This window comes from Alteromonas sp. 4NS20-0143 (assembly GCF_057542855.1).
Window position 1 is genome coordinate 634,386 of sequence record NZ_BAAJLR010000002.1, and the last position, 57,671, is coordinate 692,056.

At 45.0% G+C, this 57,671-nt stretch carries 60 protein-coding genes (2 of these 60 cut by a window edge); 28 read left to right on the forward strand and 32 right to left on the reverse strand.

Annotation, left to right across the window (positions count from 1 at the left end; all coding sequences use genetic code 11):
* Positions 1–813: the 5' end (the start) of a diguanylate cyclase gene (locus AC27HD_RS06465; protein WP_487104546.1), read on the reverse strand. It extends 978 nt beyond the left edge of the window; only the first 813 of its 1,791 coding nucleotides appear in the window; its start codon is at positions 811–813; its stop codon lies off the left edge, out of view.
* Between the two features lie 237 nt (positions 814–1,050).
* Complete coding sequence (locus tag AC27HD_RS06470) at positions 1,051–1,824, reverse strand: haloacid dehalogenase type II (RefSeq protein ID WP_487104548.1); 774 nt, start codon at positions 1,822–1,824, stop codon at positions 1,051–1,053.
* A 332-nt stretch (positions 1,825–2,156) separates the two neighbouring features.
* Here AC27HD_RS06470 and AC27HD_RS06475 point away from each other — a divergent pair, with 332 nt between their 5' ends.
* A complete protein-coding gene (locus AC27HD_RS06475; protein ID WP_032096355.1) occupies positions 2,157–2,474 on the forward strand; it encodes a DMT family transporter in 318 nt (105 codons plus the stop codon).
* Positions 2,475–2,527: 53 nt separating this feature from the next.
* On the opposite strand, the gene AC27HD_RS06480 is transcribed toward AC27HD_RS06475, so the two are convergent.
* Positions 2,528–2,824: a hypothetical protein gene (locus tag AC27HD_RS06480; protein WP_032096354.1), complete on the reverse strand. Its 297-nt coding sequence runs from the start codon at positions 2,822–2,824 to the stop codon at positions 2,528–2,530.
* Positions 2,825–3,266: 442 nt separating this feature from the next.
* Between AC27HD_RS06480 and AC27HD_RS06485 the strand changes: the two genes are divergently transcribed.
* Together AC27HD_RS06485 and AC27HD_RS06490 are read left to right on the forward strand one after the other, a co-directional pair.
* On the forward strand, positions 3,267–4,469 hold the full coding sequence (locus AC27HD_RS06485; RefSeq protein WP_032096775.1) for a porin family protein: 1,203 nt from the start codon (positions 3,267–3,269) through the stop codon (positions 4,467–4,469).
* Complete coding sequence (locus AC27HD_RS06490) at positions 4,469–4,888, forward strand: hypothetical protein (protein WP_032096353.1); 420 nt, start codon at positions 4,469–4,471, stop codon at positions 4,886–4,888. Before AC27HD_RS06485 ends, AC27HD_RS06490 begins: the two co-directional genes overlap by 1 nt.
* 11 nt (positions 4,889–4,899) lie before the next feature.
* On the opposite strand, the gene AC27HD_RS06495 is transcribed toward AC27HD_RS06490, so the two are convergent.
* The 3 genes from AC27HD_RS06495 to zapE form a co-directional block, all read right to left on the reverse strand.
* On the reverse strand, positions 4,900–6,993 hold the full coding sequence (locus tag AC27HD_RS06495) for an EAL domain-containing protein (RefSeq protein WP_487104551.1): 2,094 nt from the start codon (positions 6,991–6,993) through the stop codon (positions 4,900–4,902).
* Between the two features lie 305 nt (positions 6,994–7,298).
* On the reverse strand, positions 7,299–8,021 hold the full coding sequence (locus AC27HD_RS06500) for a YebC/PmpR family DNA-binding transcriptional regulator (RefSeq protein ID WP_032096351.1): 723 nt from the start codon (positions 8,019–8,021) through the stop codon (positions 7,299–7,301).
* Between the two features lie 199 nt (positions 8,022–8,220).
* Positions 8,221–9,318, reverse strand: a complete 1,098-nt coding sequence (gene zapE, locus AC27HD_RS06505; RefSeq protein ID WP_487104709.1) for a cell division protein ZapE — start codon at positions 9,316–9,318, stop codon at positions 8,221–8,223.
* 264 nt (positions 9,319–9,582) lie between these two features.
* Between zapE and AC27HD_RS06510 the strand changes: the two genes are divergently transcribed.
* The 3 genes from AC27HD_RS06510 to AC27HD_RS06520 all read left to right on the forward strand — a co-directional run bounded on the left by AC27HD_RS06510 (position 9,583) and on the right by AC27HD_RS06520 (position 12,884).
* Complete coding sequence (locus tag AC27HD_RS06510) at positions 9,583–10,020, forward strand: ZapG family protein (protein WP_032096350.1); 438 nt, start codon at positions 9,583–9,585, stop codon at positions 10,018–10,020.
* A gap of 82 nt (positions 10,021–10,102) precedes the next feature.
* Positions 10,103–11,470 (forward strand): DegQ family serine endoprotease, encoded by a 1,368-nt coding sequence (locus tag AC27HD_RS06515; protein WP_442853181.1) that lies wholly within the window; start codon positions 10,103–10,105, stop codon positions 11,468–11,470.
* Between the two features lie 334 nt (positions 11,471–11,804).
* A complete protein-coding gene (locus AC27HD_RS06520; RefSeq protein WP_032096349.1) occupies positions 11,805–12,884 on the forward strand; it encodes a trypsin-like peptidase domain-containing protein in 1,080 nt (359 codons plus the stop codon).
* Between the two features lie 164 nt (positions 12,885–13,048).
* On the opposite strand, the gene murA is transcribed toward AC27HD_RS06520, so the two are convergent.
* From murA to mlaF, 7 genes are all read right to left on the reverse strand, one after another.
* Entirely contained in the window at positions 13,049–14,311 is a 1,263-nt protein-coding gene (gene murA, locus AC27HD_RS06525; RefSeq protein WP_032096348.1) for a UDP-N-acetylglucosamine 1-carboxyvinyltransferase, read from the reverse strand.
* A gap of 12 nt (positions 14,312–14,323) precedes the next feature.
* Positions 14,324–14,581, reverse strand: a complete 258-nt coding sequence (locus AC27HD_RS06530; RefSeq protein ID WP_032096347.1) for a BolA family protein — start codon at positions 14,579–14,581, stop codon at positions 14,324–14,326.
* Positions 14,582–14,610: 29 nt separating this feature from the next.
* Positions 14,611–14,919, reverse strand: coding sequence for an STAS domain-containing protein (locus tag AC27HD_RS06535; RefSeq protein WP_032096346.1), 309 nt, complete (start codon positions 14,917–14,919; stop codon positions 14,611–14,613).
* Positions 14,916–15,554 carry an MlaC/ttg2D family ABC transporter substrate-binding protein gene (locus AC27HD_RS06540; protein WP_442853185.1) on the reverse strand — a complete coding sequence of 213 codons (639 nt, stop codon included), beginning with the start codon at positions 15,552–15,554 and terminating at the stop codon, positions 14,916–14,918. The genes AC27HD_RS06535 and AC27HD_RS06540 overlap by 4 nt, the downstream gene beginning before the upstream one ends.
* A 124-nt stretch (positions 15,555–15,678) precedes the next feature.
* Positions 15,679–16,149, reverse strand: a complete 471-nt coding sequence (gene mlaD / locus AC27HD_RS06545) for an outer membrane lipid asymmetry maintenance protein MlaD (protein WP_032096344.1) — start codon at positions 16,147–16,149, stop codon at positions 15,679–15,681.
* Between the two features lie 8 nt (positions 16,150–16,157).
* Positions 16,158–16,934 (reverse strand): lipid asymmetry maintenance ABC transporter permease subunit MlaE, encoded by a 777-nt coding sequence (mlaE, locus tag AC27HD_RS06550; protein ID WP_032096343.1) that lies wholly within the window; start codon positions 16,932–16,934, stop codon positions 16,158–16,160.
* Positions 16,931–17,731, reverse strand: coding sequence for a phospholipid ABC transporter ATP-binding protein MlaF (gene mlaF, locus AC27HD_RS06555; protein ID WP_032096772.1), 801 nt, complete (start codon positions 17,729–17,731; stop codon positions 16,931–16,933). Before mlaF ends, mlaE begins: the two co-directional genes overlap by 4 nt.
* Before the next feature lie 388 nt (positions 17,732–18,119).
* Here mlaF and AC27HD_RS06560 point away from each other — a divergent pair, with 388 nt between their 5' ends.
* The 13 genes from AC27HD_RS06560 to AC27HD_RS06620 all read left to right on the forward strand — a co-directional run bounded on the left by AC27HD_RS06560 (position 18,120) and on the right by AC27HD_RS06620 (position 28,474).
* Positions 18,120–19,076, forward strand: coding sequence for a calcium/sodium antiporter (locus tag AC27HD_RS06560; protein ID WP_032096341.1), 957 nt, complete (start codon positions 18,120–18,122; stop codon positions 19,074–19,076).
* Positions 19,076–20,053: a KpsF/GutQ family sugar-phosphate isomerase gene (locus AC27HD_RS06565; RefSeq protein WP_487104711.1), complete on the forward strand. Its 978-nt coding sequence runs from the start codon at positions 19,076–19,078 to the stop codon at positions 20,051–20,053. Before AC27HD_RS06560 ends, AC27HD_RS06565 begins: the two co-directional genes overlap by 1 nt.
* Before the next feature lie 18 nt (positions 20,054–20,071).
* The gene (kdsC, locus tag AC27HD_RS06570) at positions 20,072–20,620 is read left to right on the forward strand and encodes a 3-deoxy-manno-octulosonate-8-phosphatase KdsC (RefSeq protein WP_487104713.1); all 549 of its coding nucleotides are present in this window, start codon (positions 20,072–20,074) and stop codon (positions 20,618–20,620) included.
* Entirely contained in the window at positions 20,617–21,195 is a 579-nt protein-coding gene (lptC, locus tag AC27HD_RS06575) for an LPS export ABC transporter periplasmic protein LptC (protein ID WP_032096339.1), read from the forward strand. Before kdsC ends, lptC begins: the two co-directional genes overlap by 4 nt.
* Positions 21,164–21,760, forward strand: coding sequence for a lipopolysaccharide transport periplasmic protein LptA (gene lptA, locus AC27HD_RS06580; protein ID WP_487104556.1), 597 nt, complete (start codon positions 21,164–21,166; stop codon positions 21,758–21,760). Before lptC ends, lptA begins: the two co-directional genes overlap by 32 nt.
* 2 nt (positions 21,761–21,762) lie before the next feature.
* Entirely contained in the window at positions 21,763–22,488 is a 726-nt protein-coding gene (lptB, locus tag AC27HD_RS06585; RefSeq protein ID WP_487104558.1) for an LPS export ABC transporter ATP-binding protein, read from the forward strand.
* A 77-nt stretch (positions 22,489–22,565) separates the two neighbouring features.
* Positions 22,566–24,065, forward strand: a complete 1,500-nt coding sequence (locus AC27HD_RS06590; RefSeq protein ID WP_032096337.1) for an RNA polymerase factor sigma-54 — start codon at positions 22,566–22,568, stop codon at positions 24,063–24,065.
* A 28-nt stretch (positions 24,066–24,093) separates the two neighbouring features.
* The gene (gene hpf / locus AC27HD_RS06595; RefSeq protein ID WP_032096336.1) at positions 24,094–24,381 is read left to right on the forward strand and encodes a ribosome hibernation promoting factor; all 288 of its coding nucleotides are present in this window, start codon (positions 24,094–24,096) and stop codon (positions 24,379–24,381) included.
* 13 nt (positions 24,382–24,394) lie between these two features.
* A complete protein-coding gene (ptsN, locus tag AC27HD_RS06600; RefSeq protein ID WP_032096335.1) occupies positions 24,395–24,841 on the forward strand; it encodes a PTS IIA-like nitrogen regulatory protein PtsN in 447 nt (148 codons plus the stop codon).
* Positions 24,842–24,901: 60 nt separating this feature from the next.
* Positions 24,902–25,744 (forward strand): RNase adapter RapZ, encoded by an 843-nt coding sequence (rapZ, locus tag AC27HD_RS06605; RefSeq protein ID WP_032096334.1) that lies wholly within the window; start codon positions 24,902–24,904, stop codon positions 25,742–25,744.
* 34 nt (positions 25,745–25,778) lie between these two features.
* On the forward strand, positions 25,779–26,051 hold the full coding sequence (locus tag AC27HD_RS06610; protein WP_032096333.1) for an HPr family phosphocarrier protein: 273 nt from the start codon (positions 25,779–25,781) through the stop codon (positions 26,049–26,051).
* 296 nt (positions 26,052–26,347) lie between these two features.
* Entirely contained in the window at positions 26,348–27,706 is a 1,359-nt protein-coding gene (gene mgtE / locus AC27HD_RS06615; RefSeq protein WP_032096332.1) for a magnesium transporter, read from the forward strand.
* 39 nt (positions 27,707–27,745) lie between these two features.
* On the forward strand, positions 27,746–28,474 hold the full coding sequence (locus tag AC27HD_RS06620) for a CBM9 family sugar-binding protein (protein ID WP_487104560.1): 729 nt from the start codon (positions 27,746–27,748) through the stop codon (positions 28,472–28,474).
* A 165-nt stretch (positions 28,475–28,639) separates the two neighbouring features.
* Here AC27HD_RS06620 and AC27HD_RS06625 read toward each other — a convergent pair whose 3' ends face one another.
* From AC27HD_RS06625 to rplM, 7 genes are all read right to left on the reverse strand, one after another.
* Positions 28,640–29,116, reverse strand: coding sequence for a ClpXP protease specificity-enhancing factor (locus AC27HD_RS06625; protein ID WP_081926546.1), 477 nt, complete (start codon positions 29,114–29,116; stop codon positions 28,640–28,642).
* A complete protein-coding gene (sspA, locus tag AC27HD_RS06630; RefSeq protein ID WP_032096330.1) occupies positions 29,113–29,745 on the reverse strand; it encodes a stringent starvation protein SspA in 633 nt (210 codons plus the stop codon). The genes AC27HD_RS06625 and sspA overlap by 4 nt, the downstream gene beginning before the upstream one ends.
* Before the next feature lie 114 nt (positions 29,746–29,859).
* A complete protein-coding gene (locus AC27HD_RS06635; protein ID WP_032096329.1) occupies positions 29,860–30,594 on the reverse strand; it encodes a cytochrome c1 in 735 nt (244 codons plus the stop codon).
* On the reverse strand, positions 30,591–31,856 hold the full coding sequence (locus AC27HD_RS06640) for a cytochrome b (protein ID WP_032096328.1): 1,266 nt from the start codon (positions 31,854–31,856) through the stop codon (positions 30,591–30,593). Before AC27HD_RS06640 ends, AC27HD_RS06635 begins: the two co-directional genes overlap by 4 nt.
* 4 nt (positions 31,857–31,860) lie before the next feature.
* Positions 31,861–32,490 (reverse strand): ubiquinol-cytochrome c reductase iron-sulfur subunit, encoded by a 630-nt coding sequence (gene petA, locus AC27HD_RS06645; RefSeq protein ID WP_032096327.1) that lies wholly within the window; start codon positions 32,488–32,490, stop codon positions 31,861–31,863.
* Positions 32,491–32,881: 391 nt separating this feature from the next.
* Positions 32,882–33,274 carry a 30S ribosomal protein S9 gene (gene rpsI / locus AC27HD_RS06650; protein ID WP_032096326.1) on the reverse strand — a complete coding sequence of 131 codons (393 nt, stop codon included), beginning with the start codon at positions 33,272–33,274 and terminating at the stop codon, positions 32,882–32,884.
* Between the two features lie 12 nt (positions 33,275–33,286).
* A complete protein-coding gene (gene rplM / locus AC27HD_RS06655) occupies positions 33,287–33,715 on the reverse strand; it encodes a 50S ribosomal protein L13 (protein WP_032096325.1) in 429 nt (142 codons plus the stop codon).
* Between the two features lie 322 nt (positions 33,716–34,037).
* On the opposite strand from rplM, the gene AC27HD_RS06660 reads away from it, so the two are divergent.
* Positions 34,038–35,090, forward strand: a complete 1,053-nt coding sequence (locus tag AC27HD_RS06660) for a hypothetical protein (protein WP_487104564.1) — start codon at positions 34,038–34,040, stop codon at positions 35,088–35,090.
* A gap of 74 nt (positions 35,091–35,164) precedes the next feature.
* Positions 35,165–36,331, forward strand: a complete 1,167-nt coding sequence (locus tag AC27HD_RS06665; protein ID WP_032096324.1) for a hydroxymethylglutaryl-CoA reductase — start codon at positions 35,165–35,167, stop codon at positions 36,329–36,331.
* Here the strand turns inward: AC27HD_RS06665 and AC27HD_RS06670 are convergent.
* The 12 genes from AC27HD_RS06670 to djlA form a co-directional block, all read right to left on the reverse strand.
* Positions 36,328–36,720, reverse strand: coding sequence for a YbaN family protein (locus AC27HD_RS06670; protein ID WP_487104566.1), 393 nt, complete (start codon positions 36,718–36,720; stop codon positions 36,328–36,330). The genes AC27HD_RS06665 and AC27HD_RS06670 overlap by 4 nt on opposite strands.
* Before the next feature lie 145 nt (positions 36,721–36,865).
* On the reverse strand, positions 36,866–37,837 hold the full coding sequence (gene mazG, locus AC27HD_RS06675) for a nucleoside triphosphate pyrophosphohydrolase (RefSeq protein WP_487104568.1): 972 nt from the start codon (positions 37,835–37,837) through the stop codon (positions 36,866–36,868).
* Positions 37,815–39,998, reverse strand: a complete 2,184-nt coding sequence (gene relA, locus AC27HD_RS06680; RefSeq protein WP_032096322.1) for a GTP diphosphokinase — start codon at positions 39,996–39,998, stop codon at positions 37,815–37,817. The genes mazG and relA overlap by 23 nt, the downstream gene beginning before the upstream one ends.
* A 21-nt stretch (positions 39,999–40,019) precedes the next feature.
* Positions 40,020–41,507, reverse strand: a complete 1,488-nt coding sequence (gene rlmD, locus AC27HD_RS06685; protein WP_487104570.1) for a 23S rRNA (uracil(1939)-C(5))-methyltransferase RlmD — start codon at positions 41,505–41,507, stop codon at positions 40,020–40,022.
* Between the two features lie 26 nt (positions 41,508–41,533).
* Positions 41,534–41,914 carry a holo-ACP synthase gene (gene acpS, locus AC27HD_RS06690; RefSeq protein ID WP_487104572.1) on the reverse strand — a complete coding sequence of 127 codons (381 nt, stop codon included), beginning with the start codon at positions 41,912–41,914 and terminating at the stop codon, positions 41,534–41,536.
* Between the two features lie 106 nt (positions 41,915–42,020).
* Positions 42,021–42,758, reverse strand: a complete 738-nt coding sequence (gene pdxJ, locus AC27HD_RS06695; RefSeq protein ID WP_032096319.1) for a pyridoxine 5'-phosphate synthase — start codon at positions 42,756–42,758, stop codon at positions 42,021–42,023.
* A gap of 124 nt (positions 42,759–42,882) precedes the next feature.
* Positions 42,883–43,593, reverse strand: a complete 711-nt coding sequence (gene recO / locus AC27HD_RS06700) for a DNA repair protein RecO (protein ID WP_032096318.1) — start codon at positions 43,591–43,593, stop codon at positions 42,883–42,885.
* A 137-nt stretch (positions 43,594–43,730) separates the two neighbouring features.
* Positions 43,731–44,012, reverse strand: a complete 282-nt coding sequence (locus tag AC27HD_RS06705) for a hypothetical protein (RefSeq protein WP_487104575.1) — start codon at positions 44,010–44,012, stop codon at positions 43,731–43,733.
* An 81-nt stretch (positions 44,013–44,093) separates the two neighbouring features.
* Positions 44,094–45,815: a single-stranded-DNA-specific exonuclease RecJ gene (recJ, locus tag AC27HD_RS06710; protein WP_487104577.1), complete on the reverse strand. Its 1,722-nt coding sequence runs from the start codon at positions 45,813–45,815 to the stop codon at positions 44,094–44,096.
* Positions 45,816–46,123: 308 nt separating this feature from the next.
* On the reverse strand, positions 46,124–46,828 hold the full coding sequence (dsbC, locus tag AC27HD_RS06715) for a bifunctional protein-disulfide isomerase/oxidoreductase DsbC (RefSeq protein WP_487104714.1): 705 nt from the start codon (positions 46,826–46,828) through the stop codon (positions 46,124–46,126).
* A gap of 261 nt (positions 46,829–47,089) precedes the next feature.
* Entirely contained in the window at positions 47,090–48,016 is a 927-nt protein-coding gene (gene xerD, locus AC27HD_RS06720; RefSeq protein ID WP_052010201.1) for a site-specific tyrosine recombinase XerD, read from the reverse strand.
* Positions 48,017–48,112: 96 nt separating this feature from the next.
* Positions 48,113–48,988 (reverse strand): co-chaperone DjlA, encoded by an 876-nt coding sequence (gene djlA / locus AC27HD_RS06725; protein ID WP_487104579.1) that lies wholly within the window; start codon positions 48,986–48,988, stop codon positions 48,113–48,115.
* Between the two features lie 412 nt (positions 48,989–49,400).
* On the opposite strand from djlA, the gene AC27HD_RS06730 reads away from it, so the two are divergent.
* The 7 genes from AC27HD_RS06730 to AC27HD_RS06760 form a co-directional block, all read left to right on the forward strand.
* Entirely contained in the window at positions 49,401–51,635 is a 2,235-nt protein-coding gene (locus AC27HD_RS06730) for an LPS-assembly protein LptD (RefSeq protein ID WP_487104581.1), read from the forward strand.
* 61 nt (positions 51,636–51,696) lie between these two features.
* Entirely contained in the window at positions 51,697–52,980 is a 1,284-nt protein-coding gene (gene surA, locus AC27HD_RS06735) for a peptidylprolyl isomerase SurA (protein ID WP_032096315.1), read from the forward strand.
* 14 nt (positions 52,981–52,994) lie between these two features.
* On the forward strand, positions 52,995–53,981 hold the full coding sequence (pdxA, locus tag AC27HD_RS06740; protein WP_032096314.1) for a 4-hydroxythreonine-4-phosphate dehydrogenase PdxA: 987 nt from the start codon (positions 52,995–52,997) through the stop codon (positions 53,979–53,981).
* Positions 53,978–54,805: a 16S rRNA (adenine(1518)-N(6)/adenine(1519)-N(6))-dimethyltransferase RsmA gene (gene rsmA / locus AC27HD_RS06745; RefSeq protein WP_032096313.1), complete on the forward strand. Its 828-nt coding sequence runs from the start codon at positions 53,978–53,980 to the stop codon at positions 54,803–54,805. Before pdxA ends, rsmA begins: the two co-directional genes overlap by 4 nt.
* 8 nt (positions 54,806–54,813) lie before the next feature.
* Positions 54,814–55,188, forward strand: a complete 375-nt coding sequence (gene apaG, locus AC27HD_RS06750; protein WP_032096312.1) for a Co2+/Mg2+ efflux protein ApaG — start codon at positions 54,814–54,816, stop codon at positions 55,186–55,188.
* A 9-nt stretch (positions 55,189–55,197) separates the two neighbouring features.
* The gene (locus AC27HD_RS06755) at positions 55,198–56,013 is read left to right on the forward strand and encodes a symmetrical bis(5'-nucleosyl)-tetraphosphatase (RefSeq protein WP_032096311.1); all 816 of its coding nucleotides are present in this window, start codon (positions 55,198–55,200) and stop codon (positions 56,011–56,013) included.
* Between the two features lie 316 nt (positions 56,014–56,329).
* Positions 56,330–57,671 carry the 5' portion of a HAMP domain-containing methyl-accepting chemotaxis protein gene (locus AC27HD_RS06760; protein WP_032096310.1) on the forward strand. 683 nt of this gene lie beyond the right edge of the window, so 1,342 of the gene's 2,025 nt are visible here — the first part of the coding sequence; its start codon is at positions 56,330–56,332; the stop codon falls past the right edge of the window.

Below are 57,671 nucleotides of genomic sequence, written 5' to 3' on the forward strand. Positions count from 1 at the left end.
AGCATTTTCGATAACGTATTTGTACATATCAATAGCTTTTTTATTCAATCCTCGCTGTTGATATACGTGCGCCAAACTTACACTAGCTTCGCTGTAGGTGAAGTCAACAATAACATCATCACTGGCAAGAACGCTTTCAAAAATATTTTGTGCCTTATCTAATTGCCGAGACTTTAGGTAAGACATACCCAAACCAACGGTCATATTCATCACCATCTCAGTGTTGTTGGCTTGCTTGTGGATATCCCTCGCCTTTTTAAAATAATCGGCAGCCTCATCGTAATCACCCTGAGAGTTGAGTACGTTGCCTAAATTGCCATAAACCATGGCTAAATCGGCGGTATCTTCGCTACGCTTTGCAAATTTTAGGGCGTCTATATAGAACTTCATGGCATTGTCGTAATCCACAGTCAACTCGTAAAAAACACCAAGAGATCGATTACAAACAGAGAGTAGATGAGGATTGTTCGTGTTACGTGCGGCGGTAATTGCTTGGGTCAGATAGGTAAGAGCTTCTTCATTTTTACCTTGATACATAGTTGCCATACCAAGTAGGCGAGACACCTCAGAGCGGCTCATGTCATCTTTGCTCTCTACGCTTATAGGCAGAGCTTGTGAAGCATAGCGCTCTGCCAAGCTTGGATCTTTGTATAAGTAAGTCGACGATAGCTCAATCAACAAAGGTAACGTAGCAACACTTTTTTCATCAAGCTCAGAAAGTTGCTGCTCTACCGTTGCGATACGCTCTTCATTAGCAACTCCGTACTTAATCGGTAAAATGAGGAACAGAGCGATAATAAATCGATACGCCATTTTTCTTCCAGTTACATGTTATGGACAGTGCTTCTTGTTTTTTTATTGGATTGAGAGGAGGCATTAATGCCATAGCCCCTTCTCGCAAGCATAATAGATAGGTTAACCATTGAACAGACGAAATAAAGGTTTCAACTATTTATAGTCGCTTTTGCCTAACTAAACGTTAGAAAGTGCAAACGTTAGAAAATGACAGAACCGCGTAAAAAAATGCGGTTCTGACCCCCTTTATTTTCTCTATTTTAACGCTGCGAGCATGCGAGCTAAATCATTCACGTCTGACACATTGTAGTTTGGCTTTTCCGCTAACGGAAAAAGGACTTTACCAGGGCGACGGATAAAGGCGGTTTTAAGACCAGCTTTGTTCGCACCTGCAATATCCCAGCCGTGGGCCGCTACCATAAGCGCGTCGCCAGCATCGACGCCCAAGTCATTAAGCGCCCATTGGTAGGTTTTTAAATGAGGTTTAAATACACCCACAGATTCTATGCTGAGGTTAGCATCAAAATATTGGCTTAATTTGGCATTCTTTAGCTGTAATTTAACGCCTTCAAGGGATGAATTAGTTAAGGTTACTAACTTATATCCTTGTGCTTTTAATGCCGCTAGCCCTTCGACAACATCTGGATGCGCCGGCAAAGAGCGCAGCGGTGTCACGATGGCGGTTCGTGCATTATCGTGTGAAATAACAATATCATTATTTTCTGCCACCATTTCTAACGCTGCAACACCGATATTTCCAAAAGATTGGTATTCGCCTGTCGCTGACACCACTAAAGAATGATGCAACATAGTGGAAAACCACAATGGCAGTAAATCGTCTCGACCATTGAGCGCCTCGCCCACTGAGGTACGCATGTTTTCAAGGTCTAATAAGGTTTCGTTTACGTCAAAAATAATTACTTTAGGCTTTGTGTGTTGAGCCGTTGTCTCTGCTGAATCGTTGGCAAATACGCTGCTATTAAACAGCCAAAATACGCTAAAAAGGGATAGTAGTGTGCGATTCCTCATAATACCTCTGTCTATTTACGTTAAAGGTGAATGTCTATTTACGCTAAAGGCAAATGTGTATTTACGTTAAAGACGAATAACTTGAACGACCGTTCAAGCCATTCCTAGACTAAATGAAACACCGGGGAAAATCACGGGTTAATTGCAACATGGCGTAAATCACAGCTAAACGCATTGTTGAAATAAATAGAGAAATAGGCGTGTTTTTATCTTTTCAATTTGCCCTTTATAAAGAATCGCTCAGATGCAATCTAGTACGATATATCGAGTGTAATTTTAATATTTAAACGCTAGGCTACGCACCCACACAGCACGTTAAAAAGGAAAGACAAATGAGCTGGATATATTTGATAGTAGCGGGCCTATTAGAAATAGGATGGCCTGTGGGACTTAAGCTAGCACAGGAGGTTGAAACCCGTGTGGTAGGTATTGGGTTAGCCGTTGGCTTTATGGCTGCCAGTGGTTTTTGCTTGTGGATGGCTCAAAAGCACATTCCTATTGGTACCGCATACGCTGTGTGGACAGGCATTGGCGCGGCAGGCACTTTTTTAGTAGGCGTTATGTATTATGGCGACCCATCATCAATTGCGAGATACTGCGGCGTAGCGCTTATTGTTGCCGGCGTAATAGTACTTAAACTCGCTCACTAGAGCTTTTTCACTGTGCTGGCTTACTAAAACTGGCTTACACAAAAGCGTAACCTTTAAATATACAAAGCAATAGACAACAATTTACGCTGGCCTTTTTCTATTTTGCTCACGCTATGCAAATATTTGTCAGGGCGAAAAAAGTAAATGCGATTAAATAAGTTGAAGATAACTTTTTCTGCGCGAAACACACCGCCTCTCTCGGGCTTTTCCAACACAACATTGAATTTATAATAGCGCCCACTTCCCATAGGGTCATTGTGTTCTAACACACGATGACCTTCTTTATAGGTCACCACATTAATGGCGAGCCGCTTAGATGAGAGTAGTGCATTGTTTACAACGTTAGCCACGAACTAGGTTCGCCATATAAGTACAACCAAAATGAATAAAGTAGATAAGATAGTCATTGTCTCAATTCCACACGGTAATGACTACCGCTGACAAAGGTGAGAAAGAGGCTTGTTGGCGCTTTGATATGACGCAAATGCATATGCAGATATCGCATTCCCCTTATGTAAAAGCGCGTTACCTCCCCCAATCACTCGGAGTATATCTTCAAAACACCAAGGCTTTTGGCAAATCCAGCAAATTATCGCCCTCTCGCCAAAGTGAACACCCGGTATACCCAATAAAAATAGCTATAAATGAAGCACATCTGCCACAGGTGGATTACACTAGTGTTGCGACATACGTTAAAATGTAAAATAACAACGTGTTTGCTTGGCTTTTGCTTTGTGGCTGAGCTTACTCAATAAAATACATATTCGACTGATACAGCAACAGGTTAACGTTTTGAAAAATACTAGTTTACTTAATAATGCCTTAAGCCTGCTTGCGCTGTGCTGGTGCTCTGCTTCTTTTGCAGACAACAGTGACATAGAATTCTCCGGATTTGCGCGTGCGGTAGGCGGTTATTTAGATACGTCTTCAGCAGAGTATGAGGGCTACGATGACTCAGTCAGTTTTTCAGAAAAGTCATTACTAGGGCTTCAAGCAGATTACACGCTAAATCAGTATTTTTCGGCATCGGTTCAAGTGCTGCTTCACAGCGATGAAGACCGTGAGTCTGGCATTGAGTGGCTGTATCTCACCTATGCGCCAACCGATTCTCTTCAATTTAATATTGGTCGCTTACGCACTCCCTTTTTAAAGTATTCAGACGTCACTGACGTTGGCTTCGCCTACCCATGGGTTAACGCCCCTCAGCAACTTTACAGCAGCTATTTATTTTCTCAGTACGAGGGTGGAAACGCTCGCTATAGAGGGCGATTAGGCAATTTCACTTACGACATTGAAGGGTATTTCGGCCAATACAACGACGAATTAAGAACCAGTGGCATTACCGCAGACGTGAACGTTAATTCGCTTTATGGTGGCGTTTTAGAGCTTAATTATGGCGGCTTTCAGCTTAGAACGGCTGCAGTAGAAGCAAAAACAGTAAAGGCTCAAATAGAGGGAGTGGCTCCTCTTGTTAATGGGTTACAAGCCGCTGGGTTTAATGATATTGCCGACAATTTTATTATTAATGACAGTGCGAGTTCATTTTTACTAGGGGCAAGCTACGACGGGCTCAAATGGTACGCTAGCGCCGAATGGATGAGCGTAAATTCTGATATCGGCACACTAGCTGAACTTGAAAGCTACTATGTCTCGGCAGGCTACTACATTGACAATGTGCTATTGCACGCGACGTTTGCATCTTCAAACCAGTCCGTTAATAACATTGAGAACACCATACCATTTGGGGTTAACCCCGACCTAGACACCCTATTTTTTGCCGTAGAGCAGCTAAACACTTTCTTTCCAACTGATAACCTCGATACGATAACACTCGGCGCGCGTTGGGATTTCAAAACCAACATGGCATTGAAAGCCGAAGTGTCCTTTCTTGATGGTGAAGAAGGCAATACCTCATTTTTCGAAGTGAAAGCGGGAGAGGAAGACTTTGACAGGCAAGCCACACTCTATCAAGTAGCGTTGGAGTGGGTGTTTTGATGAAGCAGGCTCTCCTTCTTTTTGCACTTTTAACACTATCAGTAGCCTCCTTTGCAACTGAGCGTGTGGTGGTGGTGGCCAACATTGCCCAGAGCAGCGTAACGTTAACTAAATCTCAAGTAAGAGACTTATTTATGAGCGGGACTTCTCCCGAGTTATTAACTCTTACGCCAGTGTCGATTGCGCCAGGTGAGCAAAGCAGAACGATATTCAACACACGCATTATTGGATTACCAGAATCTCGCATACAGGCGTACTGGGCACAAATGCGATTCAGTGGACGTTTGACGCCTCCTAAAGAAGTGGAGAGTGCAGAGCAAATGCTAGACTATTTGAGAGCGAATGAAGGCAGTGTCGGTTATTTGCCTGAGTCGACCCAACTACCTGAGGGTTTAAAAGTGGTGTACACCACAAGGTAGATCAGAAGCGCCTATTTCGTCGCAACCTGTTGCTGTAACTGACTAAGCGTAGAGGGCCGGCTATATAGAAAGCCTTGTAATAAATCGCAATCGTGTGCAAGAAGAAAAGTTTCCTGCTCTTCGGTTTCAACACCTTCCGCACACACGGCAAAATTGAGACTTTTTGCCATAGTAATGATAGCAACGGTTATCTTCTCAGACCGCTCAGACTGACCTATTTGACTGACAAACTGCCTATCTATCTTAAGCGTATCGATGTTAAATTCGGTGAGATAGCTAAGTGAGGAATAACCCGTGCCAAAGTCGTCTAGGGACAAATGGCAACCGTACTTTTTTAGCGCCAAAAAAAAACTATTCGCCACACCGAAGTTATTCATATAAGCAGTTTCTGTAATTTCAAACTCAATATGCTGAGCTGAAATCTCTCCGGAGTCTAAACCATTTAAAATATAGCTAGTCACTTCAGTATTATTCAGATCGTGTGGACTTAAATTAATAGACACACGAATATGACTACCAAACCGCGCTATCAACTGTGGCAACTCCTTACAGGTTTGATTAATAACCCATAGCGAAATAAGCGATATTTTGTCGGCTTTTTCTGCAACAGGAATAAATTCAGCAGGAGAAACGTGGCCTAATACTTCATCATGCCAACGAAGCAGTACTTCAACACCTTCAATATTTTTCTGCGGCCCGACTTTTGTTTGATAGGTAAGGTAAAAGCTATCATTTTCTAGTGCGTTAGCAAGACGCATCGATATCTGCATCTTTCGCTGTGTATCCTCAAACAGGGCACTGTTAAACCAAACTAGGCGACCTTTGCCTTCTTTTTTGGCGCGGTACATTGCCACATCAGCATTGGTAATTAAGTTGGACGCCTCGTAATGACATTCACTCGCTACAGCAATACCAATACTTAGACTTGAGTCTAACCGCAATCGGTTAACATCGTGTGCTTTCATTACCGAATCAATGAGGTTTGTCGCGATATGCTCCACATCTCCGTGAGTGCTCACGCTGTCTACAATAACGAGGAACTCATCTCCGCCAAGCCTTCCCAAGGTGGCATTATCTGGCAAGACGTGACTCATGATAGCGCTAATATGTAATAAGAGTTTATCTCCGGTGTCATGACCAAATGAGTCGTTGATATTTTTAAAGCCGTCAACGTCTAAAAACATAAGGCACAATTCGGTATTTTCTCGCTCATTTTTCGCTAACAGCGAGGATAGTATTTTCATTAAGTACTGTCGGTTTGGCAGGCCCGTTAAAACGTCAAAATTGGCAAGGGTTTCTAGCTTTGACTGTTGCTGTTCAAGCAACAGGTTTTTCTGTGCATTCATCTGTGACTGAGATTTGATATTAGCCATCATGTTGTTAAATGCGTGGGACAGTGCTGCAGTCTCTAACTTATTCGTTTCTTCTACCGTGACATCATAACTTTGTTCATCCACTACGCTATCCATTGTTTTTATCAGGTTTTCTAACGGACGTAGGGAACGACGATGGAGTCGTGTAGAAATAAATAATGATAACAGTGTTAGTGCAATAACCGATGGAGCAACTAAAATCACATACCGTTTGCGGTTTTCATGAAGCGCCTCTTGTAAGTTAAACGTGAGAACTAACTTACCCATTGGAAAACTCATTTCACCAATATTTTTGACAACGACAACTTTAGATTCAAGATTATGCATACCCAAAGACAGTTGGCTGTAATCGCCATTTTCTGGGGTGCGTTCAAATTCCATTGACGACTGGGCGAGCGCTTCATCGCGACTGTTTTTAGCAACCGATAACCCTGCGGCACCCACATAGCTATTTAGCAGGTTGTTTTCATCATCATACAAGTTGGCTGTTTCAACGTACTCATACTCTTCCAGTCTAAGCAAGATTTGGGTTTGATTAAATTGGCCTGCAGGCTCGTCGATATAATCAAGCAAATCAATCGCCATATTTTGTGCAATCGCTTCAACTTCTGTTGCTATAAACTCGATATATAGCTTTTCATACACATAAATCGACAGGCTGATAATGAGCGTGCTCACAACCGCTATCGATGTAATGGTAGTAAAAGAAATTTCAAAACGAAGACTTTTCAAAGGTACTCTCTATTTATTTCCAACTCATTAACAGCTGAACATCATTGGCAGACGCTGTCGAAAAATCATTTTGTATATTTTTTGTTTTAACGCTTTGTATTAAGACCAAAAACAGCGCGGTAAATCTCATCCCGACAAAACGGGGCGAATAGTAGCAAAACGTAAAGTGAACACTAATTATACTTTAGATGCTTCCCTTGTTTGCGCAAGTATAGTTGAGCTCACGAGCTGTGAGGTAGTTATTCTTGAAGCACAAAAAAGCCCACTAAAAAGTGGGCTTTGGTAGTCTAATCGACTGCTTTTAATTAATTAGGTGTTATTGCGTTGTGATAAACGTCTTGAACGTCATCACAATCGTTAAGCATGTCCATGAACTTTTCAAACATTGGCATATCATCTTCGCTGATTTCCGTTTCTGTTTGAGGCATCCAGCTCATTTCATCGGCTAAGAAATTGATATCTGGGTACGCTTCTGTAAGCGCAGTTTTAACCTGGTAGAACTCAGTATGTGGCGCGTATACCGTTACCTTGCCATCGTCTACTTCAACGTCGGTCACATCAACATCGGCTTCCATCAACACTTCTAAAATAGCGTCCTCGTCATCACCTTCAAACTGAAACACAGCTTGGTGGTCAAACATGTGAGAAACCGCACCTTGCGCACCAAGTTTTGCATTGGTTTTAGTAAAGCAGTTACGCACCTCAGTGATAGTACGGTTAGCGTTATCAGACAAGCAATCGACGATAACCATACAGTTACCAGGCCCGAAACCTTCATAACGCATGGGCTGAAAATCTTCACCAACGCCACCGGCTGCTTTGTCTATTGCCTTGTCTATAACGTGGCCCGGCACTTGGTCTTTTTTAGCTTTTTCCATCAAGCGACGCAGCGATAGGTTCGTGTCTGGATCGGCACCGCCATTTTTGGCGCACACGTAAATTTCTTTACCGTATTTAGAGTAGACCTTGGTTTTCGCGCCAGCTGTTTTTGCCATGGCGTTTTTTCTTACTTCGAATGCTCTTCCCATCTTAAGATTCTCTTCCTCGCAATTTTAGTGCAACTTTGCGTATTTTATCGGGTTGCTGCGTCTGTCTTCACCAATACACTAAATTGGTTAGCAATACGTGTCGCTTCGACACGCGAAACGCAGAAAAATATTGTAAAATTCTACCTAGTTTATGCACAACAATACAGTGTTTATAGCGTTTTACTTTATCCAGTTTGCACTATGGAAGGTGCTCGGTAGCTAGGTATTCATGAGATTGCATTTCTTTCAGCCTACTTAAGCAACGTCTAAACTCGAAGCTTAGCAGGCCTTCAGTGTAGAGTTCTTCTAACGCAACCTGTGCTGAAATAATTAACTTAACGTTTCGCTCATAAAATTCATCAACCATAGCAATAAATCGCCTTGCCACATCATCAGTTCCCCGACCCATTTGTTCAACGTTAGCTAACAATACTGAGTGATAACAGCGGCTAAGCTCTATGTAGTCGCTTTGGCTTCGCGGCCCTTTACATAAACTGCCAAACTCAATCATGAGTACGCCATCGGCGTTTCTCATTGTGGGAATTTGACGATGATTGACATCTATATCTTCGTTTTGTGTACCTGCTTCTGGTGCAAGTTGGGTAAAGTAATTATTCAGATTTTCCGTTGCTTGAGCATCGAGTGGATAATGATAAATCTCAGCTTGTTCAAGGGTTCTCAATCGATAATCGATACCGCTGTCTACATTCACTACGTTAGTGTTTTGGTTAAGTAAGTCTATTGCAGGTAAAAAACGTGCCCGCTGAAGCCCGTTTTTGTAAAGCTCGTTAGGAATGATGTTAGAGGTTGCCACCAGCACAATACCGTGACCAAACAACTCTTCCATTAATGTACCGAGTATCATGGCATCAGTAATGTCTGACACAAAAAACTCATCAAAACATATAACCCGCGCTTCTTTAGCAATTTTAAGCGCAATCGTTTTAAGCGGGTCTTGCGCATTTTTCAGCAATTTTAACTCGTCGTGAATTCGATGCATAAAGCGGTGGAAATGCACACGCATTTTACGATCAAAGGGTAAGCAATCAAAAAAGGTGTCAACAAGGTAGGTTTTACCCCGCCCTACGCCGCCGTAAAAATAGATACCTTTAATGTCTGTCTGAGTATCCTCTTTACCAAAGGCTGCTTTTAACTTGCTTCGCCAGTTCGCTTTGCTTTGTGGTTGAGTAAGTTCATCGTATAAACGTTGAAGCTCTTTCACGGCAGTTTCTTGCGCTGCGTCGTAATGAAAATCGGCTAATTCGAGATCTTGTTGATATTTTTCCCAGGGCGTCATCGCCAAAAACCACTCCGTACGAATGTCAATAGTGGTGCACGCTGCACCGACCTGCTTGAATTTCTTAATTATGACCTTAATTTTAATGAAAATCACGGTAGAATCACTCGTTCACAGTGCGCTATCTCGTAACCATCAGAATTAATGTTTACGAACAATGCGCTTTTCACCTTCGACCTTGCTATATTCAAGGTTTGGTCGAAAGCAGCAAAACCCACGTATCAATGGTTGTGCTGTGGGATGTAGATTGATTCGGAGAATATAATGGAATTGTTAGTATCTCTTGCGTTGTTAGTCGTCGGCTTAATTATCGGCTTTTTTGTCGGTCGTTTTGCTCAGTCGAAAAAAGGAGCAGGTAATGCTGCACAAACAGAGAAGCAAGTAAAAGAGATCCTTGCACAGCAAGCGCAACACCATATACATCAAACGCGTCAAAGCCTTGAAAGTATCGAAGGCCAGTGCGATGTGTTAAAGCAACAACTTGAAGAATATGAAACGCTGCTTGATCAAAGCGGTGATGATAATGATAGCAAGGTCCCTTTTTATGGGGAGCAAGCAACAACCTATTTACGTAATAACTTAAAAGGGTCTGATGGGTCTAAGGTTAAACGTGTTTCAGACACTCAACCGAAAGACTTTGCAAATTCAGGTTCTGGGCTGTTCGTCGGCGGTTCTGGTGAGAATACCGCAGAAAAACAGTAACATCGGGAACTTTTGAAAGGCCACAGACTCTTTTAGTGAGACCATGCTTTATTGCATATAACATTAAGGAGTGTAAGCGAACATGAAAATGTCTTTCCGCCATTGTGTTTTGGCGTCAGCCGTTGTTGTAAGTTCATTAGGCTTTACCGCTACTACGCAAGCGGCGTTGCCTTTCTTTTCTGATAAAAAAGCAGAAGTGCCCTCTTTAGCCCCCATGCTCGAAGAGGCCACGCCTGCTGTTGTAAGTATTGCCGTTGAGGGAACGCAAACATCTCGTCAACGCGTGCCTGAAATGTTCCGCTACTTTTTTGGCGCACCGCAAGAACAAGCACAAGAACGTCCTTTTAAAGGGCTCGGCTCGGGCGTCATTATCGACGCTGATAAAGGCTACGTAGTAACGAATAATCACGTTGTTGATAACGCAGACGAAATTACGGTTAAGTTAACAGACGGTAGAGAGTTTACCGCCAAGAAGCTTGGCGCCGACGAGCAAAGCGATATAGCACTTCTTAAAATCGATCCTGACAATTTAAAAGCACTGCCCTTAGCTGACTCTGATGCCGCTAGAGTGGGCGATTTTGTTGTTGCCATCGGTAATCCATTTGGGCTATCTCAAACTGTAACCTCGGGTATTGTAAGCGCGCTGGGACGCTCTGGTTTAAACATTGGCGGCTACGAAGACTTTATTCAAACCGATGCAGCGATTAACCGCGGTAACTCTGGGGGTGCGTTAGTCAACCTTCATGGAGAACTCGTGGGTATTAACACTGCTATATTCGGCCCTAATGGTGGCAATGTAGGCATTGGCTTTGCCATTCCTGCCAACATGATGAAAAACTTAGTGGATCAAATTGCAGAGTACGGCGAAGTTCGTCGCGGTCTACTTGGCATATTAGGTAGCGATATTGACGCTGGTCTTGCTGAAGCCATGAATACCGAGATTAACCTTGGTGCTTTTGTTAATGAAGTACAGCCAGAATCGGCAGCAGAAGATGCTGGACTTCAGGCAGGCGACATCATCACTGCAATTAATGGTAGGAAGATAAGCACGTTCCAAGAACTACGTGCGAAAATCGCAAGCATGGGCGCAGGCGCAGAAGTCGAACTAACCGTAATGCGCAAAGGCGATGAGATGAGTGTTGACGTAACCTTAGACGACGCTACAGAACAAACAGTCACCGCAGCGCAAATTCATCCTGCATTAGAGGGTGCGACGCTGACAAACGGTAGCGATGGTGCTGGAAATGCCGGTGTTATTGTTTCTGACATTGAACGAGGCGCACCTGCTGCTCGCATTGGCTTACAATCTGATGACGTCATCATTGGTGTTAACCGCGTTCGCGTGGCGAGTGTAGCGGATTTCCGCAATGCCCTAGACGAAGCAAAAGGGGTAATAGCACTTAATGTGAAACGTGGTAATTCAACCCTGTATTTGGTAATTCGCCAATAAGCACCTCTCTATGTACTGTGAGATGTACTGTGATTTGAAAAATTCACTTTGATGAAATGAACATCGATAAATTAAAGCAGCGCCTCAGGGCGCTGTTTTCGTTTCTATTATTTCTTTCATTCCCCCTCTTCTCAAAGGCCTATAAAAAATAATCTGGGTTAGAGTAGTTTAGTAAATAAAATGATATCCTCATTTCACGAGTTATAATAAATAGCTGTTTCTCGTATCGGTGTGACATTGAGTGAGTGGAAAATTGTTTTTGACAATTAACCCATAACTACAAATACGCTAACGATAAGAGAACACCGTGCTAACTAACAAAAAAGTGTGATCAGTGACAAGCCGCTCAATTATTCGTTTTTTCATTAAATCTGTTGTTCTTGGCGCCGCGGTAGCAGCGCTTCTACTCTTATTCTTGCCCGACTTACGTCAGGGTAATGGCTTTACAAACGGCCTATTTACAGAGCCGTCGGTGAGTGCAAGTAGAGAGAGCTACTTCGCATCACTCAGTCGTTCAGCGCCAGCTGTGGTTAATATTTATAGTGTTAGCATCGAAACCGATGCAGGCCTATTTAGAAATCAACCTCGTGAGCGAGCAAGCTTGGGCTCTGGTGTGATAATGACTGAAAACGGCTATATTCTTACCTGCCATCACGTAGTGGAAAATGCAGACAGTATTTATGTAGCCGTGCAAGATGGGCGAGTACTAGAAGCGCAGATAGTGGGTAACGACCCGCTTACCGACCTTGCGGTATTAAAAGTTACCGCAGAGAGTCTTAATATTATTCCGCAAGTTGCCGAACCCGATACACACGTTGGCGATGTGGTAATGGCTATCGGTAATCCTTTCGATCTTGGTCAAACTATTACACAAGGCATTGTGAGTCGTGCTGGTCGCAACGGGCTATCGAACTATGTCGACTTCATTCAAACCGACGCCGTTTTAAACCAGGGTAATTCTGGAGGCGCACTTGTTGACAGTAACGGTATTTTGCTAGGAATAACCAATGCTAACTTTCAAGTAAGAGACTCACGAAATAGAGTACGAAACGTTGATGGGATTAACTTTGCAGTTCCTTATGAATTGGCAAAGCGGGTAATGGATGAAATTATTAGTAACGGCAGGGTTATTCGCGGGCAGCTTGGCTTTATAGGCAGCGAAAGACGTAACTTAGCTGGCATACTGGGTATTGATGTGACCGCTGTCGCTAAGGGCAGCCCTGCTGATACCGCAGGATTACAACCCGGAGATATTATTCTGTCTATTGACGGCGTAAGAGCAGAAAGTGCATCAAAAACTCTGGATATGATTGCTGAGACAGAGCCTGGCACCAAGCTTGAGATTGAAATTAGTCGCAATGAAAAATCGATGATATTAACTGCTACCGTGGCTGAACTTCGTACTGGTCAGTAAAGTCTGAGCCAGTAGATAGTATTCGCTAAATCGTAGCAAGCTTTTAAGCAAGGTAAACATAAGAAAGAAACAGACATAAAAAAAGCGCCTTAGGCGCTTTTTTTATGTCTGTTTCGCAGAGAAATAGCTGTGTTCTATTTCTTTACTCTTTATTCCTTTATTCTCTATTCCTTTACGCGTTCAATGATAGCGCCAAGGCCGCCCAGCTTTTCTTCTATGGCTTCATAGCCTCTATCTAGGTGGTAGATACGATTAACGTGAGTCTCACCCTCTGCAATAAGTCCGGCAATCACTAAACTTGCTGACGCTCGTAAGTCGGTGGCCATTACTGGCGCCCCTTTCAGTACTGAGCTTCCTTTAGATACCGCAGAGTTCGCTTCAAGCGCTATTTCAGCACCCATACGCTGCAACTCAGGCACGTGCATAAAGCGATTTTCAAAAATGGTTTCTGTAATAACACCCGTGCCCTCGGCAACGCAGTTAAGCGTAACAAATTGCGCCTGCATATCTGTTGGAAATGCAGGATGAGGCGCAGTTTTCACTCTAACCGCTTTTGGCTTTTGGCCCTTCATATCAAGCTCTATCCAATCCTCACCAACAGTAATGTGGGCACCAGCTTGTTCAAGCTTGTCAATAACGGCATCGAGAGTATCTGGGGCCGCATGCGTACAGCGCACTTTACCGCCTGTCGCTGCTGCTGCCACTAAGAACGTACCTGTTTCAATGCGATCTGGAAGCACGGCATAATCACAACCATTTAGGGTTTCTACGCCTTCAACGGTAATTTTGTCAGTCCCTGCGCCTTTGATGTTAGCGCCCATTTGAATGAGACAGTTAGCAAGGTCAACAATTTCAGGTTCTCTTGCAGCATTTTCTAATATAGAGGTACCGTCTGCCAGTGCTGCTGCCATAAGCAGGTTTTCAGTTGCGCCTACGCTGACCATATCCATAAAGATACGGGCACCTTTTAAACGACCGTCTACATGGGCACGAATATAGCCTTCTTCTACCTCAATGATAGCGCCCATTTTCTCAAGGCCAGTGAGATGGAGATTCACCGGGCGAGCACCAATGGCACATCCACCGGGCAAAGACACGTTTGCCTTGCCTTGCTTAGCAAGCAAAGGCCCAAGCACTAAAATGGAGGCACGCATGGTTCGAACAAGGTCGTAGGACGCCGTCACACTCTCAAGCGTGCTAGCATCGATTAACACGTCGTTAGGAGATGGCTGAGCTACTTCAACACCAAGCTCGCGCAGTAATGCCGTTGTTGTATTAATATCTCTCAGGCGAGGTACGTTGGTGTAACGACAAGGAGAGTCTGTCAGCAAACTGGTCATCAGTAGCGGCAGAGCCGCATTTTTAGCACCAGAAATTCGCACTGTTCCATTAAGTGCAGGACTCTTTTTAATAACAAGTTTATCCACGAAAAGCGCCTATTACTGAGGAATATTGAACTGGCGCTCGCGCTCCCAGTCTTTCACTGAAAAAGTTTTGATTGAAATCGCATGCATTGAGCCATCTGCGATTTTATCGGCAAGCGGCGCATAAACAGCTTGTTGGCGCTTAACACGGCTCATTTCGTTAAAGGCATCACTAACGGCAATGATATTAAAATGAGAGCCTTCGGCTTTTACGTGAACTTCGTGAAGGTCTAATGCATCCTTCAAAATGCTTTCGATTTCTGACAATTCCATAATGTACTTCTTTATCTTAAAAATTGGCGTTATTTAACCGGCAAAAAACCATCCACATTGCTTATTTTCGCAAGCTTGTGTAGTTTTTCAGGCATATGCTGTATGACCATGCTAACACCGTTTTGGTTCGTATCCCTAACGGCATTTATTAGCCAAGCCAATCCGGCACTATCCACTCGTTCCACATCGCTCAAGTCAACGTTACAGGTACCCAAACTTTTTAAGGTACTTTGCTGCTGTGAACTGAGACGCTGCCAAAGGTTCGTAGACAGGGTTTCACGGTCTAAGTTACCGTGAACAACAATATCTCCGTTTCCGCCAACGTCGAAAAGGCTCACACAGACTCTCCGTCAATTTCGATAGATTCACCGGCATTGAGTTCTACTGGCTTGCCAATTTTTTCACGCATTAGCGAGATAACCGCGTCAATACCGTCTGTACGTAGGATAGACTCAAACTCGCTGCGCTTGCTGTTCAGCATGCTGATACCTTCAGCAACCATATCGTAAGCTTTCCACTCATTGGTTTTACTATCTCTGCGCACTTTAAACGCAATTTTGATATCTGGACGGTTAGGATCTTTTACCACAGCACGCACCGTGACTGACTTTTCTTTAGAGAAGTCTGACTCAGGCTCAAAAATCACTTCTTGGTTATCATAATATCCCATTGCTACCGCGTAGGTAGTGACAAGATACTGACGGAATACGCTGATGTATTCGCCCATTTTTTCTTTAGGCACTGACTTAAAATGTTTGCCCAACACCATAAATGCAGCAAACTTATAGTCGATATGAGGCACCAATTCTTCTTGCATAATTGTGCGCAACATTTCAGGGTCAGCTTGTATTTCAGACTGATTGGCCTTAATCCGCTCGAAGGTAGTGTTAGCTACACCATGAACTAATTTATAGGGATTTTGCTCGTCTACCTCTTGTGCACTGACGGCGCTTGATAACGACAACACAACCATACCTAATATGGCGATTAATTTTTTCAACGTAATTCTCCTAACAAAAACATGCTATACAGCAGACCGGACTGATGCTTAATAAGTTTCACCCGCGCTCCTGATAAATTTTTAATAATTTTCTACTCTATTCGTCGCTACCGCGATTGAATAAGAACTGGCCGATGAGGTCTTCAAGCACTAATGCTGATTTGGTGTCTTGTAAATAATCACCGTCTTGTAAATCTGCCACGCCATCAAACGAAAACCCCGGCTGGAAACCAACGTATTGCTCGCCAAGTAAACCAGACGTCAATATTGATACTGAACTTGTCTCAGGAAAGCCGTTGTACTGCTTAAGGATGGACAACTCTACTATTGGGGTGAAATCGTCTTTATCTAGCGTAATGGAAGAAACTCTTCCCACTGTAACACCGCCCACTTTCACCGCAGAACGTGCTTTTAAGCCACCAATGTTGTCGAATTTTGCGTAAAGGGTATAGCTGTCGCCTTCAGTGGCAACAGACTGCTCGGCAACTTTCAGTGCCAACAACAGTAATGCGCTAATAGTAAGGGCAACGAAGAACCCCACCATGACTTCCGTTTTATACTTGTTCATTCTATCCTCTACTCGATACCAAACATGAGGGCGGTTAGCACGAAATCCAGCCCCAATACTGCTAATGATGAATAGACCACTGTTTCAGTAGTCGCCTTGCTGATCCCTTCCGATGTAGGAATAGAATCGTAACCTTTAAATATGGCAATCCACGTCACCACCAAGGCGAACACGACACTCTTTATTACGCCGTTAATAACGTCTTGGTTCCAATCTACTGTGGACTGCATGATAGACCAGTAGCTGCCTGAATCTACGCCTAGCCAATCAACACCCACTAAGTGTCCGCCCAAAATACCAATAGCACTGAAAATGACGGCTAACATTGGCATAGCGAGCATGCCCGCCCAAAATCGCGGAGCGACTATTCTGCGCAAGGGGTCTACCGCCATCATTTCGAGGCTGCTTAGCTGCTCAGTGGCTTTCATTAACCCAATTTCTGCGGTTAACGCAGAACCTGCGCGCCCGGCAAACAGCAAGGCCGTTACTACGGGACCAAGCTCTCGCAACAGGGACAACGCTACCATGGGCCCGAGGCTTCCCTCAGCGCCGTAGTCCACTAAGATGGTGTAACCTTGTAAAGCCATTACCATGCCGATGAACAAACCCGACACCATAATGATAAGCAAAGATTGCACGCCCACCACGTAGAGCTGCTGTATCACCAGAGGAATATTTTTTACCCGAGGCACAGCCACTAACGCACCGAAAAGCATTAATGTCGCCCGCCCGATAGCGGTCAATTTTGAAATAGTAGAAGCGCCTAAAGACTGCAAGAACCTCATTTACGCTCTCCTAAGAAACTCTTTTCTAGCTCTGGCGCAGGATAATGAAAAGGAACAGGCCCATCGGCTTTTCCGTTCAAAAACTGCTGTACCAGTTCGGAATCGCTGTCTCTTATTTGTTGAGCGGTTCCTTCCCCAATTACTCGCTTGTCAGCCAAAATATAAATATAATCGGCAATAGTCAGTACCTCTTTCACATCGTGGGTTACCACAATGCTAGTCAAGTTTAGGGCATCGTTGAGTTCGCGAATTAGCTTTACTAGTACGCCCATAGAAATAGGATCTTGGCCTGCGAAGGGCTCGTCGTACATAATAAGGTCGGGGTCTAACGCGATGGCCCGTGCTAACGCAGCACGCCTTGCCATGCCTCCAGACAATTCGCTTGGCATTAAATCGGCAGCGCCACGAAGGCCCACTGCCTGTAGCTTTAATGCGACAATGGTAGCAATGACGTCATCAGCTAAGTTGGTATGCTCTTTAAGTGGAAAAGCGACATTGTCGAACACGGTCATGTCAGTAAACAGCGCGCCGCTTTGAAACAACATGCTCATTTTACGCCGTGCTTTGTAAAGTGCCTTGCGAGACATCGACACGATAGATTCTTTATCAAAAAGAATATCGCCCTCGTCTGGAATCAACTGCCCGCCGATTAAGCGCAACAGGGTGGTTTTACCAATCCCGCTAGGCCCCATAACTGCAGTGATCTTTCCCTTTGGTACGTTAAGCGTTATGCCGTCGTAAATAACGCGGTCGCCCCGACTAAAGGTTAAATTATCTATCTCAACTAAATGTTCCATAGTGTTTTGTTGTCGGCCCTCGACTAGACATCGCTGCATGAATACGCGCAGTATGCAAAACGCGTTGTGCAAATTAGATTTAAATTGTCCAAAAGCAATACAAAATTCATGCCTTCGAACAGTAACTGACCCCGATATGAGCGGTAAGTTTAAATTTTTCAGCATTGTACGCTTTTTTGAATCACTCGCCAAAGTCAAAAAGTTACAAGTTATGTTCGATGAAGACGAATGATTCATAACATAAGCTGAATCTCATTAACGAAACCTGAACAAGCGTTCTTTTTCGTACAATTCAGCTCGATAATGAAAAATAAAAGCCTAGCAGCATAGGCAAAGGGCACCGTTTTTGCGACAATCTTACGAAATAGACATTTAAATACAGGTCGTTGTGCTTTTAAACATTGTTATTTTCATCATCGGATTGATTGTTTTGAGCTGGAGTGCTGATCGTTTTGTTTACGGCGCTTCTGCATTAGCGAAAAATATTGGCATTTCCCCCATGATGATAGGATTAACTATCGTAGCTATGGGTTCCTCCGCACCTGAAATTGTCGTATCGGCTATGGCCTCAATAAATGGCAATATGAATACCGCTGTGGGTAACGCATTGGGTTCTAACATTACCAATATCGCGTTAGTACTTGGTATAACAGCACTCGTAAAGCCCCTTCTTGTTTCATCCACAACGCTCAAGCGTGAACTTCCCGCCTTATTGGTCATCTCACTTATCGCCATCGCATTTATGTTTGATGGCGAACTAAAATCTTATGAAGGTGTGATTCTGCTCGGTTTGTTTATCTTCGTGCTGGCAATGATGGCGTGGTTGTCACTGCAAGTTGATAAAGAAGACCCATTGATTGCAGAAACTGCTGATGAAATTCCAAAAGGCGTGTCTAACACCGCCGCTCTCATTTGGATTGGTCTGGGGTTAATTGTATTGCCCCTCAGCGCTCACTTTTTGGTTAATTCAGCCGTCGAAATAGCCCGATACATGGGGCTTTCTGATTTGGTTATTGGACTAACAATTATTGCGTTTGGCACCAGCCTTCCAGAGCTGGCTGCGAGTATTGCTGGGGTCTTAAAAGGCGAGGATGACCTGGCGCTAGGTAATATTATTGGTTCTAACATTTTTAATTTGCTTGCGGTGCTGGGTCTGCCTGGCCTTATCGCACCTGGGCTTCTCGACCCAGACGTACACAATAGAGATATGTACGTCATGTTGGGTTTAACATTGCTACTATTTCTGTTTAGTTTTGACTTAATTGGCAAACGTAAAATATCCCGCACAAATGGTGCAATACTTTTAGCCTGCTTCATAGGCTATCAATTTTGGCTGTTCGGATGATGACTAATAAACAAAACGACTACATTACCTCTGCAAAACGTGTCATCGACATTGAGGCTCGTGCAATTAGCAATTTAGCACAGCGACTGGACGAGAGTTTTGTTGCTGCCTGCGAAATGCTTTACGCCTGCTCTGGCAAGGTGGTAGTTAGCGGTATGGGCAAGTCGGGGCATATTGGCAATAAGATAGCCGCCACGTTGGCAAGCACAGGCACCCCAGCCTTTTTCATGCACCCAGGTGAAGCGAATCATGGCGACTTGGGAATGCTCAGTAAAAATGATGTGCTTTTGGCTATTTCAAATTCAGGCGAAACCGGCGAGTTGGTGAATTTACTGCCGGTTGTAAAGCGCCTTGGCGTTAAAGTCATCGCCATGACCAACAGTATTTCCAGTACGCTAGGTCAGTACGCCGATGTAGTACTGAACATCAGTGTGGAACAGGAAGCCTGCTCATTAGGGTTAGCGCCAACTACAAGCACTACCGCTACATTAGTGATGGGCGACGCTTTATCGGTGGCATTACTCGACAAGAAAGGATTTACCTCCGACGACTTTGCGCTATCACACCCAGGGGGCTCCCTTGGGCGAAAACTACTGTTAAAAGTCAGTGATATTATGTTGACCGGCAGTGATATTCCGCTAATAGAACCGACAGCAACTGTTGCCCAAGCGCTTCTTGAGATATCGCAAAAAGGCTTAGGCATGACCGGTATTGTGAATGAATCCGGTAAGCTAACGGGCGTATTCACCGACGGCGACCTTCGCCGTATCCTCGATGCTAGGGTCGACCTTCATGAGGCAACGGTGAGTGACGTAATGACCCAAGGCGGCAAAACAACCACAGCCGACCAACTCGCCGTTGAAGCTCTCAATGTTATGGAGAGTTTTAAAATAAGTGCACTCATGGTGCTTGACGATAATGACCATCCAGTCGGCGCGTTTAATATGCATATGCTATTAAAAGCAGGAGTGCTGTAAATGAACAAGAAACCAGATATGACAACCACGCTGTACACCGAACTCAATACGGACCTATTTGATGCACTAGCCAATATTAAACTGTTGGTGTGTGATGTTGACGGTGTTTTTTCAGACGGACGGATTTATCTTGGAAATAACGGTGAGGAATTAAAAGCCTTTCACACTCGCGACGGGTACGGCGTTAAAGCACTTGTCAGTCATAACATTGATGTTGCGGTGATTACCGGTAGACGCTCAGCCATCGTTGAAAACAGAATGAAGGCGTTACATGTAGCGCATATTATTCAAGGCGAAGAGAACAAGTTCGACGCGTTAAAACAGCTTATGGACCGCCTTGAACTATCACCTGAACACGTTGCCGTTGTTGGTGATGATATGCCTGATACCGGCATGTTTAAACATGCGAGCGTTAAAATAGCCGTTGCCGACGCACACCCCTTCGTCGTAAAACAAGCAAATTGGATCACAACCCTACCGGGCGGTTTTGGGGCAGTGAGAGAGATAAGTGACACGATTTTGCAGGCGCAAGGCGTAAGCAATGACATTTTCGGGGCCAGCGTGTGAATCAATTTGGTTTCAACCGACTTGGCGTCAGTATTTCAGCGCTATTTATTTTAGCCATGCTGATGTACATTCCTACCTGGATGGAAGAAGACCCAGTATTAGAAACGTCTGAAGGACTGGATGCATTAAAGCCTGCTTATAAAGCTAAAAACTTAACCACAACCCTTTATAACAATGAAGGGCAACTGAATCATAAAGTGTTCGCTTCTTCCATGGAGCATTACGACCAGCTTGGCTTTGTTTCTTTCGACCGGCCGAACTACACTCTCTATACGAATGATGCAGGTTCACCTTGGGTCGTGACAGCGCAAGAGGGAACCTTGTATAACAATGAATTAATACAATTAGAAAACAATGTGACAATTGAAAACCAAAGTCAGGACGACTTTGTGAAGTCAATTACCACTGAATACATTCAAATTAATTTGGATAACAAGCAGATGACGTCAGATCAACCCGTAGAAATACGCGGCATGCAATATGTTATTCAAAGTAACGGATTCAACGCAAACCTGCGCACCCAAAAATATGAGCTTATCGACCATGTACAAACTACGTATTCTCCTAGCAACTAGTGCGCTGCTAGTGCTTTGCACTAGCCCGGCATTAGGCAATGAAAATGATTTTACGCTGCCTATCGAGATTGGCTCTAACTCTCAGTTCATTGATGGTAAAAATAAGACAGCGCTATATAAAGATAACGTACTTATTACCCAAGGCTCGCTTACTATCGAGGCTGACGAAGTTGAAGTTATTGCATCCCAAGGAAGCGGCCGAGAGATTTTTGTTGCTCGTGGAAACCCAGCCAGCTATTCGCAAGAGCTTGAAGACGGTAACCCTGTTTCTGCAAGGGCGAACGAGATACGCTATGAAGTGGCTAAGCGTACTATTTCCCTTACCGGAAACGCAGAACTAAAACAGGACACCAGCCAAGTTAAAGGCAACAGCATTACTTTTGATATGATCACAGAACAACTGCTAGCCACAGGCGGCGCTGGTGATGCTAGTGGGCGCGTTACTACCGTATTTACGCCTGAGTCTATTCGCAAAGCGAAAGACGAGAGCAGCGAGGATAATGACGGTAGCAACGGTGACGGCAACAATGGTAACGGCGACAACGACGGTAAAGGCGAGCAGTAACAATGGCAACTCTTAGTGCAAAGAACCTTGCTAAAGCATATAAATCACGACAGGTAGTGGTTGATGTTAGCCTGTCAGTCTCTACCGGGCAAATTGTCGGGTTATTGGGGCCTAACGGCGCGGGAAAAACCACGACCTTTTATATGATTGTAGGGTTGGTTCCCTCAGACAAAGGCCAAATATCTATTGATGATAATGAATTAACTCATCAGCCTATGCATGAGCGTGCAAGAGGCGGTATTGGCTATTTACCACAGGAAGCGTCCATCTTTCGAAAGCTAACTGTGCATGAAAATATTATGGCGATTTTACAAACCAGAAAGGATTTAAATTCACAGCAGCAGGAAGAAGAAGCCGATGCGCTACTTGATGAATTTAATATCAACCATATACGTAATAGTATGGGTATGAGTCTTTCCGGTGGAGAACGTCGCCGAGTAGAGATAGCACGAGCATTAGCAGCAAAACCTGAATTTATTTTGCTTGATGAACCTTTTGCTGGTGTTGATCCCATATCAGTTAATGATATAAAGAAGATAATACAGCACTTGCGCGACAGAGGGTTGGGTATACTCATTACCGACCACAACGTGCGGGAAACATTGGATGTCTGTGAAAAGGCGTACATCGTAAGTCATGGTGAACTTATTGCGCAAGGAACGGCGGAACAGGTTTTAAGTAATCAAAAAGTAAGGGATGTATACCTAGGCGAACAATTCAGGCTATAGTTATTGTGTGTAACCTAATTGTCATTTTTCATAAGCGCTCAGGTATATTCACTCAAGAGCATTAAAATAAGATATAGATGAAACCATCTTTACAGTTAAAATTTAGTCAACAACTAACGATGACTCCACAGCTGCAACAGGCAATCAAGCTGCTGCAGCTGTCTACACTCGATCTTCAACAGGAGATTCAAGAGGCCCTCGACTCAAACCCTCTACTAGAAGTAGAAGAAGGTAATGACGAGCCTCAGGCAGAAAAAAACAACATGGACAATGACGATAGCCAAATCGAAGCTACCGCGTCAGCGTCCAGCGACACTCTAGAGTCGGGTGATGCTCTAGAAAAGAACGACTTACCCGATGAACTGCCAATTGATAGCACCTGGGACGAATATTACTCAGCCTCTTCAGCACCTGCGCCTGGCCCGTCAAATAACGATGATGACCACGTTTTCCAAGGCGAAACCACTGACGACATTCAAACTCACCTGCTTTGGCAAATGCGTTTAACCCCTTTTTCTGATGTTGACAGAGCTATCGCCGTTGCCATTATCGACTCGATTGACGAGTCAGGTTATTTAACCGCTACGCTAGATGAGATATTAGAAGCGGTAAACTTCGAAGATATCGAAACCGAAAATATTGAAGAAGAAATCGAATTAGATGAAGTTGAGTGTGTACTGAAACGCATTCAGATGTTTGACCCTATCGGCTCTGGCTCTCGCTCTCCGCAAGAGTGTCTGTTGGTGCAACTGCGCCAGTTTGCTGACGACACACCTTGGTTAGATGAAGCAAGAAGACTGATTGAGGACTACTCAGACCTTCTCAGTAGCAAAGATTATAGAACCCTCATGCGTAAAAGCCGTTTGAAGGAAGATGAACTTCGCGAGGCCATGCGTTTACTTCAAACCTTGAATCCTCGCCCAGGTAGTGCTTTAGTTACTAAAGAGCCTGAGTACGTTATTCCAGATGTATCGGTGGCGAAGAAGAACGGTCGCTGGACTGTTGAACTCAACCCCGACAGCTTGCCTAAGCTTGGTGTAAATCAGCAATACGCAGCAATGAGTCGAAAAGCGAAAAACAGCAGTGACTCTCAGTTCATTCGTTCTCATATGCAAGAAGCTAAATGGTTTATAAAGAGTTTAGAGTCTAGAAACGATACTTTAATGAAAGTGGCTAACTGTATCGTTCAACAGCAAATGGGATTTTTTGAGCACGGACCAGAAATGATGAAACCAATGGTGCTCAATGATGTCGCAGAAATGGTGGATATGCACGAATCCACAATATCGCGAGTAACGACTCAGAAGTATATGCATACGCCGCGCGGTATTTACGAATTGAAGTATTTCTTTTCTAGCCATGTGGCAACTGAGTCTGGCGGCGAGTGTTCGTCAACGGCCATTCGTGCATTAATAAAGAAATTGGTAGCAGCAGAAACGCCAAGCAAACCATTAAGCGATAGCAAAATTGCTTTATTGTTGGCAGAGCAAGGCATAAAAGTCGCTCGGCGGACAATAGCAAAATACCGGGAGTCTTTATCGATACCCCCGTCTAACCAACGCAAAAGCCTTATCTAAAGGCGTTATATTAAAAGGAAGACGAAATATGCAAATCAACCTAACTGGTCATCATGTGGAAATCACCGATTCTTTGCGTAATTATGTCGATACGAAGTTTAGTAAACTTGAGCGTCACTTTGATCACATTTCTAATGTGCATGTCATCCTGAACGTAGAAAAAATAAACCAAAAAGCAGAAGCTACGATGCACTTAAGTGGTGCCGAAGTATTTGCATCCTCAGAAAATACCGATATGTATGCGGCGATTGACAGCATGGTTGATAAACTCGACAGGCAGGTGATCAAGCATAAGGAAAAACTGAAAAAGCATTAATAGATAATTAAGCATGGATATTAAAGCCATCGTAAGCCTGGACCGCACCGAGTGTGCGGTTCAGTGCAATAGCAAGAAGCGAATATTAGAAATCATTTCCGATATTGCTGCCCAAGACAATGCCAGCATTGACCAAGTCACCGTGTTGAATAGTCTTCTATCTAGAGAGCGGATGGGCAGTACAGGAATAGGTAACGGTATAGCGCTCCCTCATGGTCGTTTAGCGGGTTTAGAACACGTTATGGCCATTATTGTAACCTGCATTCCAGCGATTAACTTTGACGCCCTCGATGAAAAACCTGTCGATATATTTTTTGCACTGCTTGTGCCTGAAGAACAGACAGAGGGACATTTACAAACGTTAGCGACAGTGGCTGGTAAGCTCAGCGACAAAGACACTGTCAAAGCGATACGAAGAGCCAAAACCAACGAAGATATTGTTTCAGCACTTGGCATGTAAAGACAGTTTCAAAAGATACATTGACGTTTTCGTCATTTTTTTGTTTAGGGAGAAATATCGGTGAAGCTGATCATTATCAGTGGTCGTTCAGGCTCAGGAAAGTCGGTGGCATTAAGAGCACTGGAAGATTTGGGCTACTATTGTGTCGATAACATTCCCGTCAATTTGCTACCAACGCTCACCCATACTGTTGTGGATGAATACGATCAAGTAGCGGTGAGTATCGACGTACGCAATTTACCAAAGAATCCTAACGATTTGGTAGAAATATTAGACTACCTTCCCTCCTCTTGGTCGATGACGATTGTTTACATTGACGCCAGTGACGACGTGTTAGTAAAGCGCTTTAGTGAAACTAGACGTTTACACCCTTTAGCAAAATTAAATAAATCGCTCTCTGAGGCCATAAAGGCAGAATCAACGTTGCTTGGGCCTATTGTTGAGCGTGCTGACCTCTACTTAGACACAGATAAGCTCACTATACATCAGCTGGCCGAAATTATTCGCGAGCGGATTTTAGGTAAAAAGAGTTCTCGTTTGGTATTGGTGTTTGAATCTTTTGGCTTTAAGCACGGCATACCGAAAGACGCCGACTATGTATTTGACGCTCGTTTCTTACCGAACCCTCACTGGGAGCCTGATTTGCGGCATTTGACGGGTTTAGATGCACCTGTAGAAGTATTTCTTGGCTCACAACCTGTGGTAACTAAGTTTGTATGGCAAATCCAAAATTTAATTACTACATGGCTGCCTCATCTCGAGCGAAATAATAGAAGTTATGTCACGGTAGCCATTGGTTGTACGGGTGGTCAGCACCGGTCTGTCTATATTGCGCAGACGTTGTCAAAAACATTCGGTGAAATTCATCCGGATGTGCAGATACGCCACAGAGAGCTAAATTAACCACTCGCAATAATAAAAAAGAGCGTAAATACTAGTGACTATTGAGAAAACACTCACCATCGTCAATAAACTTGGCCTTCATGCAAGAGCGGCAACCCAACTGGTGCAGCTTGCTAATCAGTTTGATGCCAAAATAATTCTTGAAAAAGGCGATAAACAGGCCGACGCAAGCAGTGTGCTTGGATTGATGATGCTTGAAAGCCATCAAGGTGAGCAGGTTAACGTGATTGTTGAAGGCGATGATGCAGAGGACGCCTTAGCTGCTATTGAAACACTCATTGAAGGACGCTTTAACGAAGACGAGTAACCTCGTAGGCCCTCCCATAGGCCAGCTCTCCTCTGGCCACTGGCTAAGCGTTTATATAACGTCTTATATAAGCGCTTATGTACGCTCTTATGTAAACGCTTATATCACTGATGATATAACTGCCGACAAGACAGCCAACATAACCGCTGACACGTAAAAACTCATTCTAAAACAATGTATTTATCATGACACTGCTAGGGTAAATACGCTATTCTATAAGCTCAATCTATTTGGTCATTGTCTACGGCGTGAAATACGCTTTCTTTGGGCACACTCTTGGTTAGGAATTGCTTTTCATGGCAGAAGCTCTCGTTTCTAAATATGTACAAACTCAATTGCGAACGCTCAACAATGCGCTGAGTAACGGCCAGTTTGTGTCGGTTAGAAAGCTCCTTCTTGAACTTCCGCCTTCCGACGTAGCCCACATTTTAGAGTCTAGCCCTAGCCGCACTCGTGACGAGCTATGGGAGTTGATTGACGGCGACTTTCACGGCGATATTTTAGAAGAACTGTCCGACGATGTTCGCAACGGCATAATTACTAAAATGCTGCCTGCAAACGTGGTGGACGCTCTTGAGGAAATGGACACCGATGACTTGGCAGAGACCCTAAGCAGCCTGCCAGAAACTGTCCTCCTCGACATCCTAGACTCCATGGACGCACAAGACCGACTGCGCGCCGAACAAGCACTATCTTATGGTGAAGAAACTGCCGGCTTCATCATGAATACCGACACTATCACCTTGCGTCCCGACGTTACTATTGATGTGGTGTTGCGTTATATCCGCCTCAAGGGCGAGTTGCCAGAAAACACCGATACCTTTTATGTGGTCAATCGCACCGATAACCTCGTGGGTATTGTACCAGTAACACGGCTTTTAACCGCAGACACTAGCGACACAGTCTCTGATGTGATGGATGAAGAGTCAGAAGCCATTCCGGTTAACATGCCAGACGATGAAGTAGCGAGCCTATTTGAACGCTATAACTGGCTCTCGGCACCTGTTGTTGATGAAAATAATCGCCTCGTCGGGCGAATCACTATTGATGACGTGGTTGATATTATTCGCGAAGACGCCGAACACTCCATGATGAGTATGGCGGGTCTAGACGACGATGAAGATACCTTTGCCCCTGTTATGCAAAGTACCAAGAGACGTTCAGTGTGGCTAGCGGTTAACCTAGCCACGGCATTGATGGCAGCTATGGTGAGCGACTTATTTGAAGCCACATTAAGCGCTTTAGCTGTACTCGCTATTTTAAACACCATTGTACCAAGCATGGGTGGTGTGGCAGGTAACCAAACCCTGACTCTTGTTATACGCGGTATGGCATTAGGCCACGTCAATGCAAACAACTCCCGCTGGCTGATCAGTAAAGAGATTGCCATTGGTGTGCTAAACGGCGTCATTTGGGCGGTATTAATAGCCTCTGTCATCGCACTGTGGAAACAAGACTATATGCTAGGTGTCATCATTGCATTTGCTATGCTTGTTAATATGATTGCGGCTGCATTAGCCGGCGCAACGCTGCCTATGATAATGAAGCGGCTAAAGATAGACCCTGCACTAGCGGGAAGTGTCATTTTAACCACCATCACAGACGTGGTGGGTATTTTTGCATTCCTAGGCACCGCCACATTGTTTTTGGTATAGCGGTAGCAGTAAATTTTCAATCATTCAGGGGGTATCTTTGTGAAGCACATAATATTAGCCGTTGGTTTACTTATTCCCTTCTTAGTAGCCGCTGGAAACGTTAATTACACGTCAACGTCTATCCACATTGATGGTTTATCAGAAGATGCTTGGAATAAAGCCACATGGCACGATATGCCCCATTTAATGGATGGAACGCTTCCCACATCAGATAACGACTTTAAAGGCCGCTATCGATTATTGTGGGATGAAAACTATCTGTATTTGCAGGCGAGTATCAGCGATGATGTTCTGATTGACACTCACCCTAACCCAACTAAGAAATATTGGGATGATGATGCGCTAGAGGTATTTATAGACAGCGATGCTTCTGGTGGGAATCACCAATTTAACCATACCGCATTTGCCTACCATATAGGTCTTGATAACCAAGCCGCCGATTATGGGCCTGACCAAAAACCGCATTTGTATACAGAGCATCTAATTAGCCATTGGCAACGACAAACATCAGCGCCTTATAACATCATCTGGGAAGTGGCGATTAAACTCTTTCCCAATAGTTATCAAGAAAATGGTAACAACACTCCATTAGTGTTGGATGAACATCGAGTGATTGGCTTCATGCTGGCCTACTGTGATAATGATGGCAGTGAAGTACGTGAGCATTTTATGGGCTCTCATGAGATACAGCCGGTCAACGGAGACAAAAACCGTGGGTACATAGATGCAGATGTGTTCGGCAAGATAACTTTGCTACCTAAAAAGTAGAGGTGGCTACTTATCGCCTTTAGCAGGCATCGCCTTTAACAGCCTGACCTTTAAAAGCCATCGCCTTTCAAAAAGAACCGTCTAAAACAAAAAAGCCGCAGTATTTTAAAATACTGCGGCTTTTGAATAATTCGACCTATAACCTAGCTGATAATTACGCTTAGGCTACTTAATGACCTTCAGCGTGGGCTTACCCTTTTTAGGCGGTACAGGCGCGTCGCTTGAGGCAGGAGCATCAGCATCTTCGATAGATGTTGGCCCTGTTTGTTCTGGCTCACTAGATATAGGCTCTGCTGGCTCCATAGCATCAGAACGTGCCACGTCTTCTTCTGTGGCAAACACAGTACCAGCACCATTCTCACGTGCGTATATAGCAATTACCGCTTCGCAGGGCATGCTTAGACGACGAGGTTGACCTCCAAAACGCGCTTGAAAAGACAAACCGTTTATATCGAGGTTAAATCCAACGCAGGCACTCGGCGATACATTAAGTACAATCTGGCCGTCTTTAACAAATTCTTGCGGAACTTCCACCAATTCGTTTGTTGCATCAACAACAACGTATGGCGTCATATCGTTATCCACTATCCATTCATAAAAAGCCCTAAGTAGATAGGGCTGGTTTGACGTCATAGATGTCATAATGGGTTGTGGATCTCGCGCTCTTGGTCAGTCAAAGATGCTTTGAACGAACTGCGAGAGAAAATACGGTTCATGTAAGTACTGATTTCTTTGCTACCTGTTCCACTAAGCTCGATGCCTAATGCAGGTAAACGCCATAATAGCGGCGCTAAATAGCAATCTACCAAGCTGAACTCTTCACTCATGAAGTAAGGCATTTCAGCAAAAACAGGTGCTAAAGATAGAATAGCTTCACGAAGTTCATTACGTGATGACTCAACATCGCCTTCACCGCGGAAAATGCGTGCAGCTAGTGAATACCAATCTTGCTCGATGCGGTGCATCATTAAACGACTAGTACCACGAGACACTGGGTATACCGGCATCAATGGTGGGTGCGGGAAGCGCTCATCAAGGTATTCCATGATGATGTGAGACTTATAAAGTACGAGTTCACGATCAACAAGAGTGGGTACCGTACCGTATGGGTTTAACTCCAACAGATCTTCAGATAAGTTACTAGGATCTGTGTAGCTGATTTCAACACCCACACCTTTTTCTGCCAACACAATACGAACCTGGTGGCTATAAATATCAATTGTGTCAGAGAACAACGTCATGATAGAACGTTTATTCGCGGCTACGGCCATTCAATTTCCTCCGTCGAGAAACAAGTTAAAGCTCACTGTTACAATGAGCGAATTACAAATGCCAAAAAAGGGGGCGAGAAGCCCCCTTTTGGTATTATACATAAATCTGTGCGATTAGTGCACTTCTCGCCAGTAATCTTTCTTCAGCAAGTAAACAAACACAAACAATACGGCAATAAAGATAAGTACCCATTTACCGATTTTGTGCGACTCAAGTTTCGCAGGCTCGCCGGTGTACTCCAAAAAGTTCACGATGTCGCCTACGGCTTGATCGTATTCATCCGGAGACATTGAACCCGTTCCGTCAGATTTAATACCCACATAGCGCTTAACCATCTCGCCATCTACCATTTGCTCTTCATAGGTACGCGTTGGCGTGCCTTGAAGAGGTTGTAGAACATGAGGCATACCCACTTCTGGGAAGACAGTGTTGTTAACACCAAACGGTCTGCTTTCGTCCACATAGAATGCACGCAAATAGGTGTATATCCAGTCTGTACCGCGAACACGAGCGACTAACGTAAGATCAGGTGGCGCAGCACCAAACCACTGTGCTGCGGCATCTTCAGGCATAGCGCGTGTCATGTAATCAGACACTTTATCGCCTGTGAACTGCAGATACTGTTCGCCTAGTTCGTCTGGAATACCCAAATCAGTGAATGAACGCTGGTAGCGTTGATACTTCATTGAGTGACAGCCTGAACAGAAGTTCATGAACAACTGAGCACCGCGTTGTAGTGACGCCTTATCTGACAAGTCAATCGGCGCTTCGTCTAGATGCACGTTTCCACCTGCCGCCATCGCGACGCCAGGTAGAAAGAATGCTAAAAAGCACATCATTTTTTTCATTTAGGAATCCTCTCTGGCACAGGTTTAGTATTTTCGTTTTTGCTGTACAAGAACAATGCAATGAAGAAACCAAAGTACATGATTGTAGCAACCTGTGACGCAATGATTTTCCAGTTCTCTTGTGGCGTACCACCTAGGTAACCTAGGAAGATAAACACAATCGCGAACACGATAAGGTTCACTTTGTGTAAACCACAACGATAGCGCCATGATTTAACGCGACCACGGTCTACCCAAGGCATTGCGAACAATGCAGCAATAGCGCCAAACATAGCAAGTACACCAAACAGTTTGTCAGGTACTGCTTTCAAAATTGCATAGAATGGCGTGAAGTACCACACTGGGAATATATGCTCTGGTGTTTTCAGAGGATTAGCAATTTCAAAATTAGGGTGTTCAAGGAACTTACCGCCCATTTCAGGCGCGAAGAACAATACGTAAGTAAATAGCGCCAAGAATACACAGAATGCCACTAAGTCTTTCAACACAATGTGAGGGAAGAACGGTAGAACATCGTCAGCAATGTCGTATTTGCTCGTATAGTACTCGTGAATTTTGTACTTCGTTTTCTCTGACTCTGGCAGTGAGCCTTTCTTGTGCTTAATGGCTACGCCATCCGGGTTGTTAGAACCCACTTCGTGAAGTGCAATAATGTGCAAGAACACAAGTATTACGATTACTAATGGCAATGCAATAACGTGCAGGGCAAAGAATCGGTTTAGCGTGGCGCCTGAAATAACATAGTCGCCCTGTAACCAAATAACGAGGTCAGGACCCACTACCGGAATGGCACCGAATAATGAAACGATTACCTGAGCACCCCAGTAAGACATTTGTCCCCATGGAAGTACATAGCCCATGAAGGCTTCAGCCATCAGTGCAAGATAAATAAACATACCAAACACCCACAGTAGCTCACGTGGCTTTTGATACGAACCGTATATCATTCCTCGGAACATGTGCATGTAAACAACAATAAAGAACGCTGACGCGCCTGTACTGTGCATATAACGGATTATCCATCCGTAATCGATTTCACGCATGATGTATTCAACAGAAGCGAAAGCGCCCTCTGCTGAAGGTACAAAGTTCATGGTTAGCCAAATACCAGTAATTATTTGGTTGACCAGAACGATAGTTGCTAAAAACCCAAACACATACCAAAAGTTCATGTTTTTTGGCGCTGGGTATTGAATAGCGTGCATGTTTGCAACGCGCATCACCGGGATGCGGTCTTCAATCCAACCTAGAAAAGCGTTCATATAATTAAGCCTCCGCTTCTGAACCAATGATGATATTTGTATCATCAACGAACTGATAAGGCGGCACTACTAGGTTTAATGGTGCAGGAACGTTTTGGAATACACGTCCTGCCATATCAAACTTAGAACCGTGGCACGGGCAGAAGAAACCTTCAGGAACACCTTCAACGTATTCTTCAAACGCACCGTCTTTGAGATGCTGTGGAGAGCATCCAAGGTGAGTACAAATACCCACTAAGATTAAGTATTCTTCTTTCATGGAGCGGAAGCGGTTTTGCGCAAAGGTAGGTTGCTGCTCGGCTTCTGAATTTGGATCTTTAAGCTGATCTTCGTGCCCGCCTAGTGCTTCTAGAAGCTCAGGGGTACGACGCACAATCCACACGGGCTTGCTTCGCCACATTACACGCACTAACTGTCCAGGCTCAATCCCGCTGATATCAACTTCAACGTCAGCACCGGCCGCTTTCGCTTTGGCACTTGGATTCCAGGACGCAATAAAAGGCACTGCAGCACCAACGACACCTACACCGCCAACTACCGACGTGGCAACGGTCAAAAACCGACGACGGGTGTTGTTCTCAGGCTGATTTTCGTTGTGTGCAGACTTTGTTGCATCTACAGATACATTGCTCATCCACATTTCTCCAGGTTTGGATAATTATGATGCCATCTAAAAAGGCTTATACTGGTTTTATCTCGCCTGTATTACCGCATCATATGGCTTGTCGTGAGAGCGAAATAACAGCAAAAGGCGCTGTTTTACGGTTCCACGAAAGTTATCAATTTTTTCGACTGCAAATGATAAAAGAAAAGCCCTTATAAACACAAGGTTTTACTGGTATTTAAGCATAAATTTAATTCATTGAAGCTGAGGGTAAAATCGGTGATAAGCGCTTTAAATCAGGGTTTTAACATGAATAGCACCTAAAAAGCAGGGGAAATTAAACCTTTTTTATTTTGCTCAATATCTTACAGGCAATAAAAAACCCGGCAGAGCCGGGTTTTTGCAATACAAAAAACGTAAATTAACGTTTTGAGAATTGTGGACGCTTACGTGCTTTGTGTAGACCCACTTTCTTACGTTCAACCTGACGTGCGTCACGTGTAACGAAGCCAGCTTTGCGTAGTGCAGGACGTAACGCTTCATCATACTCCATAAGAGCACGAGTGATGCCGTGACGAATTGCGCCAGCTTGACCATTTGAACCACCACCTTTAACAGTGATGTATAGGTCAAACTTTTCTAGCATTTCTACAAGTTCTAGAGGCTGACGTACAACCATGCACTCAGTCTCACGACCGAAGTACTGATCTAGAGCGCGTTTGTTTACTTGAATGTTACCTGAGCCTGGACGCAAGAACACACGAGCGGTAGAACTTTTGCGGCGGCCGGTGCCGTAGTATTGAGTATCTGCCATGTCGATTGCCCCTTAGATGTCCAAAACTTGTGGTTGCTGTGCTGCGTGCGAATGTTCTGCACCAGCGTAAACTTTCATTTTACGGAACATTGCACGGCCTAGAGGACCTTTTGGCAGCATTCCTTTCACTGCTTTCTCAATAACCATTTCTGGTTTGAAAGCTAGCAGCTTTTCAAAGTTAGTTTCTTTCAGACCACCTGGATAGCCACTGTGCGCATAATAGATTTTGTTCAACGCTTTACGGCCAGTAACCGTAATTTTGTCAGCATTGATAACTATAATGTAATCACCAGTGTCCACGTGAGGCGTGTACTCTGGCTTATGCTTACCACGAAGGCGCAATGCGATTTCTGAAGCCAAACGGCCTAGAGTTTTGTCTGTGGCGTCAACCACGTACCAGTCACGTTGTACCGTTTCTGGCTTTGCAACAAAAGTTTTCATTTAAATATCACCCGAATAATATCGTCGTTACTGATTTCTGAACACCAGAAATCACCATAAAATCAACACAAGGACCCCTTCGAGCCGGTCGATTCTTCCACCTTCCCAAAGGTGGGCGTAACTGGGCAGGGCGCGAATTATACAGATTTTATGGCAAATGCGAACCCCTAGAGTGAAAAAATGTACAGTTTTTCTGCTTTAAACGGTGACTTCCATTTCAATATAAGATAACGTTTATCTGCTTTATTTTTGACCAACCACACAAAACATAAAAGCAACCACAAAAAACTAGAAAAATAACTAGAAAAATAACGACGACATTATGAATCGCCCTACAGCATTTAGTATTGTAAACCTTATGGCGTGTGCTATCGCACTATCTGTTGTGTGTTATCCCGCAAATGCCTCTTATCCTGAGTCGGTTCAAAACGCAGTTAATAGAGCCGCTATTGAAGTAGATAACGAAACGGTTATTGAAACCCCTAGCGACTCGCCAAATAAAAAAGACGCTACTGCGGACACCGTCGTACTTGCCAGAGCCTTCGCCAATGATGACTTTGGAAAGTACCAAATAGCAGTATTATCCCGAGCCCTTGAAGTCACATCAGAATTCGGCGAGCTAAACATATCCCTTCACCCACAGCCCATGTCTCAAAGCCGTCAAGTGCGAAGCTTACTTGAAGGCTCTGCCGATATTATGTGGAGCGTAACGAGTAAGTCTAGAGAGCGCAAACTCACGCCTATACGACTGCCCTTACTGCGTGGTTATTCTGGCCATCGCGTCATCGTAGTAAACAAAGAGGAAAAGGCACAGTTTGACGACATAACCTCACTGGAAAGTTTAAAAGAGAAGCAGTTTGTACAGGGTTCCGATTGGCCGGATTTAACAATACTCAAAGCCAACGGATTTGGCGTAGTTAGCGAAGATTGGAGTACGTGGTTTCGTTCTATGTATCTGCTTGTTGAACGCAATGTGGTAGACGGCTTCCCTCGAAATATTATTGAGATTTATAACGACATTCAGCATTTTGACAACAACGTCTTAGCCATAGATAAGAACCACCTAATCACCTACCCCAACTACGAATATTTCTTTGTACGCCCTGATAAGCAGCAATTGGCCAATAGAATTCGCCTTGGGCTGATAAGGCTTATCGAATCAGGAGAGCTTGAAGAGATTTTCTATAGTATAGATACCCACTTACTCGCTATTGACCTGCTTAACGACCCCAAACGACAAGTACATGAATTAAACAACCCGCTCATTCCCGGCCCTCTTGACTATGCTGATTGGGTTAAAACCCCACAACTTGCGGTTAAAGCCATTGAGCTAGAGATGGGTTACCCCTCTTTAGCTATTGATGTGAATGATTAGTATATATCAGTTCTAAGCAGTTCCAATTTACCCATTGCGCTCCTACTATAAATAAAACGTAGAAAGGATTGTTTATGCCTAAGATACCCCGTTCTCCAGCTCTTGATTACACCCGTGACATGAGCGAAAAACGCAGACAGTTTATCGAAAACGAAACCAATGCATCCCTTACTCATTCGAGTCATTTTTCTCTTGAGCCAGAATCTCTGGCCGGAAATATTGAAAACTTTACCGGTGTGGCGCAAGTTCCTATTGGATTTGCAGGCCCCATGCTGGTTAACGGTGAAGCTGCACAAGGTGAGTTTTATGTGCCTATGGCGACGACAGAAGGTACGTTAGTGGCAAGCTACAGCAGGGGTATGCGCTTAACTCGGGAAGCAGGCGGCATTAAAACCACTGTGATAGACGACGCTATGCAGCGCGCACCTATGTTTGCTTTTGCTGACGCGAGAGAAGCCCTTGCCTTTGGAAAATGGATTGAGACTAACTTTGATCAGATAAAAGTTGCGAGCGAAGAAACCACTTCAGTGGGAAAACTCAGAGACATCGAACAATATGCAGTTTCAAAACTGCGCTGGCTGCGCTTTAACTTTACCTGTGGTGACGCAGCGGGTCAAAATATGGTGAGTAAAGCAACAAAAGCAGGATGCGACTGGGTATTAGACAACTACCCTGGAAACGTTGACCACTTTGTACTTGCTGCCAACTTAGACACCGATAAGAAGCACTCACACCTCAACTCATTGCACACCAGAGGCAAGCGGGTTGTTGCTGAAATCACCTTGCCTAAGCAGTTGATGACAGACATCATGCATTGTCCCCCTGAGGCGCTTTTTAAGCAGCGCCAGTATTCCAACATGGGAGCCTTAATGGCTGGCAGTGTTAACAATGGCGCTCATTTTGCCAATGGCATTACCGCGGTATTCATTGCCTGCGGTCAGGATGTGGCTAATGTCGCTGAGTCATCTGCAGGCTTCACCTATGCTGAAATTTTACCAAACGGCGACTATTACTTTTCAGTTACCATACCATCGCTCATCGTTGCGACCTATGGTGGAGGGACCGGCTTAGCAACACAGCAGGAGTGTTTAAATGTTCTGGGCTGTGCAGGAAAAGGAAAGGTGAATAAGCTCGCAGAGATCATTGCGGCGACTGTGCTATGCGGCGATCTCTCTTTGGGTTCTGCCGTTGTTGCAAATGAATGGGTGTCTAGTCATGAAAAATTGGGCAGAAACCGCTAAGCATTAGCGCATTCAGGTCGAGATATGACAAAGTATGCGCCTGCGCTCATGAACACCGCAACGCCAGCGTATGCATAAAGCGGCGCGTTGGCGAATATACAAAATATGATGAAGCTAAGCAGCATGCTGCAGCATGCCACACACTTTGTCCGTTTAGATATTGCGCCATTGTCGCGCCATGCGCGCAAGGTTTCACCGAAACGCGGGTGTTGCAACAACCAGCGCTCAAGCTTGGGCGATGAGCGTGTAAAGCAATAAAGCGCACCAATGAGAAAAACGGTGGTGGGCATAACGGGCAAGAAAGCACCAATAACACCTAAGAGTGTGAATAACGCACCGAGAACGGCGAAAAATGGCTTACCCACTTTTTTAATGATGCGAACGCTCAATTAACTCCCCTTAAGACCGCTGACAGTGACGCGTGACAGTAACAAGTCAGGACACTGACGATTCAACAAAGGCCAAATTTCGATTTGATAATAGTATTAGCGTAGCACGGGTTTGTTATTACAGCGCTGAAATCTCGCTACTTTTTTACAGTTTTTCTTTCGCTTTTACTTTCACCCATAGCGACTCCATCTCATCTAGCGATAAATCGGTTAATGAGTGATGCTGAGCGTGAGCCAGGTCCTCTACCGCGGTGAAGCGCTTTACAAACTTAATACTGGCTTTGCGCAGTGCGGTATCCGCGTCTATGTTGCAGTGCCTAGCTAAATTCACCATTGCAAAGAGTGCATCGCCAATCTCTTCTTCAATGGCGTCTTGGTTTCGGGTTGAGGCGTTAAGCTCTTGCTTAATCTCTTCTAACTCTTCTTCAACTTTATCTAACACGGGCAGAGTATCTGGCCAATCAAACCCTACTTTGGCACATTTTTTTTGCAATTTTTGTGCGTACATCAGTGCAGGCATTCCTTTAGGCACACTATCTAAAAGAGGCTCATTGTTTACTCGATGAGGCTGGCTGATGTCTGTGTTGGCCTGTTTTGCTGCTTTTCTCTCTGCTTTTTCTTGGGCCTTAATGGCCTCCCACTGCTGAGCCAGATCTTCTTGAGATAACCCTTCTTGAGATAACCCTTCTTGAGATAACCCTTCTTGAGATAACCCTTCTTGAGATAATCCTTGTTGAGAAAAGGCGGATTGACTGGTTTTGGCGCCGGTTGTTACGCTGGCCTGTTCCTGAGCAAAGACATGAGGATGGCGACGCACCAGCTTATCGCTAATGGCTGTTGCCACATCGTCAAAGTCAAACTGCCCGTCTTCTTGTGCAATGTGGGCATAAAAGACAATTTGAAACAGCAAGTCGCCTAACTCGTCTCGGATATCGTCTATATCGCCACCAGCGATAGCATCGACAACTTCATACGCCTCTTCAATAGTAAATCGCGTAAGGGACTCCATGGTCTGCTGTTGATCCCACGGGCACCCGCCGTCATCAGAGCGTAGCGCATCCATAATAGACAAAAGACGCGCCACGCCGGGCAAATTAGCTTTGCTTGCGTCTTGCATCAGTGACTCCTTTGAGCTGGCGTAGGCGAGTGATGACTTTGGACAAACTGTCTAGCGTAAGCACTTCAATAGATATAGTAATTAACGCGGTTTGACGGTTTTTATCACTTAAGCTGTTTACCCCAAGCAGCGGTACATTTTCGTTTGCCAACACGGTTGTGACATCGCGAAGTAGTCCGGTTCTGTCGTGACAATGAATATCCACCGCCGTTTCAAAGCCCACCTTGAGCTCTTGTGACCAGTTAACTTCTATTTGGCGTTCGGGGTGCTGAACCAATAAGTTCTGCAATTGGTCACAACTTTCTTTGTGAACACTGACTCCCCTGCCCTGAGTGATATACCCCATAATAGGCTCGCCAGGTACGGGCTTGCAGCAGTTCGCCAATTGACTCATAAGGTGACCAACACCTTGCACAACCACAGCGTCTTTTTTACCTGTTCCAGCAGCCGTTTTGCGGGTTTTAACTTTAGGGCTAATCTCAGGCTCTACCTGAGGCGGCTCTTGTAATTGATGAATGAAGTTAACAACCTGCATCACCCTTACATCGCCTGCGCCTACCGCAGTAAATAGGTCGTCTTTCGTCTGCAGATTAAACTTCTCACACGCTTGTGCCGGGACTTTCGTGGGTAAATGAGCACGATGAAGCTCTCGCTCTAGCAGCTCTTTACCGGCGGCAAGGTTCTTTTCTCTGTCTTGTTTTTTAAAGTATGAATGAATGGTAGCCCGTGCCCGAGAAGAATGGACATAACCCAAACCGGGATGCATCCAGTCTCTACTTGGGTTCAGCTCTTTTCCAGTGAGCACTTCCACCTGGTCGCCACTTTGCAGCAAGTAAGTAAAAGGCACGATCCTGCCATTTATTTTAGCCCCATTGCAGCGGTGCCCTACATTGCTGTGTATGTAATAGGCGAAATCTAACGGTGTAGCCCCTTGGGGTAAATCGATAACATCACCTTTCGGTGTGAACACATACACTCTGTCGTCAAATACCTGACTTCGAATTTCTTCGACTAAGTCGCCAGACTCTGCCACTTCTTCTTGCCACGCTAAAATACGACGCAGCCAGTTTATTCGCTCATCGTAACCAGACTGTTTACCCGCACTGCCCTCTTTGTACTTCCAATGAGCAGCCACGCCTAGCTCGGCATCTTGATGCATTTGCTGTGTGCGTATTTGAATTTCGATTGGCTTGCCTTTGGGCCCAACAACAACGGTGTGAATAGACTGATAGCCATTGGGTTTAGGCGTCGCGATATAGTCGTCAAATTCAGTAGGTAAATGTTTATAGTTGGCGTGAACGGTGCCAAGGGCGGCGTAACAATCTTGTAGTCTATCGGCAATAATTCTCACCGCTCGAATATCGAATAGCTGCTCAAACGTGAGCCGCTTTTTCTGCATTTTTTTCCAAATACTGAATATGTGTTTTGGTCTTCCGTACACTTCTGCACGGATGTTTTCGGTATTCATTATTCCCTGCAAATCGTCGACTATGGAATCGATATATTCAGCCCGCTCTTTGCGTTTTCCATCAAGCTGCTTGGCAATTTGCTTATAGGTAACCGGGTGCAGATAGCGAAAGGCTAAGTCTTCGAGCTCCCACTTCAATTGCCCTATACCCAGTCGATTTGCTAACGGTGCATAAATGCTAGCGCACTCCCTGGCCACCATCACGCGCGTTTCTTCATCGGCAACTTTAGCTTGCTGTAACGCGCAAATTCGCTCTGCCATTTTGATAACAACGGCGCGCACATCCTCGACCATGGCCAATAACATTCTGCGAATACTATCGGTGTGCTGTTCATCTGAAGAATCTGCGCGTTCTTTGCCGCTTAACCTGCGTGCATGAAGCGACTTGATTGCATCCATTCTGCGTACGCCAACAATAAGCTCTTTTATTTCAGCGCCAAATTCATCGCTAATATCGTCTTCATTTAAAACGTGCTGTTCACAATAGGGAAAGACGAGTGCGGCCTGAAGCGTTACGTCGTCCATATTGAGCTGACAGAGAATTTCCACCATCTCTTGACCCACAAGCAGCCGCTCGGGGGAAGCAGACACTGCTCGTAACTTTTCTTTTGTGTGACTGTGAAGCCCTAAACTATCTAACCACGCCTCAAAGGGGGGTCTATGCGCTTCGTGTACCTTTCTTGTTGATACCATATCCGTAACTCACTGCGACTGCTAACGTGTGAAAAGAGCCATCATTTCCATGTGATGGGTATAAGGAAACATTTCCACTGCCCCTGCTTTTTTCATCAAGTATCCTCCCTGGATCAATACATTTGCATCTCTTGTAAAGGTGCTTGGGTTGCAAGAAACGTACACTATTGTGCTTGGTTTCGCATTAACTAATGCCTGACAAACGGTTAAGGCGCCTTCTCTTGATGGGTCCAGCAAGACTTTGTCAAAGCCGTCATCAAGCGCGTCACTCACGTTTTTATTATTGCCTAAATCTAAATGCAGCCACTCTACGTTATCTACGCCCTGTTGTTGCGCATTTTCCTTAGCACGCTGCACCATTTCAGCCACCCCCTCCACGGCCTGAACAACCGCGCCGCGCTTTGCAATAGACAATGTAAAGTTGCCTAGACCACTAAACCAGTCGGCTATTCGCTCTTGAGGCTTCGGCGCGAGCCAAGACAACGCCTGCTCTATCATTTGGGTATTAACGGATTTATTGACCTGCACAAAATCGTTGGGCGCGGGGCTTAACGTGAATTCATCAAAACTACTCATCGTCAGTGCAGCCTCAAAGTGCAGTGGGTTAAACCGCCCTTTCTTGTTTTCCAGCACCACGTTTATACGCTCTTGCTTGGCAAACAAAGTGAGTTCACTGTATAGCTCGGGGCTAAGGGCTTTTGTATGCTTAATGGTTACCTGACACACGTTATCGCCAGCAAGTAGACCAATATGGCCGATGAACCTTGTGCTTTCACACCTTGATAGTACTGCCCGCAGCGGTGCGATAAGACGGCTTAACTCATCAACAAGTACGGGACAAGAGGTAATATCAACGATGTCGCTACTCGCCTGTGAGCGAAAACCTAGCTTGAGTTTATCCGCTCTTCTTGCGTCTAGTGCTAAACGCGCCTTTCGTCTGTAAGCTGGTTTATCGCCAGCAATCGGCGCTTGCCACACGCCATCGTCCATTGCTAATTGGCGCACCATCATCGACTTAAGCGCATTGTCTCGCTCTGTTAGGGCATGTTGAGCGTCTATATGTTGAAGCTGACACCCGCCGCATTGGTCAAACACAGGGCAAAATGGCGTTGCTCTCATAGAAGATGAATGAGTTATTGTGGTCGCTTTTGCGTTTACCACATTCTTTTTTGCATGCAAAACGCTGATATCGCAGGTTTCACCAGGTAGTGCGCCCTCGACAAAATGCACTGGTGTAGTTCGCGCTATTCCCTGTCCCATCCAATCTAGACTTTCTATGAGAAGTGGAGATTGAGTGTGATTAGTAGCATGGCTTTCAGAAGAGTCATGTTCAGATGCATAGGCTTTAGCGTCTTTGGCTTTAGAGTTTTTGATTTTAGAGGCATTGGCTTTATCAGAAAAACGCAGGTTGGCTACCTGTGCATTAGCGCTGGTTTTACGTTTCAATGTTGGGGTACTAAACAGCCCGTTTTGTTTTTTGCCTTTTGCCGGCTTATTGGGGTTTGACAAGGAAAGCTCCGTAAGGAATTTATATTTTATGCTGATTCAAGAATAACAGTAGCAACAGCATAGTGCTGTTCATCAGAAATGCTAATAACGCTGTTGGTTATCCCACGCGCTTCGCAACGCGCCGCAAATTCACCATTAAACGCCAGTGTAGGCGCACCCAGCCCGTTGTTTTGAACCTCGATATGTTGCCAGCTTATCCCATTGCCGATACCTGTACCTAACGCTTTTACTGCCGCTTCTTTCGCTGCAAAGCGCTTGGCTAAAAATCGCTGTGGTGTGCGGTGCTGTTCAAACTGCTGCAGTTCGTTGGAGGTTAATACGCGCTTGGCAAGCCTCAGCATTGCTCCCTCGTCTTTACCTAAGCGCACAATTTCTACAATGTCGGTGCCTAACCCTGCTATGGCCACTCAACTTTCCTTTTTCATAAAACCAGATAGTTGGCATTAGACGGTGCTAGTGCTTACTATAAACAAAGCGCTCATACCAAATGAGTACCGCTAGCACCATACCCCATTAAATACCGGCTCTTGCTTCCAACATAAGTTTGCGCATATCGGCAACGGCTGTGTGCAAGCCATCGAAGGCGGCGCGGGCAATAATGGCGTGTCCAATGTTAAGCTCTATTAGCTGCTTAATGGCGGCTATAGGTTTAACGTTGTGATAATGCAAACCGTGCCCTGCATTTACTTTTAGGCCCAAGCTATCGGCATACTCAATACCTTCAACCAATCGAGCGAGCTCTACTTCTTGTTGCTGCTCGTTTTCTGCCTCGGCATATTGACCCGTGTGAATTTCAATATAAGGCGCTTTACAAGCTACCGCTGCATCAATTTGTGCTTTATCGGCATCGATAAACAGCGATACCTGAATGTTGGCTGCGGCAAGGCGCTTGCAGGCCGCTTTCATAACATCGAGGTTACCCGCTACGTCAAGGCCACCTTCTGTAGTTAGCTCTTCACGCTTTTCAGGCACAAGGCAACAAAATACAGGTTTCACTTCTTCAGCAATAGCCAGCATTTCATCAGTGACTGCCATTTCTAAATTTAGACGTGTATTGATAGTTTGAGCAAGAATTCTTACGTCTCTATCTTTAATGTGTCGGCGATCTTCACGAAGGTGAACCGTTATTCCATCGGCGCCCGCGCGCTCCGCGATGTCTGCTGCATGCACAGGGTCTGGGTAGTGTGTACCTCGTGCATTTCTCAGTGTTGCAATGTGATCAATGTTTACGCCTAACAAAATTGAGCTCATATACCTGCCTAATAAGTGATTATTTACGCGGTGAAGTGTATCAAATTTTTGCTGATAATTAGATTGCTAACGGCTTGTGTTAACAGAAAATAATTTCTGCTCTCAGCTATTACAACAGATCTCGCTAGCGTTTTGGCGCCATACGGCTAAAAAGCTCTCTGCTTTTTAAGGGTTTGTCGCCAATTAATGGTCGCAGTAAATCACGACAAAGGACTTTCGCCACGCGTTTACTCAGTGGTGTGAACTCACCTTGTGCAAGGTCTAGTAAGGCCTCTCCTGGAAACCCTTTAAGATGTAATGCGTCTTCAGGAATAACCACAAACCCCGCTTCTGCTTGAAAGTTGTATTGGCGAGAGACTTCAACGGGAAGCTCGTATTCTACATCTAAGGTAAAATCGGGAAGTAGCCCCATTTCATCGAGAATGGCAAACTCGAATTGGCGCAGTGTTATCTCTACGTCGCCTTGCTCGCTCAATGACGCAAGGGCATCTTGATAGGCCTCAAAAACCAGGTCGCTTGCTAACCCAATAGGCATAATGCGATTGCAAAGTTCATTGACATACATGGCACAAAATAAGGTTGTACCGGGCAGAATAATGGAAGGAGCGGTACTTTCTACGTGGCGTAAGTTTTTTAATTCCGATTTGCCGCTAAGCTGAAGACGCAGCGCTTGAAAAGGCTGCAATAAACTTTTTTTGTCTGATTTACTATTTTTAACGCCTTTCGCTACAGCGCTTACCCTACCTTCTTCTAGGGTGAAAAAATCCACAATATAGCTGGTTTCTCGATAAGGACGACGGTGCAGTACGTACGCAGTTAACCATTCATTATTCATTATTTTTCGCTCAACCGTAACGTCTTCAACGTGTCTACGTTAGTCTGTTCTAAGCCGTTTATGGCCGTTGTATGGCTTGTGTTTAACTTGAATTAACGGCGTTAACTTATTTGATTAACTTAACCAGCCTAACTAAATTAACTGCGTTTTACCCGAACCACCTTCATGGTTTCAAACTCAATACCGGCAACCTCTTCAACGTGTCGATAGTAGGTTAGGTTTACCCTAGCACCCTTGAGGGATTTATAATTGTGCTTGCGCCGATAAATAAAGGGCACATCAATGCCTTCTAACATAATAGTGTGCCGGATCCAGTCGCCGTCTTTTTCTTCCCGTTGAACGTGAGAGACCACTTTGGCGTTGTCCGTTTGATTAAGCTTGCTATGCTTTTCTACAAGCTTTTCTCTTTCGCTTTTCACCGTTTCCAACCTTTTATGCTTTGCTAATATAAGCTTCGCGCTGCTGGCCGCAGCCTGCGCAACAAACACTGCCGTTTGCTGCTATGCAGCATCAATCTGCTCAATGATAAGCTGCACAGACTCCTGACCGCGAAACACGTTAATATCGAGTCTATAGGCAATATGCACATTTTTCACCATGGCATTAGGCCACGTTTTTAAATCAACATTAAACGCAATGGCGTCGATTTCCGTGCCCTCTTTTGACTTAACAACCATTTTTAGGTGTTTTTGCCCTACCAATCGCTGGTCGACCAACTGAAATTCACCATCAAAAAGCGGCGACTCAAACCCCTGTCCGAAGGGTCCTGCTTGACGCAGCATATGGGCAAATGGCAATGATAACTCCTCTGTGCCCAAGTCTCCGTCGGATAACAGTGCATGCGCAGTGTCGAGTTTGTCCATGTGAGCCTGAGTAATGTCCACAAAAGCTTGTTCAAATTCAGCTAGCTTAGCTACCGGTAAACTTAACCCTGCCGCCATCGCGTGGCCGCCAAACTTATCAATAACATTGGGGTATCGGGTGTTAACTTCATCAAGCACGTCTCGAATATGCACCCCCGGGATAGAGCGAGCCGAGCCTTTAATCACCTCGTCATCTTGATGAGCAAAGGCAATAACGGGTTTTAAATACTTTTCTTTTAATCGCCCTGCCACAATGCCGATGACCCCCTGGTGGAAGTCTGCGCGATATACAACCAGCGCTGCAGGCATATCGCCTTCATCAATTGACATTTTTTCTAGTGCTTCTTCAGCCTGCGCCTTCATGCCTGTCTCTATTTCTCGACGCTCTTTATTTAACGCGTCAAGTTCAGCGGCAATCATTCTCGCTTGAATCTTATCGTCTTCTAGCAAGCAGGCAATGCCTTGCGACATGTCGTCTAAACGCCCAGCGGCATTTAAACGTGGGCCAACAACAAATCCTAAGTCGGTAGAAGTCAGATGTGAACACTCTCTATTAGCAACTTCCACCAGCGCCTTTATACCCGGTCGACATTTACCGGCGCGTATGCGCTGTAAACCTTGGTGAACCAGAATTCGATTGTTTTTATCAAGAACCACCACATCGGCCACCGTGCCTACGGCAACAATATCAAGTAGTGTGGCTAAGTTTGGGGGTACTACGCCGCTTCGTTCAAAGTAACCGCGTTGCTGTAACTCAGCCTTAATGGCCAGCATAATGTAAAAAGAAACGCCAACACCGGCCAAATTTTTTGATGGGAAGGTACAGCCGGGTTGGTTCGGGTTAACAATGGCATCAGCAGGCGGAAGTGTATCGCCAGGCAAATGATGGTCGGTAACGATTACCTCTAAGCCTTTTTCTTTAGCATGGGTGACACCGTCGATACAGGAAATACCATTATCCACGGTAACAATAACGTCGGCATCCCGCTCTATGGCCACATCGACGATAGGCACACTAAGGCCGTAACCAAAATCAAAGCGGTTGGGAACCAAATAATCGATGTTGTTAAAGCCCATTAGCCTCATTGATAACAAGCATACGGCGATGCTGGTTGCCCCATCGGCATCGAAGTCTCCAACAATAATAATACGCTTATTCTGCTCTACTGCATCAGCAAGCAGCGCAGCACCAGCTTCTATTCCTTTTAGCGCTTTGTAATGGGTAAGCCCTTTAAGGCCATTTTCAAGTTCATCGGTATGACTGACTTGCCTGCCTCTATAAATTCTATCGATAACTGGATGTAACTGTGAACTAAGCATATTCGGGCTTAACTCTCGGCGCACAATAGGCAATATCATGGGGTACCACTAAGTAATGAAGCGTTGTTTCGAGGTATCGATTCTATCGCAGAGGTAGAAAGGGGTACAGTGATTCAATGAAACCAGTGTGCCTTGCCATTTAAATTTAAATTTAACGCGGACTCACTTCGCAGCATAAGTCTAAAACACGTGATGAAGAACCGTGACATTGGGTGATCAAAAATCTGAGGCATCAAAAAGAAGTTAGAGAACTGAAAGATGACAAAGCGGGAAAGACTCCCGCACTGTCACTGTTTATTTACGAGCATTGCTTTTTGACGAGCGCAGCTTATTAACAGGCTCTACTATTAACCCGCTTGCTCTAAAGCGCTGACAATAAGTGAGGCTGGTTGGTAACCAGGAATAAGTGAGCCATCTGGTAAAATAATGTTAGGAGTGCCGTTTACACCAAGTTTCTGACCGAGCTTATATTGCTCAGCCACTTTGTTTTTACACGTAGCCGATGCAACATTGTCGCCGGCTTTTGCATTGGTCAGGGCTTGCTGAGGATTCTTAGCACACCATACCGATACCATGTCATCATAATTTTCGCTGTTTAGCCCGGCGCGAGGAAAAGCTAAATAGTTTACCGTAATACCGTTGTCGTTTAACTCGCCAATTTCATTGTGAAGCTTGCGGCAGTAACCACAGGTGATATCGGTAAACACTGATATCACGTGCTTCTCATTTTTGGCTTTAAATGTGATAGACGACGCTTCCATTTCTTCTACGCCCTTAAGTCTTAACGACGTCATTGCTACCTCGGTCTCATCTCGCATCCCTTCATCGATATTGAGCACGCGAGCTTGAATAAGAAACTGACCATCATCGCTGATGTAGAAAAAGCCTCTGTCTGTAGAAACTTGAACTAAACCAGGAACAGGGGAATCGGCAATTGAATCTACGGTTAAGCCTAATACTGAGCTAAGTTTTTGTTGAATTGCGGCGTCATCGGCAGCCTGAGTAACACTACTCATCATGACTGCTGCAACAGCGATGGCGTTAATTGCGATGTTTTTTACTACTTTCACTTTAGACTTCTCCAATTGGACTCACATGGCCGCGGATGATGGTTGACGCTGGCGCAGTTTATGCGGCACGTCGCAACGACGCATTATAAAAATGTGGTTCTGACCCCATTTATTTTTTTAATCGTACCATAGGCGGTTGGAATTAAGGTAGGTGGAAGCATCCGTTTGTCGCGACTTTTGCCTGTTCCACAGCTTTCGGTACGAGTCACCTTTTGGTTAACCTGTCTCACTCTCTTTGCACTGCTACCCTCTCGGGTGGTGGCTGTGAATGAGCGTTTGCAGTCGTTCGGTGGCTACGTGGGTGTATATTTGCGTTGTCGATAAATCGCTGTGCCCCAATAGCATTTGTACCACTCTTAAATCAGCGCCGTGATTTAAAAGGTGAGTGGCAAAAGCGTGTCTTAATGTGTGGGGAGACAAGTGCTGCTCTATTCCCGCTTTCACAGCATAATATTTAATACGATGCCAAAAGGTCTGACGGGTCATTTGCTGCCCTCGGCGACTTAAAAACACCACGTCAGATTGCTTGGTAGCCAGCATAGGCCTTGCCGTTTTGATATACACTAAGAGCCACTCGATGGCCTCTTCGCCAAGGGGCACTAAGCGCTCTTTATCGCCCTTACCGACTACGCGAACCACGCCTTGCTGCAAACTTATCTGATCCATGGTCAGCCCAATTAGCTCACTCACTCGAAGGCCAGTGGCATACAGCACTTCAAGCATACTCTTATCTCGACACTCGATAGGATCGTCAGTGAGCGGCGCTGCCAATAGGTCTTCCACTTGCTGTTCGCTGAGTGAAGTCGGCAATGATTTGGGCGTTTTGGGGTTAGACAGGGTCGACACTGGGCTGTCTACGCGAACCTGTTTAGCAATCAAAAATACATAGAACGACCTTATAGCGCTTAACGCCCGCTGAGTACTTCGACTCGATAGGCCCTGTTCGTAGCGGTAGGCTAAATAGTCTTGAAGCTGTTCAGTAGTGACAACAGCAAGGTCTTTAACTCCCTCGTTGTTAAAGTAAATCGCAAGTTTTTTTAAGTCGGTTCGGTAACTTTGCTGGGTATGCTCAGATAGTCCTTTTTCTAGCCACAGCATCTCAATAAAATTATCAATGTGCGCTTGGCTAGCGGCAGGCACATAGGTTAACTGTCTTGTTGTCTGTGTCATGGAAATATCACAATAGCGTTAGCATTTGAAAACCTCAAAAAAAGCCCATCAAAAGCTCCGTTTAAATCCCCGTTTGAAAACGCACTGCACGCCATATTAAAAGTCACGTCGCTGTTTAATAAGCTCATAGGCAGACTGAATATCCTGCGCTTTTTTCTTTGCAATCTCCATGGCTTGTTCAGGTAAACCTTTTGAAATCAGCTTATCCGGGTGATGCTCTGACATTCGCTTGCGGTAGGCCCGTTTAATGGTTTTTTCATCGTCTGATGCGCTAACGCCTAAAATACGATAGGCATCATCGAGGGTCTGCTGCGCGGAATAAGGCGCTTGCTGCTGGCGTGAATGCTGACGTCTACCGTTTGCTTGTCCTCGCTGGCCTCCTTGCTGTCCTTCCCGCTGGCGAAAGCGAAGCTCAGCTTCAAACATAGAAATTAAGTAGTCGAGGTCACGACGTCTAAAACCAAGAGGCTTAGCGACTTTTTCAAGCACCACATATTCTTCTTGTGAAAGCTGGCCGTCGGCAAATGCAGCTTGGATCAAAATCTCCAAAAACACTTGTAGAATATCTCGTCGACCATGCGTTGCCTCATAAAAGCCCTTGAGCATATCGGCAAGCGGAAAGTCTCGTGCTTTCCCTTCTCTGAATGCATCTTGGGCCTCGCGACGGGCATCACCGGTTAACTGCATTTCATCCATTAGCGAAGTGGCTATCTGAATTTCTCTGTCTGTCACTTTCCCATCAGACTTTGCGAGATGTCCAAGGGCACTAAACAAACTATGAAAGAATATGGCCTGCTGTTTGAGGGAGTTTTGGTCGCTGAAGAATCGGCCAAAGCCACCCATTCTATTGAAGTTTTGGCTGTATGCTTTGTCGAAGAAGTGGCCAACCACTAACCCTAAAACGATGCCAAGAAAATGTTTCAAAAACATGAAACCAAAGAGGGCTCCGAGAACCTTACCCCAAAAAGACATTAAATTGCGCTCCTGTAGTGCTACCTTTGGCAACATCAGCTTTGTGATTTTCACAACAACTATATCAAAGACATGCCTACAGTGAAGCAGCAATGTTTGATGTATTTGCCGTTCTTAGAGGGTTATTGTGTGTAAAACGCCCTACTTCAACCTAAAAATGCGTATTATTGTGATATTTTTTTGGACGAACGGTTGGTAATTGGTTCAGAAGTGCTTAGAATTGACCGGCTGTAGTCTACATTAAACGTTGGCGGTCTCTCGACAGTGTATCGACAGTCTTTCAACTTGGCCCGCTGCGTTTAAAACGTCTGCCGCCAGCACATTTTAAACACAGCACCGAACTTAAAAAGACCTACAGCGTCTTATACGGGGTTAAACGCATTATATTATTTAACAGGCCGCCTTTTTACGCATGAAAAATACCTGCGCCTTGCTCGTTTTCGCGACTCTATTGCCTATCGTCGCGTTTGCACAGGACACCTCCACATCGATAGCTGCTCCGTTGGCTTTTTGCAGTGCTGAACCGGTTTCGTTCAGTAGCAATAAGCTAATGGAAAAAGGCCATATAAAGGTAGAAGCAAATCGTACTGAGATTGTTGAAAACAAGGTAGCTCTGTTCTCTGGCAACGTTGATATAACCTCGGACACTGCGGTGATTAGTGCATCTCAAGCACAAGTGAACAGCGGTGGCAAAGATGTTATCGCCAAGGGCGATGTGACCTACCAAGATTCAGCGCTAAAAGTGCAAAGCGATACTGTGTCATTGCGTTCTGAAGAAGAACGCTTAGAAATGACCAATACCAAGTATGAACTCACCGGTTTTGTTGGTCAGGGCGCAGCGAAAGATATTGTGTTGGACACCGATACTGGGATAGTACTTAAGGAAGTCAGCTTTACCACATGCCCAGAAGGCGATGAAGACTGGTTAATCAGGGCCAGCGAAATAAGCCTGGAGAAAGGCACCGCGTGGGGCCAAGCCAAGCACACTCGCTTTTATATCGCTGACGTCCCCGTATTTTACCTGCCCTACTTTGCTTTTCCTGTGAGCAATGAGCGTCAGACAGGTCTGCTTTTTCCAGAATTAACCAGCTCTAGTCGAACAGGCGTAGACTACACCCAACCTTTTTACTGGAATATTGCCCCTAATTACGACATGACCATTTCTCCTCGCTTAATGACGAGACGCGGGGTTCAGCTCAATACTGAATTTCGTTACTTAACGGAAAAAAGTGAGGGTATGGCCTATGTGGAATACCTTCCAAGCGATAGCGATATTGACGGTAATCCAGACCGCTATTTTTATCGATTACAACATCAAGGGCTTGTTGGTGATAACTGGCTACTCAATATCGATTTTAATGGATTAAGCGACGATAACTATCTGCTTGACCTTGGTTCTGATTATTACAGCCGTTCCGACACTCACCTATATCGCAGCGTCGGACTTAGTTATTACGACGAAAACTTATCAGTCAACGTTGAGGTAAAAGACTTTGAAGTGCTTGGAGATACCGCCGACAGTTATCGCGCAGTACCTCAAGTAAAAGTTAATTACAGTACCGAAATGTGGCGCTATTTTGAGTTCAGCTTAGACTCGGAAATAGCCCATTTCGACAACACACTTGATACCGCGCCAACGGCCACACGTTTTCACATCGCTCCTACATTGGCGTTACCTTTACGAGCGGCATGGGGAGAAGTGGTAGCTGAAACGTCGCTGTTTCAAACCGTATACAAGCAAGATAATGTTGAAGGGACCGCATTAGAAGAAGATGTAGAGCGAAGTCTTGGGCAAGCAAGACTGTACGGTGCGCTATATTTTGAAAGAGATACCTCTTGGTTTAATGATGAACTGTCCATGACCTTCGAACCAAAAGTACAGTATTTGTATACCTCATATGAAGACCAAACTGCTATTGGTTTATACGACTCCACGGCCCTTTTAACCGACGTTGAAGGCCTGTTTCGCGGGCAGGAATTCACAGGCCTTGACCGCATTAACGACAACAATCAAATTACCCTTGGCGCAACGACTCGCATGTTAGATAAAAACAATCGGGAACAATTTGTTCTTAGTGTGGGTCAGATATTCTATCTTGAAGACAACAAGGTGATAGCAGCAACAAAAGATCAGGACCGTTCTGCCCTTGCCGCCGAGATAGACTGGCGCTTTGACCAAAATTGGTATTTCCACTCCGACGTTCAGGTAACCACCGACACCGATAAGGTTGACTTGAGCAGCGTTGGAATAGAATACAGAAAAGATGCATCTCGCTTTCTTCAACTTAGCCATCGTTATGTTCGCAATTTAAGTGGCGAGACAATTGATCAAATTGGAATATCTGCCAGCTGGCCTATTAACAAAAACTGGCAATGGGTTGGCAGAACGTACAGAGATTTAGAAAGAAACCGCAGTGTCGAAACCTACGCAGGCCTGCAATATGAATCTTGCTGCTGGGCTGTGCGCTTTGTGGCCCAGCGAACGCTTAACAATCGTTTTAACGACAATGGTGAGCAAACCACAGACGATTTTGACTCAGGGGTTTCACTGCAGTTTATTTTCAAAGGAATTGGCTCGATGGCGAGCAGAAGAAGCATGCTGGAAGACGGTATGTTTGGCTATCGACAGCCTTATAGTTTAAATTAACCCGTAATTACGCACCGATTAAACGTGCGTTAATACATTAACCAATAATAAAAGAGTGTGTATGAAGTTCATTATCCGTGCATTGATGTTAGGTGCAGTACTCTCATTTAGCAGTATGGCACAAGAGGTCATGCTTGATCGCGTTTCCGTGATTGTTGACCAAGGTGTAGTGCTAGAAAGCGAAATCGCTGCACTAGTAAAAGAAGTAAAGCGCAACGCAGAGGCGAACAATCAAGAGCTTCCCTCAGATCGCGCCCTAAGAACTCAGGCCATTGAGCGCTTAATAACCAAAAATCTTCAGCTTCAAATGGCTGACCGTATGGGTATTCAAATTAGCGATCCACAGCTAGAGCAAACCATTGGTAACATTGCGGCAAATCAAAATGCCTCTATGGAACAATTGAGAACTCAACTCGCTGCAGAAGGCATTGCGTATGACGACTACCGCGAAGACATTCGTGAAGAAATCATCATGGGCGAAGTTAGACGGGCCAATGTTCGTCGTCGTGTTTATATTACGCCACAAGAAATTGATACGTTAATGGGTCTTATAGAGCAGCAAGGTGCAGAGCAAGCAGAATACCGCCTTGGTCATATTCTTATCGGTTTCCCTGCCGACCCTACCGACGAAGATATCCAAGCCTCTCGTGAAAGAGCGGAAAAGGTTATCTCGTTACTCGAGTCTGGCTCAGATTTCACTAAAATTGCTATCGCATCATCGTCGGGTAATGAAGCCCTTGAAGGTGGTGACATGGGTTGGTTAAACATCAACGCAATGCCGACGCTGTTTGCTGAAGCCGTGCAAAACAAAGAAGTGGATTCATTGGTAGGCCCCATTCGAAGTGGCGCCGGTTTCCACATACTAAAAGTCGTTGATACCCGCGGTATTGAGAAAGTGACGGTGCAAGAAGTTAATTCTCGTCATATTTTGGTTAAGCCTTCTATTATTCTTAGTGAAGATAAAGCGAAGGACATGCTTGCTGGTTTTAAAGAAGACGTAATAGCTGGCGAAGCTGAATTTGAAGAGCTGGCTAAAGAATATTCAGAAGACCCTGGTTCAGCCCTTCGCGGCGGAAATCTTGGTTGGTCTAACCCAGATAACTACGTACCTGCATTTAAAGACGCGCTGGCAAACCTTGAGCCAGGTGAGTTTAGTGAGCCTGTGCGCTCAGTTCACGGTTGGCATTTAATTCAGCTTATTGAACGTCGCGTTGACGATGCAACTGATAAGCGCAAAGAAGAAAAGGCCTATCAGCTGATCTTTAATAGGAAGTTTGCCGAAGAAACAGAAAACTGGCTTCGTGAAATGCGCGACGCAGCGTATATCGAAGTTATCGAGTCTTAAACTATAAGTTATTCATGAGCAGACCAATTAAAATAGCAGTAACGCCGGGCGAACCAGCGGGCATCGGGCCAGATTTGATCATTAAACTGGCCCAAGAAGAATGGCAAGCTCAGCTTGTTGTATTTGCCGATAGCGATATGCTTACGGCACGTGCCAAGGATCTTGGCATTCCTTTAACACTAGTCGATTACGACCCCGACAACGCTGATATTCAAGCGCCGGGGTCATTGTTTATAAAGCATATCGATAAGTCGGCAGACGTTGTTGCCGGTACACTCGATAGTGAGAACGGCCTGTACGTAGTGGAAACACTGCGCCAAGCCTGCCAGGCCAACATTGATGGTGATTTTGATGCTGTGGTGACTGGCCCAGTTCACAAAGGCATTATTAACAAAGCGGGTGTTTCTTTTAGTGGTCACACTGAGTTTTTTGCCTACCAGTCAAATACGATTGATGTGGTGATGTTGCTTTCTACAGAAGGGCTCAACGTTGCACTGGCCACCACACATATTCCTTTAGAGTATGTTGCAAAAGCCATTACGGGCACTCGCCTTCACAAAGTGATTCATATTATTCATACCGATTTAAAGCTTAAATTTGGTATTAAAGAACCACGTATTTACGTGTGTGGACTGAACCCTCATGCGGGAGAAGACGGTCATATTGGTACTGAAGAAATCCGTACCATCACGCCTGCCCTCAACGAGCTTCGCGAAGAAGGGCTTGATATCATCGGCCCACTCCCCGCAGACACCATTTTTCAACCTAAATACCTGCAAGATGCCGACGTTGTGTTGGCGATGTACCATGACCAGGGCTTACCTGTGTTAAAGTACAAGGGGTTCGGCGCGGCGGTAAACATCACTCTGGGTTTACCCTTCATTCGTACATCGGTAGACCACGGTACTGCGCTTGATTTAGCCGGTACTGGAAATGCCGACGCCGGTAGTTTCAGAAAAGCATTGGAAAAAGCCATTGAGCTTGCGCAGCATCAACAATGAGTAAAACACACTTAGGCCACACGGCACGAAAACGATTTGGGCAAAACTTTCTTCACGACGATTATGTGATTGGAAAGATTGTTGCGGCTATCGCCCCCAAAAATGAACAAAACTTGGTTGAAATAGGACCGGGTTTAGGCGCGCTTACCGACCCGGTATGCGAAGAAGTAGACAGACTCACTGTTATTGAACTTGATAGAGATTTGGCCAAGCGCCTGCGTCAACACCCGTTTAATGGTGAAAAGCTCAACGTTATTGAGCAAGATGCAATGACAATGGATTTCTGCGCATTATCAAAAGAAATGCCTGATAGCGACCGTAAGCTTCGAGTATTTGGCAATCTTCCATACAACATCTCAACGCCACTTATGTTTCACCTTTTTGATCACGCGCCCTGCATTGAAGATATGCACTTTATGCTGCAAAAAGAAGTGGTAAACAGACTGGCCGCTGGCCCTGGTTCAAAAAGCTATGGCCGCCTTTCGGTAATGGCGCAATATTACTGTCATGTTATTCCTGTACTAAATGTACCACCAGGTGCTTTTAACCCGCCGCCTAAAGTAGATTCAGCGGTTGTTAAACTTGTACCTCACAGTGTACCGCCTGTTCAGGTAGAATCGCTAAGCACCCTTGAAAGAGTCTGTGCTCAAGCATTTAACCAGCGCAGAAAAACAATTCGTAATTCTTTGAAAGACTGTTTAAGTGAAGAAGAAATCACTGAGCTGGGCCTCGACCCGAAGTGTCGCGCCGAAACGCTCTCACTGACTGATTTTGCTACCATTGCAAATGCCGTTTCTAGCAAAGAATACCACCAAGAGTCTTAGTTTTTTCTATGCATGAATTAGATATCCAAGTGCGAGTGAAAACTCGCCACTTGCCTGAACATCTCCCCTCCGATTCCGCGCAATTCGCATTTGCCTATCACATTACGATTGAAAACAAGAGTGATGAAACCGTTCAGTTGATTAATCGCTACTGGCGTATTACTGATGCAAATGAAAAAACGTCTGAGGTTGAGGGTGCAGGTGTTGTGGGAAAACAGCCTATACTGAAACCTAATGAAAGTTTTGAATATACCAGTGGCGCGGTAATCGATACCCCTGTAGGCAACATGGAAGGGTATTATGAAATGGAGCGCGAAAATGGTGAGCGCTTCAGACTCCCTATCGATGTATTTAGACTTGCGATTCCCCATATACTGCATTAAGGATGAATGATGGCTAAAGGCAACACTTATGTCATTGGCGATATTCAGGGCTGCTACGATGGGTTACGACGCATTTTAGACAAAGCCAAGTTTGACCCTTCCAAAGACACGCTTTACGCCGTGGGCGACTTAGTGGCACGCGGAGAAGACTCCCTCAGCACACTGCGATTTTTAAAGTCCCTTGGAAACAGTTTTTCTAGCGTACTTGGCAATCACGACCTCCACTTCTTGGCTACGCTCAATCATATTCACAATGCCAAAAAGTCTGACAATTTAGACCCTCTGCTAAACGCCAGCGATGTCAAAGAGCTAGAGACATGGCTGCGCCAGTTTCCCTTAGCGGCCAAGTTAGACAAACACACGCTAATTGTCCACGCTGGTCTTTATCCAAGCTGGTCAATGAAAAAAGCACTGTCGCTCAGTAATGAGGTGTCTGAAGCCTTAAAGGGGCCTGATTACGTCAACCTCTTAAAAACGATGTATGGCAACACGCCAGTGAAATGGTCGAAAGAACTTAGCAAAGAAGAGCAGCGCCGCTTTACTGTCAATGCGTGTACGCGAATGCGCTTTGTCACGGAATCAGGGGAGCTCAATTTTGACAACAAATCCCATCCCGATAGCGCGACAGATGACATCAAGCCATGGTTTAAGCTGCAAAACCCGAAGCTAAAAGCCAAGCAAAAGGTCATATTTGGTCATTGGGCTGCCCTTTCTGGTGAGACACAGTCGCCTCAATTCGTTGGTCTTGATACTGGCTATGTGTGGGGACAAACCTTAACCCTAATGAACCATACATCTGGTGAGCTCATCACGCTCACTGCTTGAGGGTAAAAGCACTTTCCATATACCTTCTCCTCCTAATTCCCTTTTCTTATCTCGCGCTTTACAACTCTAAGCCGCCCTAAAATAGGCGGCTCTTAGCGACGCGACTGGTCATACCTAAAAATAAATGTCATAAATTTAAGAATAGGGGTAAACATTAAGTAGTTGTAGTCGATACATTATTTTAATGTCCCGTAATAAAAATGCACACTAAATATGCTCAACGCTAAGCCACACCATAAACAATGAGGTATATTTTGAACGGTTTGCGAGGTAATATTGTGGAAAAGAAAAACAAAAACACCCATCAGGAGTTCCGATGAAAATAACCGTAGCCACTCGCGTCATTGGTGGATTTGTAGCGATAAGTGCGCTGCTCATTGTTGTGAGTATTGTGTCCCTCGTCAACCTCAACTCCATTGGTTCAGCAACTGAAGAAGTTAACGACGTCGCTCTGCCGAGTGTTGCGGGAAGTAATGCGCTTAAAGCGAGCTTCCTGAATATGGGCCGACTTACCTTCGAAAGTTATATAGAAGAAGAGCTATCTGGTCTGTCAGAAAAGCGTAATTCATTCAATGCCGCACAAGATACCTTTGATTCTGAGTACAACCAGCTAGCGCAAGCTGTCAGCAAAGATGCTGAGCTACAGGGCTCCCTCAATTCAGTTCGCGACGCCTATGAAGCCTACACCAAGAACGTAGATGCTATGTATGCCAATCACAAGCAGTATCTTGATCTGCGCAACACCATCGCGGACCGTCTAGGTGACGCAGAAGATAATGCTGATGACGCATCAACCTACCTTCTCGATTTTTCTGATTTAGACTCGGTTCAGCGTATTCCTGAGCTGCGCCGTGCATCTGAAATTGGTAGCGAACTTGAAACCTCTCTTCTGTCTTTGCTCACTGTATCTTATGAGTACATTAAAACGCAGACACTACAACGCTCTCAAACACTGGGTAATGAAGTTGATTTAGTTGTCGACAAGGTGGTTACTCAGTTAAGTGAAATGAACGCAGCTGCCGATGGCCGCGACGATTCTGGAACCCTTGATGATATAAACGATTTAGTCAACGACGCCATCAACGCTATTAAGGCGAGTGATGGTGTGATGCAGCTTCACGTAGACAGACTTGAGCGTCGTAATGACGCAGAACAAGCGCTGAACGCCTCTGACGCTAACATAAATCAAGGTACGTTGGAGCTAAGCCGTTTATTGACCTTAGCTGACAAGAAAGCCAGCGATATAGAAACACAAGTAAACTCAGCCATCACTACGGGTAACACTTTCGTTATTGTTGTTGTACTTGCGTCAATCGCCGTCGCTGCATTTATCGGTTACATCACCGTTCGCGCTATTACGCTTCCGCTAAGCCGAGTAAACGAGCTACTTACCGTGGCGTCCTCTGGTGATCTTACTCATCGTCTTGATGATTCTGCTCAGGATGAATTTGGTTTACTAGCAAGAAACTGCAACACGCTTATCGGCAATTTAAAAGAGCTTATCACTGGTATTAATGTTCGTGCAGAGCAATTAGCCGCTGCATCGGAACAAACCTCGGCCGTGACTGCGCAAACGACTCACTCCATTCAAGATCAGAAGTCTCAAATTGGTCAGGTCGCTACTGCCACCACAGAGATGCATTCTACGTCTCAATTAG

Bases quoted from the DNA above. Each gene is read 5' to 3' on its own strand.
- AC27HD_RS06470 (WP_487104548.1), bottom strand. From the start codon at position 1,824: ATGAGGAATCGCACACTACTATCCCTTTTTAGCGTATTTTGGCTGTTT.
- AC27HD_RS06475 (WP_032096355.1), top strand. From the start codon at position 2,157: ATGAGCTGGATATATTTGATAGTAGCGGGCCTATTAGAAATAGGATGG.
- AC27HD_RS06490 (WP_032096353.1), top strand. From the start codon at position 4,469: ATGAAGCAGGCTCTCCTTCTTTTTGCACTTTTAACACTATCAGTAGCC.
- AC27HD_RS06500 (WP_032096351.1), bottom strand. From the start codon at position 8,021: ATGGGAAGAGCATTCGAAGTAAGAAAAAACGCCATGGCAAAAACAGCT.
- zapE (WP_487104709.1), bottom strand. From the start codon at position 9,318: ATGACGCCCTGGGAAAAATATCAACAAGATCTCGAATTAGCCGATTTT.
- AC27HD_RS06510 (WP_032096350.1), top strand. From the start codon at position 9,583: ATGGAATTGTTAGTATCTCTTGCGTTGTTAGTCGTCGGCTTAATTATC.
- AC27HD_RS06515 (WP_442853181.1), top strand. From the start codon at position 10,103: ATGAAAATGTCTTTCCGCCATTGTGTTTTGGCGTCAGCCGTTGTTGTA.
- AC27HD_RS06530 (WP_032096347.1), bottom strand. From the start codon at position 14,581: ATGGAATTGTCAGAAATCGAAAGCATTTTGAAGGATGCATTAGACCTT.
- AC27HD_RS06540 (WP_442853185.1), bottom strand. From the start codon at position 15,554: ATGGTTGTGTTGTCGTTATCAAGCGCCGTCAGTGCACAAGAGGTAGAC.
- mlaD (WP_032096344.1), bottom strand. From the start codon at position 16,149: ATGAACAAGTATAAAACGGAAGTCATGGTGGGGTTCTTCGTTGCCCTT.
- mlaE (WP_032096343.1), bottom strand. From the start codon at position 16,934: ATGAGGTTCTTGCAGTCTTTAGGCGCTTCTACTATTTCAAAATTGACC.
- mlaF (WP_032096772.1), bottom strand. From the start codon at position 17,731: ATGGAACATTTAGTTGAGATAGATAATTTAACCTTTAGTCGGGGCGAC.
- AC27HD_RS06565 (WP_487104711.1), top strand. From the start codon at position 19,076: ATGACTAATAAACAAAACGACTACATTACCTCTGCAAAACGTGTCATC.
- kdsC (WP_487104713.1), top strand. From the start codon at position 20,072: ATGACAACCACGCTGTACACCGAACTCAATACGGACCTATTTGATGCA.
- lptA (WP_487104556.1), top strand. From the start codon at position 21,164: ATGTACAAACTACGTATTCTCCTAGCAACTAGTGCGCTGCTAGTGCTT.
- lptB (WP_487104558.1), top strand. From the start codon at position 21,763: ATGGCAACTCTTAGTGCAAAGAACCTTGCTAAAGCATATAAATCACGA.
- AC27HD_RS06590 (WP_032096337.1), top strand. From the start codon at position 22,566: ATGAAACCATCTTTACAGTTAAAATTTAGTCAACAACTAACGATGACT.
- hpf (WP_032096336.1), top strand. From the start codon at position 24,094: ATGCAAATCAACCTAACTGGTCATCATGTGGAAATCACCGATTCTTTG.
- ptsN (WP_032096335.1), top strand. From the start codon at position 24,395: ATGGATATTAAAGCCATCGTAAGCCTGGACCGCACCGAGTGTGCGGTT.
- mgtE (WP_032096332.1), top strand. From the start codon at position 26,348: ATGGCAGAAGCTCTCGTTTCTAAATATGTACAAACTCAATTGCGAACG.
- AC27HD_RS06625 (WP_081926546.1), bottom strand. From the start codon at position 29,116: ATGACATCTATGACGTCAAACCAGCCCTATCTACTTAGGGCTTTTTAT.
- sspA (WP_032096330.1), bottom strand. From the start codon at position 29,745: ATGGCCGTAGCCGCGAATAAACGTTCTATCATGACGTTGTTCTCTGAC.
- AC27HD_RS06635 (WP_032096329.1), bottom strand. From the start codon at position 30,594: ATGAAAAAAATGATGTGCTTTTTAGCATTCTTTCTACCTGGCGTCGCG.
- AC27HD_RS06640 (WP_032096328.1), bottom strand. From the start codon at position 31,856: ATGAACGCTTTTCTAGGTTGGATTGAAGACCGCATCCCGGTGATGCGC.
- petA (WP_032096327.1), bottom strand. From the start codon at position 32,490: ATGAGCAATGTATCTGTAGATGCAACAAAGTCTGCACACAACGAAAAT.
- rpsI (WP_032096326.1), bottom strand. From the start codon at position 33,274: ATGGCAGATACTCAATACTACGGCACCGGCCGCCGCAAAAGTTCTACC.
- rplM (WP_032096325.1), bottom strand. From the start codon at position 33,715: ATGAAAACTTTTGTTGCAAAGCCAGAAACGGTACAACGTGACTGGTAC.
- AC27HD_RS06660 (WP_487104564.1), top strand. From the start codon at position 34,038: ATGAATCGCCCTACAGCATTTAGTATTGTAAACCTTATGGCGTGTGCT.
- AC27HD_RS06665 (WP_032096324.1), top strand. From the start codon at position 35,165: ATGCCTAAGATACCCCGTTCTCCAGCTCTTGATTACACCCGTGACATG.
- mazG (WP_487104568.1), bottom strand. From the start codon at position 37,837: ATGCAAGACGCAAGCAAAGCTAATTTGCCCGGCGTGGCGCGTCTTTTG.
- relA (WP_032096322.1), bottom strand. From the start codon at position 39,998: ATGGTATCAACAAGAAAGGTACACGAAGCGCATAGACCCCCCTTTGAG.
- pdxJ (WP_032096319.1), bottom strand. From the start codon at position 42,758: ATGAGCTCAATTTTGTTAGGCGTAAACATTGATCACATTGCAACACTG.
- recO (WP_032096318.1), bottom strand. From the start codon at position 43,593: ATGAATAATGAATGGTTAACTGCGTACGTACTGCACCGTCGTCCTTAT.
- recJ (WP_487104577.1), bottom strand. From the start codon at position 45,815: ATGATATTGCCTATTGTGCGCCGAGAGTTAAGCCCGAATATGCTTAGT.
- xerD (WP_052010201.1), bottom strand. From the start codon at position 48,016: ATGACACAGACAACAAGACAGTTAACCTATGTGCCTGCCGCTAGCCAA.
- djlA (WP_487104579.1), bottom strand. From the start codon at position 48,988: ATGTCTTTTTGGGGTAAGGTTCTCGGAGCCCTCTTTGGTTTCATGTTT.
- AC27HD_RS06730 (WP_487104581.1), top strand. From the start codon at position 49,401: ATGAAAAATACCTGCGCCTTGCTCGTTTTCGCGACTCTATTGCCTATC.
- surA (WP_032096315.1), top strand. From the start codon at position 51,697: ATGAAGTTCATTATCCGTGCATTGATGTTAGGTGCAGTACTCTCATTT.
- pdxA (WP_032096314.1), top strand. From the start codon at position 52,995: ATGAGCAGACCAATTAAAATAGCAGTAACGCCGGGCGAACCAGCGGGC.
- rsmA (WP_032096313.1), top strand. From the start codon at position 53,978: ATGAGTAAAACACACTTAGGCCACACGGCACGAAAACGATTTGGGCAA.
- apaG (WP_032096312.1), top strand. From the start codon at position 54,814: ATGCATGAATTAGATATCCAAGTGCGAGTGAAAACTCGCCACTTGCCT.
- AC27HD_RS06755 (WP_032096311.1), top strand. From the start codon at position 55,198: ATGGCTAAAGGCAACACTTATGTCATTGGCGATATTCAGGGCTGCTAC.